The sequence below is a fragment of the Prosthecobacter gellanilyticus genome (assembly GCF_007992435.1).
In the GTDB taxonomy this organism is placed as follows: domain Bacteria; phylum Verrucomicrobiota; class Verrucomicrobiia; order Verrucomicrobiales; family Verrucomicrobiaceae; genus Prosthecobacter; species Prosthecobacter gellanilyticus.
The window spans coordinates 1-57,671 of record NZ_BKAG01000049.1 but is presented as its reverse complement, the minus strand read 5'-3'; the positions used below and the strand labels follow the sequence as shown (position 1 = coordinate 57,671).

The 57,671-nt window shown below is 60.4% G+C and carries 44 protein-coding genes and 1 other RNA gene (1 of these 45 running past the window's edge); 21 read left to right on the top strand and 24 right to left on the bottom strand.

What is annotated here, in order from left to right; translation table 11 throughout:
* Positions 1-626, top strand: the 3' portion of a protein-coding gene (locus tag BGE01nite_RS23585; RefSeq protein ID WP_146854358.1) for an arylamine N-acetyltransferase. 229 nt of this gene lie to the left of the window's left edge; 626 of the gene's 855 nt are visible here — the last part of the coding sequence; its start codon lies off the left edge, out of view; it ends in the stop codon at positions 624-626.
* 28 nt (positions 627-654) lie between these two features.
* Here the strand turns inward: BGE01nite_RS23585 and BGE01nite_RS23580 are convergent, their stop codons facing one another.
* Positions 655-1,488: a helix-turn-helix transcriptional regulator gene (locus tag BGE01nite_RS23580; protein ID WP_170267007.1), complete on the bottom strand. Its 834-nt coding sequence runs from the start codon at positions 1,486-1,488 to the stop codon at positions 655-657.
* 137 nt (positions 1,489-1,625) lie between these two features.
* On the opposite strand from BGE01nite_RS23580, the gene BGE01nite_RS23575 reads away from it, so the two are divergent.
* Positions 1,626-7,256: an HYR domain-containing protein gene (locus BGE01nite_RS23575; RefSeq protein ID WP_146854354.1), complete on the top strand. Its 5,631-nt coding sequence runs from the start codon at positions 1,626-1,628 to the stop codon at positions 7,254-7,256.
* Between the two features lie 174 nt (positions 7,257-7,430).
* Here BGE01nite_RS23575 and cobA read toward each other — a convergent pair whose 3' ends face one another.
* Together cobA and ffs are read right to left on the bottom strand one after the other, a co-directional pair.
* Entirely contained in the window at positions 7,431-8,960 is a 1,530-nt protein-coding gene (gene cobA, locus BGE01nite_RS23570; RefSeq protein ID WP_146854352.1) for a uroporphyrinogen-III C-methyltransferase, read from the bottom strand.
* 97 nt (positions 8,961-9,057) lie between these two features.
* Positions 9,058-9,152, bottom strand: an RNA gene (gene ffs / locus BGE01nite_RS23565) — signal recognition particle sRNA small type.
* A gap of 143 nt (positions 9,153-9,295) precedes the next feature.
* Between ffs and BGE01nite_RS29730 the strand changes: the two genes are divergently transcribed.
* The 3 genes from BGE01nite_RS29730 to BGE01nite_RS23550 all read left to right on the top strand — a co-directional run bounded on the left by BGE01nite_RS29730 (position 9,296) and on the right by BGE01nite_RS23550 (position 11,632).
* On the top strand, positions 9,296-10,282 hold the full coding sequence (locus BGE01nite_RS29730; RefSeq protein WP_146854350.1) for a hypothetical protein: 987 nt from the start codon (positions 9,296-9,298) through the stop codon (positions 10,280-10,282).
* Between the two features lie 79 nt (positions 10,283-10,361).
* A complete protein-coding gene (locus BGE01nite_RS23555; RefSeq protein ID WP_146854348.1) occupies positions 10,362-10,742 on the top strand; it encodes a hypothetical protein in 381 nt (126 codons plus the stop codon).
* Positions 10,739-11,632, top strand: a complete 894-nt coding sequence (locus BGE01nite_RS23550; protein WP_170267006.1) for a DMT family transporter — start codon at positions 10,739-10,741, stop codon at positions 11,630-11,632. The genes BGE01nite_RS23555 and BGE01nite_RS23550 overlap by 4 nt, the downstream gene beginning before the upstream one ends.
* Here BGE01nite_RS23550 and BGE01nite_RS23545 read toward each other — a convergent pair.
* Genes BGE01nite_RS23545 through BGE01nite_RS23535 form a run of 3 tightly spaced genes read right to left on the bottom strand, consistent with a single transcriptional unit; the run spans position 11,619 to position 14,328 of the window.
* A complete protein-coding gene (locus BGE01nite_RS23545) occupies positions 11,619-12,725 on the bottom strand; it encodes a WD40/YVTN/BNR-like repeat-containing protein (RefSeq protein ID WP_146854344.1) in 1,107 nt (368 codons plus the stop codon). The genes BGE01nite_RS23550 and BGE01nite_RS23545 overlap by 14 nt on opposite strands.
* An 18-nt stretch (positions 12,726-12,743) precedes the next feature.
* Positions 12,744-13,013, bottom strand: a complete 270-nt coding sequence (locus tag BGE01nite_RS23540) for a MoaD/ThiS family protein (RefSeq protein ID WP_146854342.1) — start codon at positions 13,011-13,013, stop codon at positions 12,744-12,746.
* Positions 13,014-13,056: 43 nt separating this feature from the next.
* On the bottom strand, positions 13,057-14,328 hold the full coding sequence (locus tag BGE01nite_RS23535; RefSeq protein WP_146854340.1) for an MFS transporter: 1,272 nt from the start codon (positions 14,326-14,328) through the stop codon (positions 13,057-13,059).
* Positions 14,329-14,399: 71 nt separating this feature from the next.
* On the opposite strand from BGE01nite_RS23535, the gene BGE01nite_RS23530 reads away from it, so the two are divergent.
* A complete protein-coding gene (locus BGE01nite_RS23530; protein ID WP_146854338.1) occupies positions 14,400-15,107 on the top strand; it encodes a hypothetical protein in 708 nt (235 codons plus the stop codon).
* A gap of 58 nt (positions 15,108-15,165) precedes the next feature.
* Here BGE01nite_RS23530 and BGE01nite_RS23525 read toward each other — a convergent pair whose 3' ends face one another.
* The 3 genes from BGE01nite_RS23525 to BGE01nite_RS23515 all read right to left on the bottom strand — a co-directional run bounded on the left by BGE01nite_RS23525 (position 15,166) and on the right by BGE01nite_RS23515 (position 18,908).
* Positions 15,166-16,437, bottom strand: coding sequence for a Gfo/Idh/MocA family protein (locus tag BGE01nite_RS23525; RefSeq protein ID WP_146854336.1), 1,272 nt, complete (start codon positions 16,435-16,437; stop codon positions 15,166-15,168).
* 261 nt (positions 16,438-16,698) lie between these two features.
* Positions 16,699-17,745 (bottom strand): Gfo/Idh/MocA family protein, encoded by a 1,047-nt coding sequence (locus BGE01nite_RS23520; RefSeq protein WP_146854334.1) that lies wholly within the window; start codon positions 17,743-17,745, stop codon positions 16,699-16,701.
* 8 nt (positions 17,746-17,753) lie between these two features.
* Positions 17,754-18,908 (bottom strand): LLM class flavin-dependent oxidoreductase, encoded by a 1,155-nt coding sequence (locus BGE01nite_RS23515; RefSeq protein ID WP_146854332.1) that lies wholly within the window; start codon positions 18,906-18,908, stop codon positions 17,754-17,756.
* Positions 18,909-18,987: 79 nt separating this feature from the next.
* Here BGE01nite_RS23515 and BGE01nite_RS23510 point away from each other — a divergent pair, with 79 nt between their 5' ends.
* The 5 genes from BGE01nite_RS23510 to BGE01nite_RS23490 all read left to right on the top strand — a co-directional run bounded on the left by BGE01nite_RS23510 (position 18,988) and on the right by BGE01nite_RS23490 (position 25,350).
* The gene (locus BGE01nite_RS23510) at positions 18,988-20,391 is read left to right on the top strand and encodes an FAD/NAD(P)-binding protein (protein ID WP_146854330.1); all 1,404 of its coding nucleotides are present in this window, start codon (positions 18,988-18,990) and stop codon (positions 20,389-20,391) included.
* Between the two features lie 12 nt (positions 20,392-20,403).
* Positions 20,404-21,534, top strand: a complete 1,131-nt coding sequence (locus tag BGE01nite_RS23505) for an ROK family protein (protein ID WP_146854328.1) — start codon at positions 20,404-20,406, stop codon at positions 21,532-21,534.
* Between the two features lie 661 nt (positions 21,535-22,195).
* A complete protein-coding gene (locus BGE01nite_RS23500; RefSeq protein WP_146854366.1) occupies positions 22,196-23,308 on the top strand; it encodes a CAP domain-containing protein in 1,113 nt (370 codons plus the stop codon).
* 23 nt (positions 23,309-23,331) lie between these two features.
* Positions 23,332-24,387, top strand: a complete 1,056-nt coding sequence (locus BGE01nite_RS23495) for a peroxiredoxin family protein (RefSeq protein WP_146854326.1) — start codon at positions 23,332-23,334, stop codon at positions 24,385-24,387.
* Between the two features lie 162 nt (positions 24,388-24,549).
* Positions 24,550-25,350 (top strand): KAR9 family protein, encoded by an 801-nt coding sequence (locus BGE01nite_RS23490; protein ID WP_146854324.1) that lies wholly within the window; start codon positions 24,550-24,552, stop codon positions 25,348-25,350.
* Between the two features lie 448 nt (positions 25,351-25,798).
* Here the strand turns inward: BGE01nite_RS23490 and BGE01nite_RS23485 are convergent, their stop codons facing one another.
* A complete protein-coding gene (locus BGE01nite_RS23485; protein ID WP_146854322.1) occupies positions 25,799-27,193 on the bottom strand; it encodes an exopolysaccharide biosynthesis polyprenyl glycosylphosphotransferase in 1,395 nt (464 codons plus the stop codon).
* Positions 27,194-27,254: 61 nt separating this feature from the next.
* On the opposite strand from BGE01nite_RS23485, the gene BGE01nite_RS23480 reads away from it, so the two are divergent.
* Together BGE01nite_RS23480 and BGE01nite_RS23475 are read left to right on the top strand one after the other, a co-directional pair.
* Entirely contained in the window at positions 27,255-27,971 is a 717-nt protein-coding gene (locus tag BGE01nite_RS23480) for a type I 3-dehydroquinate dehydratase (RefSeq protein WP_146854320.1), read from the top strand.
* 15 nt (positions 27,972-27,986) lie between these two features.
* Positions 27,987-29,036: a D-alanyl-D-alanine carboxypeptidase family protein gene (locus BGE01nite_RS23475; protein WP_146854318.1), complete on the top strand. Its 1,050-nt coding sequence runs from the start codon at positions 27,987-27,989 to the stop codon at positions 29,034-29,036.
* A gap of 33 nt (positions 29,037-29,069) precedes the next feature.
* Here BGE01nite_RS23475 and BGE01nite_RS23470 read toward each other — a convergent pair whose 3' ends face one another.
* From BGE01nite_RS23470 to rpsO, 5 genes are all read right to left on the bottom strand, one after another.
* On the bottom strand, positions 29,070-29,792 hold the full coding sequence (locus BGE01nite_RS23470) for a zinc metallopeptidase (protein ID WP_146854316.1): 723 nt from the start codon (positions 29,790-29,792) through the stop codon (positions 29,070-29,072).
* Positions 29,793-29,839: 47 nt separating this feature from the next.
* On the bottom strand, positions 29,840-31,288 hold the full coding sequence (locus BGE01nite_RS23465) for a DUF1501 domain-containing protein (RefSeq protein WP_146854314.1): 1,449 nt from the start codon (positions 31,286-31,288) through the stop codon (positions 29,840-29,842).
* A gap of 226 nt (positions 31,289-31,514) precedes the next feature.
* The gene (locus BGE01nite_RS29935; protein ID WP_146854312.1) at positions 31,515-31,946 is read right to left on the bottom strand and encodes a PIN domain-containing protein; all 432 of its coding nucleotides are present in this window, start codon (positions 31,944-31,946) and stop codon (positions 31,515-31,517) included.
* 608 nt (positions 31,947-32,554) lie between these two features.
* Positions 32,555-34,699: a polyribonucleotide nucleotidyltransferase gene (locus tag BGE01nite_RS23455; protein ID WP_146854310.1), complete on the bottom strand. Its 2,145-nt coding sequence runs from the start codon at positions 34,697-34,699 to the stop codon at positions 32,555-32,557.
* Between the two features lie 253 nt (positions 34,700-34,952).
* Positions 34,953-35,210 (bottom strand): 30S ribosomal protein S15, encoded by a 258-nt coding sequence (rpsO, locus tag BGE01nite_RS23450; protein ID WP_146854308.1) that lies wholly within the window; start codon positions 35,208-35,210, stop codon positions 34,953-34,955.
* Positions 35,211-35,494: 284 nt separating this feature from the next.
* Here rpsO and BGE01nite_RS23445 point away from each other — a divergent pair, with 284 nt between their 5' ends.
* Positions 35,495-36,610, top strand: a complete 1,116-nt coding sequence (locus BGE01nite_RS23445) for a histidine decarboxylase (RefSeq protein ID WP_146854306.1) — start codon at positions 35,495-35,497, stop codon at positions 36,608-36,610.
* A gap of 48 nt (positions 36,611-36,658) precedes the next feature.
* On the top strand, positions 36,659-37,054 hold the full coding sequence (locus BGE01nite_RS23440; protein WP_146854304.1) for an ACT domain-containing protein: 396 nt from the start codon (positions 36,659-36,661) through the stop codon (positions 37,052-37,054).
* Positions 37,055-37,105: 51 nt separating this feature from the next.
* On the opposite strand, the gene BGE01nite_RS23435 is transcribed toward BGE01nite_RS23440, so the two are convergent.
* From BGE01nite_RS23435 to BGE01nite_RS23425, 3 genes are all read right to left on the bottom strand, one after another.
* A complete protein-coding gene (locus BGE01nite_RS23435) occupies positions 37,106-37,528 on the bottom strand; it encodes an HNH endonuclease (RefSeq protein WP_146854302.1) in 423 nt (140 codons plus the stop codon).
* Positions 37,521-37,919, bottom strand: a complete 399-nt coding sequence (locus BGE01nite_RS23430; RefSeq protein WP_146854300.1) for a hypothetical protein — start codon at positions 37,917-37,919, stop codon at positions 37,521-37,523. The genes BGE01nite_RS23435 and BGE01nite_RS23430 overlap by 8 nt, the downstream gene beginning before the upstream one ends.
* Before the next feature lie 179 nt (positions 37,920-38,098).
* On the bottom strand, positions 38,099-39,253 hold the full coding sequence (locus BGE01nite_RS23425) for a hypothetical protein (RefSeq protein ID WP_146854298.1): 1,155 nt from the start codon (positions 39,251-39,253) through the stop codon (positions 38,099-38,101).
* 237 nt (positions 39,254-39,490) lie between these two features.
* Here BGE01nite_RS23425 and BGE01nite_RS23420 point away from each other — a divergent pair, with 237 nt between their 5' ends.
* Positions 39,491-40,591, top strand: a complete 1,101-nt coding sequence (locus BGE01nite_RS23420; protein ID WP_146854296.1) for an ARPP-1 family domain-containing protein — start codon at positions 39,491-39,493, stop codon at positions 40,589-40,591.
* A 79-nt stretch (positions 40,592-40,670) separates the two neighbouring features.
* Positions 40,671-41,948 (top strand): lactonase family protein, encoded by a 1,278-nt coding sequence (locus BGE01nite_RS23415; protein ID WP_146854294.1) that lies wholly within the window; start codon positions 40,671-40,673, stop codon positions 41,946-41,948.
* On the opposite strand, the gene BGE01nite_RS23410 is transcribed toward BGE01nite_RS23415, so the two are convergent.
* From BGE01nite_RS23410 to BGE01nite_RS23400, 3 genes are read right to left on the bottom strand one after another with little or no spacing between them, the layout of a single operon-like run.
* On the bottom strand, positions 41,937-43,298 hold the full coding sequence (locus tag BGE01nite_RS23410; protein WP_170267005.1) for an ATP-dependent nuclease: 1,362 nt from the start codon (positions 43,296-43,298) through the stop codon (positions 41,937-41,939). The genes BGE01nite_RS23415 and BGE01nite_RS23410 overlap by 12 nt on opposite strands.
* Entirely contained in the window at positions 43,282-43,869 is a 588-nt protein-coding gene (locus tag BGE01nite_RS23405) for an AAA family ATPase (RefSeq protein ID WP_146854290.1), read from the bottom strand. Before BGE01nite_RS23405 ends, BGE01nite_RS23410 begins: the two co-directional genes overlap by 17 nt.
* 38 nt (positions 43,870-43,907) lie before the next feature.
* Positions 43,908-47,447, bottom strand: a complete 3,540-nt coding sequence (locus BGE01nite_RS23400) for a pyruvate carboxylase (RefSeq protein ID WP_174770059.1) — start codon at positions 47,445-47,447, stop codon at positions 43,908-43,910.
* 282 nt (positions 47,448-47,729) lie between these two features.
* On the opposite strand from BGE01nite_RS23400, the gene BGE01nite_RS29825 reads away from it, so the two are divergent.
* From BGE01nite_RS29825 to BGE01nite_RS23385, 3 genes are all read left to right on the top strand, one after another.
* Positions 47,730-48,041: a DUF4870 domain-containing protein gene (locus BGE01nite_RS29825; RefSeq protein ID WP_218033083.1), complete on the top strand. Its 312-nt coding sequence runs from the start codon at positions 47,730-47,732 to the stop codon at positions 48,039-48,041.
* A gap of 6 nt (positions 48,042-48,047) precedes the next feature.
* Positions 48,048-48,386 (top strand): DUF4282 domain-containing protein, encoded by a 339-nt coding sequence (locus tag BGE01nite_RS23390; protein ID WP_146854287.1) that lies wholly within the window; start codon positions 48,048-48,050, stop codon positions 48,384-48,386.
* 429 nt (positions 48,387-48,815) lie between these two features.
* Positions 48,816-51,296, top strand: coding sequence for a hypothetical protein (locus tag BGE01nite_RS23385; protein WP_146854285.1), 2,481 nt, complete (start codon positions 48,816-48,818; stop codon positions 51,294-51,296).
* A gap of 386 nt (positions 51,297-51,682) precedes the next feature.
* Here the strand turns inward: BGE01nite_RS23385 and lexA are convergent, their stop codons facing one another.
* Positions 51,683-52,306, bottom strand: coding sequence for a transcriptional repressor LexA (lexA, locus tag BGE01nite_RS23380; protein ID WP_146854283.1), 624 nt, complete (start codon positions 52,304-52,306; stop codon positions 51,683-51,685).
* 54 nt (positions 52,307-52,360) lie between these two features.
* Positions 52,361-53,305: a hypothetical protein gene (locus BGE01nite_RS23375; RefSeq protein WP_146854281.1), complete on the bottom strand. Its 945-nt coding sequence runs from the start codon at positions 53,303-53,305 to the stop codon at positions 52,361-52,363.
* Positions 53,306-53,409: 104 nt separating this feature from the next.
* On the opposite strand from BGE01nite_RS23375, the gene BGE01nite_RS23365 reads away from it, so the two are divergent.
* Entirely contained in the window at positions 53,410-55,665 is a 2,256-nt protein-coding gene (locus BGE01nite_RS23365) for a heavy metal translocating P-type ATPase (protein ID WP_146854279.1), read from the top strand.
* Here the strand turns inward: BGE01nite_RS23365 and BGE01nite_RS23360 are convergent.
* A complete protein-coding gene (locus BGE01nite_RS23360) occupies positions 55,634-57,187 on the bottom strand; it encodes a hypothetical protein (protein WP_146854276.1) in 1,554 nt (517 codons plus the stop codon). The two genes, BGE01nite_RS23365 and BGE01nite_RS23360, sit on opposite strands and share 32 nt — an antisense overlap.
* Between the last annotated feature and the right edge of the window lie 484 nt (positions 57,188-57,671).

Below are 57,671 nucleotides of genomic sequence, written 5' to 3'. Positions count from 1 at the left end.
GCACCTGCTGGTCCAGCTCCACCTCGCTCTTTGCCCTGGTGAAGGGTCTTGGCTTTGAGGCCGAGCGCGGCATCGCCACCATGCTCGCAGCTCCGAATCTGCCGCCGAACCATGCCACGGTGCGCGTGAAGATCGACGGCCTGCATTACCTCATCGACTCCGCCATTTTGTTTGGCGAGCCGCTGCTGCTGGATGGTCCTGATGAACTGAAGATCGATCATCCCGCCTGGGGCCTGACCGGCACACGCGCCGAAGATGGCCGCTGGACTCTGCGCTGGCCCGCGCTGCACGTGCCCACCGGCTTTGATTGCCGCTATGAATACTTCGGCGTGGGTCATGATGACTACGTGCAGCGCCACGAATCCACCCGCGACTGGAGCCCTTTCAACTATCAGCTCACCGCGCGGCGCAATCGCGGCAATGAAGTCATCGGCGCCAGCTTTGGCAATGGTGTCACTCTGCGTGCTGATGGCAGCGTGGAAGTAAAGGAGATCGACGATACCGAACGCCGCCGCATGCTCATCGAAGACTTCGGCATGAGCGAGGAGATCGTGTCAAGACTGCCTGTGGATCGCCCGACGCCACCTCCACCGGGATCAGCGACGGCGAGAGCGCAAGCGGCCTGAACCCAACCTAGCATTTGCTTATATTTTGTTAGGCATTTCCGCCGTCATCCGGCCCAGTGTAGGCCGGGACGGTGTGGAAGCCTTGACCTGGACCTTCCAGGCGGCGTGCAAGCTCGATGAGATGCAGGGTGAGGGCGAGACGGTTGCCGCAGCCGGTCTTGTTGAAGAGGCTGGTCACATGACTCTTCACGGTCTGCACGTGGACGTTCATCAGCAGGCCGATCTCCACGTTGGACTTGCCCTCGACGAGCCAGCAGGCCACCTCGCTCTCGCGTGGCGTGTAGCCTGCGCGACAGAAGGTGGAGGGTGAGATGACGACCTCATCCCGCACCTTTTGCCGCGCCGTGGCCAGACGCAGGGCGTTGGCGAGGTGCGGCTGCGCCAGGGTGAGCATGAGGCGGTCGCGCTCACTGAACTCACGCGGTCCCGCCCGTTCGAGACCAAACCAGAGACGCCTCCCGTCATCCGTGGGCACATACAGCGCGCCATGATGGTCCATGCCGAGAAGATGGAAGCATTCACTATAAAGGTCCAGGTCGCGAAACTGGCGCTGACTGACAAAATCAGAGCTGAAGAAGGGTTTTCCGTCATTCACACTGGGATCAAAATTCGACATGGGATACTTCCACATGCAGCGGCCGAAGCCTTCGACACCCGCCACCCAGTCCGGAGTCATGAAGCTCGTGGCCATGTCCATGGTGCCCTTGGCCGGATCCAGGTTCGCGTAGTTGATCTGCTCCACCCCGATCAGGGTGTGGAGAAACTTGAAGGCCGCCTCAGGAAAACCGCTGAGCCTCAGATCCGGCTGGTAGAGAGCCAGCGTGGCGTCACTGAGGGTCTGAAGATCGGCGGAGGTGACCATGGGCGGAAGAATGGCTGGCAGATCATCGACTGGACAGCATTTTTGATCCCCTGCAATCTCCGACCCCCTACCAAAGTATGGGTTAGGCGGCCTAACGGAAAATGGTTTTGGAATTTGGGTGATGTTAGGGCTGTGGGATGCGCACATCCAGCCTCTCCCGTCTCATCATCCTCTGGAGCCTTCTCGCTGCGACTCCCAGCTATGCGGGAGTGGTGCTTTCCGGTGGCATCACCCTGGTCAAGGAAGGTGGCACGGGCCATGGCACGGCTTCAAACATCGCGCTCGGGAAAACGGCGTTTGCAAAGGATGAGATAGGCGCGGCACCGCACGCGATCTCAAAGGTGAATGACGGCCAGTCTGGCAATTCCAACTCCTGGATCGCGGGCACGCAAAACAGCTTTGTGGGGATCAACCTGGGGGCAACGGCGCTGCCTGTGCGCGGTGTGGCCTTCGCACGTGATAACAATGGCACCTACACGGACCGCACCTTTGGACTGTATGAACTGCAGTACACAACCACGCCAAACCCCGGCGCCGCCACGCCGGAAGGAAGCTGGACGACGGTCGGCACGATGGACTACCAGACTGCGGGCGGGGCAAATTTTTCCCTGCCATCACGCCGCCATCTGTTCAACCTGCCGTCCACCGTGATGGCCACAGGCATCCGGCTGAAGGTGAATGCCACCACGGCCTTCGATCTGACCTGCGTGGATGAACTGGAGGTGTATGACCAGCCCTTGCTGGCTGCGCCGGTGCTCATCACCCAGGGGGAAAGATTTCGCTCCAACAATCTCGCCGAGGGAAAGCCAGCCTTTGCACAAAACGAGATCGGCGTGGCTCCGCACACCGTCAGCAAGCTGAACAATGGACTCTACGGCAACACGGAGGCGTGGATTGCCGGAGCGAGCACCACGTTTGCAGGCATCAATCTGGGCAGCACGCCGGTCACCCTCAACAAGGTGGCCTTTAGTCGCGACCACACGGGGGCTGTCTCAGACCGCTGGGCAGGGACCTACACCTTTCAATACACGACCACGCCAAATCCGGGTGCGAGCACGCCGGACGCGGACTGGATCTCGCTGGGCGTGGTGGACTACGCCACACTGCCGACGACGGGTCTTTTCAGCCAGCCTGCGCGTCGGCATGTCTGGAGCTTTGTCGAGGTGCAGGCCACGGGCTTCCGCCTGAAGATCGTCACCACGGGAGGCAGCGCCCAATACGTCGCCCTGGATGAGATCGAGCTCTACGACTCCAACAACCATGAGCTGAACCCGCCCATGATCACCCCTCCAGCGAATGTGACCGTGAGCAGCACAAGTCTGGACGGTGCGATCGTGACGTATCCGCCCGCCACCGTGGTGGATGAGAGTGCCCCGGCACCTTCAGTGACCTACAGCCATCCGAGCGGGAGCGCCTTTCCGATGGGGGCCACGACGGTGACGGTCACCGCCACGGACAGCTTCGGCATTGTGGCAACCTCTACCTTCACCGTGTCAGTCACGGCATCGGCAGGCGGCATCTTCCTGTCCGACAACCTAGCTGCTGGAAAGACGGCTTTCGCCAAGGATGAAATCGGCGTGGCACCGCATGCGATCCCCAATCTGAACGACGGTGGCTACGGCAACGCCTCCTCATGGATCGCAGGCTCGGCGGACAGCTTCGTGGGGATCAATCTGGGCACCACGCCAGTTCAAATCAGCCAGGTGGCCTGGGGCCGAGATAACACAGGCGCGGCGGTTGATCGCTGGCCGGGTGTCTACACCCTTCAATACACGACCGTGCCGAATCCGAAGGCGACCACGCCTGATGCAAGCTGGACGACTCTCAGCGTGGTGGACACAGCAGTGCTGACGGCGGCAGGCACCTACCCGGGACCGCAGCGGCGGCATCGGTGGAGTTTCACGCCAGTGATGGCCACAGGCTTCCGCTTGCTCACCCTCGCACCTGGCGATGCCAGCACCCACATTGCCATTGATGAGCTGGAACTCTATGACAGCACGGCCACCGTGCCGGCCAGCGGCCTGATCTTGATCGCCTCGGGCTTGATCGCGCCGAGCACTCTCACCCAGAGTTTCACCGCGAACATGGGTGCTACCACGATCAGGCAGTTCATGATCTACAATGCCGGCGGCAGCAGCGTGCCGGTGAATGTGTCTCTGTCCGGCGGCAGCGCAGATGCGTTCATCCTCAATGATGTCACCGTCCCTGCCAGCCTGGCCGCAGGTGCCACCGCAGTCTTCACCGTGAGCCACTCACCGTTTGCCATTGGTGATGTGCAGACGGTGATCGTCCATGTGACCGGCGCCGCGCCCGCGCCTTACGCCATCACGCTGCGAGCCTCTGGCATAGACACCCAGCCTCCGGTCATCTCACCGCGTGCAGCCGTGACGCACCACACCACCACCTACACGAGCCAGATCGTGACTTTCGAACCCGCCGAGGTCTCGGACAATTATGATCCCGCGCCCGTGGTCACTTACAGTCACCCCAGCGGCAGCACCTTCCCGTATGGTCTCACGGAAGTCACCGTCACGGCCGTGGATGACAACGGCAATACGAGCACAAGCAAGTTCACGGTCGAGGTCATCAACCAACTCACGCTGCGGGAGCAAGGCTCCGGACCTCACAGTGACAATCTCGCCATCGTAAACACGGCCTTTGCCAGCTACTACTACGGCTCCTACTCGCCATCGCAGGCCAACAATGGAATCTACGGGCTGAACAACTCATGGCGCACGGGAGGCAGCCCGGCATTTTTTGGGATTAGTTTCGGGTCCACCCTCACCACGGTCTCCCAGGCCGCCTGGGGACACGACAACGGCGGAAACAGCTCGCTAGGAAGTTCTTTCCTGGCCGAATACACGCTGCAATACACGACCACACCGAATCCTGACGCCAACGCCACCTGGGTCAACATCGGGCGCGTGGACTACCGCAACATCTCGCACAGCGGCCTGATGTCCGAACCCAGGTTCCGACACCTGTGGAGTTTTCCGCCGGTTCAGGCCACTGGCATTCGGCTGCTGATGAAAAACGACGAGATTTATCCCGCGTTCGCCATCGACGAATTCGAACTCTACGACGAGGCCACCAGCCATGAACTGAACGCCCCTTTCATCGCCAACATGCCCACGGTGCAGGGCACCAGCCTTGATGGCAGCCCGGTGCCCGTGACCTATCCGGTGCCTGCCGTGTTTGACGACACAGACCCGGCTCCCGTCATCACTTTCAATCCCCCTGCAGGCACGCCCTTTGCACGCGGCCAGCATTCGGTCCTCGTCACTGCTACAGACATGCATGGCAATGCGGCGACGAAGAGCCTCGGCGTCGTGGTTTCATCCCAGGGAGCACCCGCGCTGGTCGGCCAGGGTGGCGTGGTGAAAGCTGGCAATCTCTGCTCTGGAAAAACGGCTTTTGCCAAGGATGAGATCGGCGTCGCGCCCCACGCCATCAGCAAAGTGATCGACGGCCTTTACGGCAATGCGAGCTCATGGATCCCTGGGTCCGTAAACAGCTTCATTGGTGTGAATCTCGGTGCATCACCCGTGACGCTGGACCGCGTGGCCTGGGGTCGTGATAACACGGGAGCGAGCACTGACCGCTGGTCCGGCCTCTATTTCCTGGAGTATACCACCACGCCGAATCCCAATGAAACCACGCCTGACTCCGCCTGGACAACGATCTGGATGGTAGACTACACGACCATGGCGGTTTCAGGCAGTTTCAGCCAGCCTTCACGTCGTCATCTGTGGAGTTTTGCGCCTGTTCAGGCTACCGGCTTCCGGCTGCGGATGCTGCCGGCAGCGGCCACCATCGCCATTGACGAGATCGAACTCTACAACAGCGCCACTCTCGCTGACACAAGCGCGCCGGTGATCGCCACGCACGCGAATGTCAGCGCCAGCGCCCCCACTGGAGCCAGCATGACGGTCACCTACAATCCTGCGGCGGTGAGTGATGACCTGGATCCGGCACCTGTGATGACCTACTCGCCCCCGAGTGGCAGCTCGTTTTCGCTGGGGGACACACTGGTCACCATCACCGCCACGGATGCTGCGGGAAACAGCAGCACGAGCACTTTCACCGTCACCGTCACGCGCCCCCTGCAGCTCGTCCGTCAGGCGGGCAGATCCATGACGAACAACCTCGCCAGCGGCAGGACAGCCTTTGCCAAGGATGTGATCGGCGCGGCTCCACACAGCATCTCCAACCTCAACAACGGCACTTATGGCAACCCGAGTTCCTGGCTCGCTGGCAGCGCCTCGAGCTTCATCGGCATCAATCTCGGAGCCGTGCCCGTCACGCTGACCCAGGTCGCCTTTGGCCGCGATAACACAAACATCTCCGCAGACCGCTGGCCCGGTGTCTACACGCTTCAATACACGACCACCCCGAATCCCGATGCCAGCACACCGGATGCGCAGTGGATCAGCTTTGGCGTCCTGGACTACAACACGCTGCCCACGACCGGCCTTTTCAGCCAGGCAAACCGCCGTCACCTGTGGAGCTTTCCCGCGCTGCAGGCCACGGGCTTCCGCATGAAAATCCAGTCTCCCAATGGCGGCAGCGGTCTCGTGGCCATTGATGAACTGGAGCTCTACGATGACACCGCCATCTCACGGGAGCCACCCGTCATCAGCACGCACCCGAATGTCTCCCTCACCGTGAACTCGCTGGCGGGAGGCGTCGTCCACTACTCACCCGCTATCGCAGCGGACGATGATGATCCAGCGCCCGTCATCACCTACTCCCGCGCCAGCGGCAGTCTGTTCCCCCTTGGCGGGACATCCGTCACCATCACGGCCACCGACCTCTATGGAAACAGCAGCACATCCACCTTCGACGTCGTGGTAAGTCTTCCAGCTCCGGTGCTACGTGGCCAGGGCGGCAGCATCGCCTCGGGAAATCTCGCGGCGGGAGCGCCTGTGTTTTCCTCCGACTTCACTCCTGGGCACGAACATGCTTTGCTCAACAACGGCACTTATGGCGACAGCAGCTCATGGACCCCCTACTTCTCGTTCGGCAGTGTCGGTATCAATTTCGGTGCCACGCCCGTGCCCATCAGCCGTGTGGCCTTCGGCCGGGATAACACCGGCGTGGTGACTGACCGCTGGCAGGCCATCTATTACCTCCAGTTTACCACCGTTCCAAACCCCAATCTGATGACGCCCGATGAGGCCTGGACTCTGCTCGGGACGATTGACTACACAACCATCCCCCAGACCGGTCTCTTCAGCCACCCTGCGCGCCGCCACGTGTGGTCATTCTTCCCCGTGCTCGCCACCGGCTTCCGCATCTTTGCCACGTCCTACGGCGGCTCGGTGGGCAATTATGTGGCCATTGATGAACTCGAACTCTACAACTCCCCGCTCGAGGGCTGGCGCACGCAGCACTTTGGCACCGGCTCCTTCAAGGTCGGCCTGGGTGATGACTACGACAACGATGGCCTAACCAATCTTGAAGAATTCGCCTTCGGCTTCAACCCCACCAAGAGCAGGCGCGACGGCCTGAGCTACCAGGGCAACGTCATTGTGCCCGGCCTGCCGGTTGCGAATCCGCTGAGCGCCATGTTCGTTCGGCGCAAGGACTACGCCGCCGCGGGCCTGACTTACACCGTGGAAATGAGTCCCGACCTGAGCTTCTGGAACCCTGCCACCACGCCACCCACAGTCCTGGCGGATGACGGCCTCCACGAGGTGCTCAGCGTCCCCTTCCCTCCAGCGCAGGACCGGTACTTCTTCCGCGTGAAAGTGACCGCCAGCCCGTGATCGAGCGGGTATGCGGTAGCTTGAGCATTGAAGAATCGAGGCCAGATTTTCTAACCACTAATATACACTGATGGGCACTAATGTTCCAAACCCTCTGAGGCTTGGTCATTAGTGTAAATGAGTGTCTATCAGTGGTAAAAAGAGATTTTTTCACCTAACCAACGACGATACCACTCACTTCCAATACTTCTCGATGGCGGCCACAAGCCCAGGGATGGTGTGGGTCTCGGCGGCGATGTCGACTTTGAGGCCGTGTTTCTTGATGGCCTCGCTGGTGACGGGGCCGATGGAAGCGACTTTGCAGCCCTCTGGAAGCGCCACGCCGAGGTCCATGAAGTGGTCCACGGTGCTGGCGCTGGTGAAGGTGATCATGTCCGCGCCTTCGTTCTTCAGGCGGGCCAGGGCTTCGAGGTTATCGTCCTTCTCCGGCACGGTGCGATAGGCGATGGCCTCGTCCACGATGGCGCCCATTTTCATGAGCTCCTTGGTGATGACATCACGCGTTTCCTCGGCCTTCACCCAGAGGACGGAGACATGCTCCATGTTCTGGTATTCTCCAAAGGCCTTCACAAGGCCCTCGGCCACATAATCCTTCTCTGGCATGAGGTCGACGGCGAGATGACGGGCTCTTACCTTCTCCGCGGTGCCGGGTCCGATGCAGGCAATGCGCACGCCGCCGATGCTGCGGGCATCATTGTAGATCTTGTCGAAGATCTTGAAGAAGGCATCGACACCATTCGGGCTGGTGAAGACGATCCACTCATAGCTATGGCAGTCCTGCACGAGCTCACCAAAGCCGAGGAGGTCGATGGGCTCTTCGATACGAATGGTGGGCAGCTCGATCACATCCGCGCCAAGGTCACGCAGCTTGCGGCTGACCACACCGATCTGCTGACGAGTGCGGGTGACGACGATCTTTTTGCCGAAGAGCGGGCGGCTTTCAAACCAGTTGATCTTCTCGCGCTCGGTCACGACATCGCCCAGCACCGCGACGGCGGGTGCTTTGAAGCCGGTCTCTTTCACGCGGGCGGCCATGGTGCCGAGCGTGGCCACGAGGGTCTGCTGCTTGCCATGGGTGCCCCAGCGGACGAGGGCCATGGGGGTGGCGGGATTCACGCCGTGCTTCAGAAACTCGCCGGTGATCTCCTCCATGCGCTCCACGCCCATGAGGAAGACTTTGGTGCCATCAGCGGCGGCGAGTTTGGCGTAGTCCAGGCTCGTCTCGGCCTTCGTGGGGTCTTCGTGACCGGTGAAAATGGTGAGCTGGGAGGCGTGGTCACGATGCGTGACGGGGATGCCTGCATAGGCCGGGGCCGCGATGGCGCTGGTGATGCCGGGGACGATCTCAAAGCGTACGCCAGCCTCGGCGAGCTCGGCGGCTTCCTCAGCACCACGGCCGAAGAGCACGGGATCGCCGCCCTTCAGACGGGTCACCACCTTGCCCTCGCGGGCCAGTTTGACGATCAGGCCATTGATCTGGTCCTGCGGCAGGGCGTGGTCGCCAGCCTTTTTACCCACGTAGATCTTCTCGGTGCCTTCCTTGGCATAGCGGAGGAACTCCGGATTGCAGAGGTAGTCATAGACCAGCACGTCCGCGACCTCGATGCACTCCTTGCCCTTGATCGTGAGCAGGCCGGGATCACCGGGGCCGGCGCCGACGAGGTAACAGATGCCTTTGGAAAGAGAAGCGGAGGGGGAAGCCATGGAAAAAAGCGGGCTGCCATGGTGCCGAGACTGCCACGGGCTGCAAATGGTATACGCCGCGTGCCGAGCATCCCCTGTGGGGAAGAGCCAAGAAAAGAAGTGTCAGGGAACCGCAGCATGGACAGGCATGCTGCCGTTGCTTCCGTCAGGACCTGGCGGGATTCGCGAGCTGGACATCCGCGGCCCCTGACAAACGAGCGATAGTCCGGCTGACGGCAGGGCGCAAGTGCTGAGCGCGATTTCCAAACATTCTCGAATACATCACCGCCACACACGGTCTGAAGATCAGTCAGAAATGACTTGAAGACGTCCGAAAGTTAAGAATCCTTAAGAACATGAAACTGAACCTGATTCCGCTGGGTGTGATGACCGCACTCGGCGTGATGGATTTCACATCACTGGCACAAGCGCAGTACTCCTACCCGCAGGCCCCTGGCTATCCGCAGCAGGTGTCCCCGCCGCCGCAGTATCGCCAGCCAGCGCCGCAGTATCCACCCCAGGGATATGCGCCGCCGCCGCAGCAGTCGCAGTATGTAAGCCCCATTGAGTTTCTGCCGACCTTCGGCCGCAAGTTCGGGCAGATGTTCCGCAAGGTGTTTTATGGAGACGGCCAGGCTCAAGGGTCTAATCAACAAGGTTACCAGCAGCCGCAGTATCAGCAGCCTCAGGGCCGTCTGGACCAGCCGCCGTCTGGCTACTACCAGCAGCCGGGGTCTCCACCGCAGTATCAACAGGCGCCCCAATACCAACAGGCACCTCAGTATCAGCAGGCTCCGCAATACCAGCAGCAAGCGCCGCAGTATCAAACACCGCCGCAGCAGCAGCCGGGTTATCCGCCACGGTATGAGACGCCGCCTGCGCCCCAGCAGTCGGCACCTGCCATGCCGCCGACGAGCCGCATGGGATCCAGCACCTCTCCGAGCCCCACGAAGAAGTCGGGCTCGAGCACGAAGAGCAGCACCTCCAAGCCTTCGCCGAAATACACACCGCCGACGATCACGCGCGAGAATTCCCCCTCTCCGCCACCGCGTGTAGAGGAGGATCCGCCCCCTTCCATTCCACCCACGACCGCTTCCACACCGAGCAAGCTTCCAGGTTCCAAGCCACCAAGCTCCAGCAGCACGGCGAACACCTCAAGTTCGAGCAATGACAAGCCGAACGCCTCTGCGAACAGCGGCAGCTTCCTGCGTGGCAAGAAAACCGGCAAGGAAGGCCGCGTGATCAGCCCCTATCCACCTTATCGTGAGCTGGATGTGAGCGGCCTCTCCAGCGGCTCGCTGGCCCTGGATCCGACGACGCAGAAGGTCTTTGAGGTGCCTTGATTGGCAGCCTCCACGTTCCTTTCCTGGCATTTTTTGAAGGATGCGGCATGATCTGCCGCATCCTTTTCTTTTTGTACTCATGTTTTCCACCGGCCAGAAAGTCGTCTGCATCAATGACCAGTTTGATCCCTGGGTCTATGATCTCTACCGTGCCCTTCCCAAGAAGGACAAAACCTACACTGTGCGCGCCATCGCGCCCGGCCGCTCAAAGCCGCAGTTCACGGTGAATGATGATGCGGAGATCAAGCTCACCGGCGCTGAGTTTGACATCCTGCTGCTGCTCAAGGAACTGCAGAATCCGGATGATCCACACTCCAGCATGAAGCAGGAGCTCGGCTTCCGTGCGGAGCGCTTTGCCCCGCTGGAAGAAGATGAAGAGGAAGAAGAGGCCGAGGCTGAAGAGCTGGTCGGCGTGGGTGCTGCCAAGGAAGACTGGGAACCGCAGACGCAGTCCCGGTGACTCGCGCCCGGGCCAATCTCGTTCTTCTCAGCTGTGCTTTGGTGTGGGGCCTGGCCTTCCTGTTTCAAAAACAGGCCATGGGTCACGTCGGGCCGTTTCTGTTCATCGCCTCACGCTCGCTGCTGGCCAGCCTGGCGCTGTGGCCGCTGGCGTGGCGGGAGAAGCGCAAAGCCGAGGCTTCGGGCAATGCGGCGGGAAGACGCCAGGGCTTGGTGCGTCTCTCCATGATCTCCGGCGTGGTCTTCTTCGCCGCGGCGGCGCTTCAGCAGGCAGGTCTCATCACCACCACGGTCACCAACTCGAGCTTTCTCACGGCTCTCTACGTGGTGATCACGCCTTTCCTGACCTGGTTGATCATGCGGCAGAAGCCGGGGCCGGTGGTGTGGATGGCGGTGGTGCTCTCCTTCGTTGGGACTTGGTTGCTTGGAGGAGGTTCGCTGTCAGCCTTCACCATCGGTGATGTGTACATGACCATCGGCGCGGTGCTTTGGGCGCTGCATGTGGTCTTGGTTGCTCTGGCGGCGCAGCATGAGCGCGCGGCCACCTTCAGCGCCATCCAGTTTGCCACAGTGACCGCGCTTGCCGCCCTCATGGCCGTCTCCATGGAGCCTTTGAACTGGAGCGCTCTGGGTCTGACCGTGCCCGCAATCCTTTACTGCGGGCTGATTTCCAGCGCCGTCACCTTCACCGTGCTGGCCATCGCGCTGCGTCACACGCGACCTTCGGAAGCAGCGGTGATTCTCTCCACGGAGTCGATCTTCGCCGCGGTGGCGGCTTATTTTTGGTTAGGCGAGAGATTGCCTCACATCGGCTGGGTGGGCGCTGGGATCATCTTTGTGGCGACTCTGGTGGTGAATCTGCCGAGCCGCACCAAGCTCAGCCAAACCTGACGCAGTAGACCGGAGGAAGATCGGGACTGAGGCGGTCCCAGGAGTCGCCTCCGTTGTCGCTGGTCCAGACGGAGCCGGTGGTGCTGCCAAAGGCGAGGGTCTTGCCATCTCCAGTGATGTCGAGACAGTGGCGATACACGAGATGATAGGCGTGATGCTGTGGCAGGCCTTCGCGCAGAGCTTCGAAGGTCTTGCCGCCATCGCGTGTGCGCATGACGCAGAGAGCACCATCACAGGCCACGCGGATCTCGTCTTTCACTCCGGGCACAAACCAGGCCGTCTGCGGATCCTGCGGATGCATGACCACGGCGAAACCGAAGGAGGAAGGATTGGCGTTGTCGATCTCACGCCATTTCAGGCCGCCATCGGTGGAGTGGAAGATGCCGTTGTGATGCTGCATCCAGATCGTATCGGGATCCGCGGCGCTCCAGGCGATGCGATGCGGGTCCTGGCTGCCAGGATCATAGGCCAGTTCCGGCGGCAGATACTCGGCACGGACACCGTCGCCAATGATGCGCCAGGTCTCGCCATTGTCGCGAGTCTCCCAGACACCACCGCAGGAAACAGCGATGAGCACACGCCGACGGTCTCGCGGATCCACGAGGATGCTGTGAATGCCGGGCCACTCCGCGCCACCGCCCATCCACTTCGCACGACCGGGATCATTCCACAGGCTTTCGACCAAGCGCCACGAAACACCGTGATCCTTGGAATGAAACAAACCGCCAGGAAGCGTGCCGCACCAGAGCTCGCCCTCAGCGGCACCGGCTTCGAGAGCCCAGATCTTTTTCAGATCCCAAGGCACGGCTTCCTGGCTCGCTGGATTGATGACATCGGCGACCTCTTCGGGCTTCGGAGGATAGGTGGGACAGGCGCGCTCTTCCCAAGTGGCTCCATCATCCCTCGAGGCCTGAAACTTGGTGCCGAAGTGGCCGTGATCCAAAGCAGCGTAGAGCGTGCCATCGCGAGCATCTGGCAGCAGCATGGGCACGGGCACGCCGAGAAAGGACACGCGGCTGATCTCCCAGCCTTTGGGGCCGCGCTCCGCCTGGATCAATCCCTTGCGCGTTCCGAGATAGAGTTTCGTGCTCATGATGAATGAGAAATGAAGTTAACCGCCCGAAAGCGCCTGCATGACAAAGATTTCTGACTTCTCGCTGACAGCGTCCGTGAGCTTTTTGCGATCCGCGATGGCGGTGCCATCGACAAACACGACCACATGCTTGCGAAGCGACGCCTGGTCATCGAGCACATAGCCGCGTAACAAAGGATGCTGAATAAACACTGCATCGAGCGCTTCACGCACGGTCGAGCCTGCAACCTCACAGGTCGGCGCGGCGGCCTGACGGGCGAGGTTGGCGGTGAATTGGACGACGGGCATGGTTCACAAGTTACGATTGCCGCGCGAGTGCCTGCACGAAGATTTACTCAGGCAGTTCCTCACCATGCGTCTCCGGCAAGAAGGCCAGGAAGAGCAGGCCGAGGAGGAAGAAGCCGCCGAGGCAGGTGATGGCGGTGCGGAGGTCGTAGGTGGACTTCATCCAGGCGCTGAGCCAGATGAGTACTGGCGCAGCGAGAATGCGGCCGGTGTTGAAGCAGAAGCCGGAACCGGTGGCGCGGAGATGGGTGGGGAAAAGCGCTGGGAAGTACGCGGCGTAACCGGCATGAATCCCTTGGGCGAAGAAACCGAACAAGGGCAGCAGCACGAGCAGCAGCGTGTAGCTGTTCGCCTCGGATGGCAGCCAGCAGATGATGGGTGTCATGACCAGTGCGGCAAGGTGCATGATGACGAAGGTTTTTTTGCAGCCCCAGCGAGCACTCAGCGGACCGAAGGCGAGCATGCCCGCCCCTGCGCCGGCGGTCTGGATGAAGCCGAAAGCGATCTTGGATTTGCTGGCCCAGTCGGGATCGCCTGCACGCTTCAGGAAATCGGCGGCGATGTCCTGACCTGCGACGACCACGCCCCAGAAAGTGGCGAGACCAACCATGGCGAGCAGAGCTCCAAACACGGCGCGTGATCGCCAGCGTGCGGTGCCGAGAAGCTCGCTGAAGCTGCCCATGCGTTCAGGTTTGCTTTCGCGGGCGGCCTTCCAGGCCTCGGGTTCCTTGATGCTGAGGCGCACCCAGAGCACGAGCAGAGCGGGCGCGACGCCTAACAAATAAGCGGTTCGCCATTCAGTGCCGACCCAGAGGCCTGCGGCAGCGGCGAGCCAGAGGCCGCAGACGCTGGTGGCGTGGAAGATGCCGCCGGCACGCTCGCGAGCTTCTTTGGGGAAAACCTCGGCCACCAAGGCGGCACCGACGGCCCACTCACCGCCGACGCCCATCGCGACGAGGAAGCGTAACACGCCCACCTGCCAGATTTCATCCGCAAAGGCGGTGATGCCGGAGAAGATGGAGTAGAAGAGGATGGTGAGGGCCATCACGGGGTTGCGGCCCCATTTGTCGGCGAGGGAGCTGAAGAGCAATCCGCCAAAAGTTCCCCCAACCAAAAAGATGCCAAGGAAGCGCTCCCCCCAGACTTTGACGAGCGGATCGTCTGCCTTCACCGCGAGCAGGTCCGGCAGCATGTCGGCGCGGGTGAGGTTGTAGATCTGGCCTTCAAAGGCATCAAAAATCCAACCCAGCGAAGCGACGATCAGCACAAGCCACTGATAACGTGTGACGGAGGAATACCAGGGGGCGGGCTTGGACATGGAGAAGATGCAAAACTTGATGATCCTTAACGAGACGAAACTGGCTGGCTTGCTATAAAGGGACGCTTCCCATGCCCAGCCCCGACCTTTTTCAGAACAACCCGCGCGTGCGGCTCGTGACCAGCTTTGAGGAGCTGGTGGACACGCGCTTTTGCGACGGGATAAACGCGCTCTGCTGGCCGCGTGTGCTGGAGGGAGACTTTGCCGAGATCGTGGCGCATCTGGACATGCCGCCGGGCATCACACATCTCAGTGCGGAGGAGCTCCGCGCGCTGCCGCTGAGTGCCGCAGGCAAGACTGCGGTGGAGATCATGATCGCGGATCAAGAGAGGCTGAGCGAGCTGGGGCTGGATCCGGTGCTCGACTGTGTGAATGGGTATGTGCAGCGTGAAGAGACGGGGCCGGTGCGCACGGACGTGTGCTCGTTTCATGTCGATAGCGCCACAGCGGAGGCGGACACCTGGCTCTGCACCTATCATGGGGCTTCGTCGGAAGGTTTGCTGAATGAGGAGGCGATCGGTCGTGCGCTTATTCCGGAGACGCGTGCGGAGCTGCTGCGGATCTATGGAGGGAGTGATGACGAAGGGTTTGCGGAGTGGCTGAACGATCACTTTTACGATCTGCATTATGCGCCTCTGCCGGAAGCGAAGCCTTACACGTTTGGTGTCGGGAATCTGTGGCGCATTGCCACAGAGTATCCGGACTCGCCGGTGCCGCCGTGCATTCATCGCGCGCCGGATCCCATCGCGAGACAGAAGCGGCTTTTGCTGATCAGTTGAGGTCATGGGCGGCAGCAGCGCGGGACTTGGCAAGTCCCGCTCCTTGATTCCTTGGATGTCAGACGGGCATGGTGGTGCCGGGGATGGCCACGGGATACCAGCCATCGACATCAGGCTTCACGGGTGGTTCGGTGTTCCAGGTGATGTTGTCTGGCACGAGCACTTCCTGCGAGTTCATGGCCTGTTCCCAGGTGATGACCTGACCGGTGTAGGTGGCCATGCGGCCCATGACGCCCATCATGGTGCTATGCGCGGCGTAGTCGGCATCATTGCGCATCTTGCCGGTGCGGATGTTTTCAAAGAAAGCATCGTGCTCGAGCTGGTAAGCATCCTCTTTGTTACGCGTGCGCTTGCCGCCGGGTGGCTGGCCGTTGATGAGGAAGCGACCGTTGGCGGCGAGATCAGCGCTGCCTTTCACGCCGTGGAAATGCTCGCTCACGTCCTTCTGGCACTTGCCGCCGATCTGGCAGCACTGGCTCAGCAGGCGGAAACCGTTGTCGTATTCGAACTCGACGGTGTGATGATCAAAGATGGTGCCGTTCTCCTTGGCACGGCGCACCTGGCGACCGCCCTGCCCCACGGCACGCAGCGGCATCTTGCCCTGCATGACCCAGTTCGCGACATCGAGGTTGTGGCAATGCTGCTCGAGGATGTGGTCGCCGCTCATCCAGGTGAAGAAATACCAGTTCCGGATTTGGTAATGCAGTTCGCTCTCGCCCGGCTCACGCGGGAAGCCTGGGCGCGAGGTGCCGTTCCAATACACACGGCCATAGACGAGGTCGCCGATCTCTCCTCCCTGGATGCGGTTGATGACATCGATGTAGCTCGGTGCGTAACGACGCTGGAAACCGACGCAGACATTGAGGTTCTTTTTCTTCGCTTCCGCGGAAGCGGCGAGCACACGACGCACACCCGCAGCATCCACGGCGACGGGCTTCTCCATGAAGACATGTTTGCCGGCTTTGATGGCTTGTTCAAAGAGGAAGGGACGCGGACCCGGAGGTGTGGTGATGAGGACCACGTCCGCGAGATCGAAGGCTTTCTTGTAGTCCTCGAAGTTCGTGAAGACATGTTCGGGCGGGACGTTGATCTGGCCTTCGTGTTTTTCTTTGAGGATGTTCAGGGCGTCCTGCGCCTTCTTCTCGAGTGGATCGACGACGGCAACCAGTTTGATGGTGGAACCGGCGGAGAGGGCTTGGTTGCAGGCTCCGGTGCCACGCCCACCGCAACCGATGAGCGCGATTTTGATGTCACTATCACCTCCAGCAGCGAAGGCATGCGTCGCTGCCGTCATGGCGGTCGCGGAAAGAAAGGTTCGGCGTGTGGTCATGGTTGTTGTTAGGTTGTCCTATGAAGGTTCAGCAAGTTGTCGATGACTTCTCGCCTCCCTCCAGGAGGCGATGAGGTGAGATGCGATGTTGTTTGTTATTCCGGGGGTTCACGCTACACCGCTTCGCGGTTCCGCTCCACCCCCGGCTACCTTCTCTCGAGCCTCCGGCTCGCCAGCAGACGATCTGCGAGGCTATGGAGCACATGAGGTATTCGATGAGCATGGGTTCAGGAAAATTTTTCTACCCTCAATCTTTCTACCTTAAAACTTCAGCATGTCCGCCACCGGCAGCGGCTTGCCTTGGCGGATGGATTCTTCGGCGACGAGGCAGAGGCCAGCACTCCAGAGGCCGTCGAGGCCGGTGGCGATGGGTGGTTTGCCGTGGCGGACCATGGCGATGCTCTGGGCGATCTCCTCGCGGAGCTCGAAGACTTCGCCGCTTTGTTTGGTGAGGGTTACTTCTTCGAGCTTTTCGCCATCGAAGACGCGGAGGAAGGCTGTCGGTTCGAGGGTGCGGTCGAGGGCGCCGCTCCAGCCGGCCCAGAGGGCTCCCTTGGTGCCGCTGACTTTGACGGTTTGATGATGCTCAAAGGCGGCGAGGGTTTGCGAGACGACGGCATAACTGCCGTTCGGGTATTTGAACATGGCGCTAAAGTTATCATACAGCGTGGGGCGCTGTGGATCGCGCGAGTTGCCGTAGGCGTAGAGCTCCACGGGGTCGCCGCTGCTTTCGAGATACCAGCGGGCGAGGTCGAAGAAATGGATGGGCTCCTCAAGCACCCAACTGCCGACGCGATTCTGATCATAGCGCCAGCCGCTGGCGCCAAGGCGGTAAGGTTTCCGTAAGAGCTCAACGAGCACATACTGCGGATCGCCAATGGTGCCGGCATCGATGATCTCCTTGATGCGTCCCCACTGGCTGGAGAGACGAAGCTCATGACCGACAGCGAGATGCACACCATGCTCGCGAGCGCCGGCCGTGATGGCTTTGCAATCATCCAGCGTGATGGCCATGGGCTTCTCGAGAAGCACGTGCTTGCCCTTTTGCATAGCGGCGAGGGCGATCTCGCGATGCGTGTGACTGGGCGTGACGATATCAAGGATATCAAAGTCAACCTGCGCGATCATCTCGAGGCTGTCGGCGAAGATCTGCGCGTCGGGATAAAGCTGGCGGGCTTCAGCGCGCGAGGCTTCGGAGGGTGCGCTGATGGCCACGAGATGTGCCTCGGGATTTTGCGCGATGGATTGAGCGTGAAATTTGCCCCAGGCACCGAATCCGGCGAGGGCGAAGCGAACGGGGGCGGACATAAAAGAAATCAGTAACGAGGTGCGGTTGTGAGCGGCGTGACGGGATGAGGAACGAGGCGGCCCTGCACTTCATTCAGACGACAGGTGGGCAGGCGTGGCAGGACGTGCTTCGCAAAAAGGTCACACTCCTCCAGATGCGGATAACCGCTGAGGATGAAGGCGCGCATGCCCATGTCCATGTAGCGATGAAGCTTGGCGAGCACTTGCTCGGGATCGCCGACGATGGCGCTGGCGCAGCCGCTGCGAGCGAGGCCGATGCCGCTCCAGAGATGTGGCTCGATGTAGAGATCCTTGCTTTGCTCACGCAGTTCATCCTGGCGCTTCACGCCGGCGCTTTGGGAATCCATGCTGCGCGCCTTGATCTCGGCACCCTTTTCGGCATCGAGCTTGGAGATGAGCTTGTCAGCAGCAGCACGGGCCTCAGCCTCGGTCTCGCGGACGATGACATGCGCGCGAAAACCGAAGTCGATGGTGCGGCCATACGCGGCGGCTTTTTCAGACATGCTGCGCATAGTCTCGGCGATGCGGTCTTCTGTCTCCGGCCACATCAGGAAGACATCGCAATGCTTCGCACAGAGATCCTGCGCGAGCGGAGAGATGCCGCCGAAGTACATGAGCGGGCCGCCGTTCTGCTGGTAAGGCTTTGCGGCTTCCGTGTTCGGCAGGCTGAACTGATAATATTTCCCTTTCCACTCGAAGGGGCCGTCCGTGCGCCAGAGACCTTGGAGGATCTGGATGATCTCGCTGCTGCGCTCATAGCGCACTTCATTGCTCTCCTTCAGGCCGGGCATGTCGGAGGAGATGATGTTAATGCAGAGGCGCCCTTTGGCGATGTGGTCCACGGTGGCCAGAGCACGTGCGAGCATGGGCGGCCAGACCTCGCCCATGCGCAGGGCCACGAGCTGGTTGATCTGCTGCGTCTTCGGCGCCATGGCGGAGGCAAAGGCCAGCGCATCCTGGCCGACAATCCAGCCGGAAGGCAGGAGGATGTTTTGATAGCCGTGCGCATCCGCGCGGCGGACGATCTCACCACAGTGCTCGTAGTTGGAACGCAGCGTGCCGTCCGGCACACCGAGGTATTCATAGTCATCTCCGCAAAGGGCTGAGAACCAGGCGACTTCGCATTGTCGGTCAATCGTGCGAACAGGGATGGGGGGAGGCATGCCAAGTATTATTATTTATTCCAATATTAGATTATTGTCTTGAGGGCGGCTTGGATTCAAGGCAAAACGTTCTGTCTTTATGAGCACGCCTCCCGCCACTCCCCAGAGCATTGTCATCGTCGGAGGAGGATTCAGCGGTCTCATGACAGCCGTGAATGTGATGCGGCTGGCACGGCGGACGGTGCGGCTGACGATCATCAACGGGCAGCGGCCCACCGGTCGCGGAGTGGCCTACAGCACGCGACGCGCGGAGCATCTGCTGAATGTGGCCGCGCGAAACATGTCCGCCTTCCCGGACATCCCGGACCATTTTGTGAACTGGCTGCGCACGCGCACGGAGTATGACACACTGCCCGAGCACGAGCTGCGCGAACGGTTCATCCCGCGTCTGGTCTATGGCGACTATCTGAGGTCCCTCATGCACCACTATTTGAGTGCGGCGGAGTTTGTGGATGGTGAGGCGGTGGATGTGGATGAGCGCGGCGTGATTTTGTCCAATGGACGTGTCATCGAGGCGGACCGCGTTGTGCTGGCTTCAGGCAATGAAGCGCCTGCGCCACTGCCGGGTGCGGAGGCTTTAACCGATCATCCGGGATGGTTGGGCAATCCTTGGTTAGACTGGCTGGGACGGCTGCCGGCCTCGGACGGGAGCATTGTGCTGCTGGGCACGGGTCTGACGACGGTGGATTCGTTGATCACACTGCGATCGCTAGGGTGGTATGGGCGTGTGCATGCCATCTCCCGTCATGGCTGGCTGCCGCAGTCACACTTTCGCGGGATCGAGTATCCGGACTTTCCTCCTGAGGGTGTGGATCTGGCGGAGCTGGGCCTGGAGAGGCTGGTGAAGCTGGTCGAGGGCCACTGCAACCGGCTGCGCGACATGGGCGCGAACCCGGGTATCATTGTGGACAAAATGCGTGCGCATACGCAGCGCATCTGGCAAAAACTGACGCTGGAGGAGCGGCTCAGCTTTGCCAAGCATCATGCGGCGAAGTGGAACATCATCCGGCATCGAATCGCGCCCGAGATCCATGCGCAGATCACGACGATGCAGCTCACGGGCCAACTGCAGGTGCATGCGGCGAACATTGAAAAAGTGAGTGCCGCCGATCAGCGAGTGGAGGTGCAGCTCTGCGGTGGCAAGACGATCACGGGTGATCTGGTGATCAATGCCACGGGTCCGCAGACACGCTTCACGGCGACGAGTTCCGGGCTGCTGCAGAATCTGCTGCGTCGTGGCTCGGTGTCACCCGATGACATGGACATGGGCGTGAGGATCACGCCGGGACATACGATCGTGGATGGGGAGGGCAAGCCGTCCCCGAGTCTTTTGGCCATCGGGCCACTGCTGCGCGGCACGTATTGGGAGACCATCGCGGTGCCGGAGCTGCGCGGGCAGGCGCGACGCGTGGCCGAGACGCTGCTGGGCGAGACGACCGAACCAACGATCGAACAAAAAGTGATGATGGAGTACATGATCTAATTTTCCCTGGTCATGAGAAACGCCGAAGAACTGCGCCACAACCTCGCCCAGACGCTGCTGCATGTGCGCAGCGGGCGGGCGACCTCGCGCCGCATCCTGGCGGAGATCATGCGCATCTCGCCGACGACGGCGGGAGACTATGTGGACCAGCTCATTGGGTCCGGACACCTCCTGGAGTCAGGTTTGGAGCAGGGCCGGATCGGCCGGCCGAAGCGCAACCTGAGCACGGTGGCGGAGGCGGGATGGTTTGCGGGGATCGAGTTCAACGCGGAGCGTGTGCAGGCGGTGCGGCTGGATTTCTCCGGAGTGCCGACACGCTCGCTGAGCCGGCCTTTGCCGGAAGATGCGGATGCAGCTTCCGTGATGAAGGAGATCAGTGAGGTGATCAAAAGCTTGCGCCAGGGTGCCTCGGGGCCGCTGCTGCAGATCGGCGCGGGCGCGCCGGGCATTGTGAACCCGGAAGCAGGCGTGGGGGTGCACTACACCTTCATTCCGGGCTGGGACAACATTCCGCTCAAAGCGGATCTTGAGAAGTTATTCAAGGTGCCGGTGATTGTGGAGAACAATTTGCGGGTGATCGCCTTGGCAGAACGTTGGTTCGGCGGCGGTCGTGAGCTGGATGACTATGTCATCCTCGGTCCACGCAGTGGGTTCGGCATCGCCGTGGTGAAGAACGGACGGCTCATGAGTGGTGCGCATCACGCGAGCGGGGAGATCGGCCGCTGGGTCTGGCCGCTCATGGGCGAGGGCAAGGAGATGCATGATGCGCTGTCTTCACCGGCGGTCTGGCGGAGGCTGGCGGGAGTTTCGAATCGGGCGCGGCTTCCAGTGGATCTGCATGCGGCGCTAGAGGGACTGGCGGAGAGTGAGGGTGAGGCGTGGGAGGCGCTGATCGATGATTATGCGCGGGTCATGGGACTGCTGCATCTGCTGCTGGATACTCCGGCTTACTTTCTACATGGGCCGCTGACGGCGCTGGGAGAGCGGTTTGGAAGGGAGATTTCACAGCGGGCGGTGAAGTTGATGCCAGCGCTGGGGAGCATGCCGCCGAGTGTGGTGATTTCGACGCTGGGAGATGATGCGGGGGCGCTGGGGGCGGCGAGCCATGCGATGGAGGGATGGGGGCCGGCTAACTATTTATGATTTATGATTTTTGACTTATGATTTGGGGGGACGGAGATGGTGGTGGCGCGGTGTCCAAAGGGGCCGCTTGGGACACTTTTCGGGATGAGGTGGTTGGGGTTGAGTGCGGGGCTATGAATGATTTTTTCACAGGAGATTTGGCGACACAGAGGTGGGCCTACGGAATGCACGGAATATGCGGAAAGGGACGGGAGACGGGCCAAGAGAGCCGTTTACAGTTGTTTACGGTGGTTGACGGTTGTTGACGATGGTTTGCAGAGGGGAGCCACGGAGTGCTCGGGACGCAGGGCAAAGGAGGCCGATCCGAGCCAATCCGAGTGGATCCGACCTCGTTGGATGGAGGGCGATGGGATGGAGGTTCAGGGTCATTTGTGCATGGGACGCGCTTTCAGCGCTTGGCGCTTTGCGGTCTCAGGGACCTAGGGCTAGACGCCCTAGGCTGGTATTGGACGCGCCTTTGGCGCTGAAGAGTTTAGATGGTGAAACGTGTGTCGCGGGGGAGCGACTTGGGCTCCTCAGAGGGCGATCCAACCAAATCCAGGTCAATCCAGGCTGCTTTTTCAAAAGTGGGCGGATCCGGCCTGATCCAACCCAATCCGACCGGTGAGGAGTGTAAATTCTCGTTTACGGGGGCTTATAATTACCATAAATTAATCAACTCATGCCCTTCGCTCTCAGCTCATTCCGCCGCCCCCTCCTTTGGATGGGTGTGCTGGCGCTTGGTCTGCCGCTGGTGCTGAAGGCGGACCCGACGGCGGAGCAGCAGTATATGCTGGAGCTGGTGAACCGGATGCGGATGAACCCGGGAGGAGAGCTTGAGAATCTGGTGAACATGTCCTCCCCAGGGGTGTGGGACACGCTGAAGTCGGATCACCCGACGGTGGCGGCGGCGCTGGATTTTTATGGGGTGAGCGCCAGTGCGCTGGCCTCGCAATGGGGCACGCTGACGGCAGCACCGCCGCTGGCGTGGAATGATTCCCTGGCAGCGGCCTCAAATACCTATTCGAACCTGATGGTCACTCAGGACCAGCAGGCGCACGGGCTGGATGGCATGTCTGTGGGGCAGCGGATCGTGAATGCGGGGTATAGCTCCAACTGGGGAGATGCGGCGCAGACACTCTTTGCCACAGCAGCGGATGGCATGCATGCGCACTCGGCGCTGGCGATCGACTGGGGTCCGGACGGAGGCAGCGGCACGGGGATTCAGCCAGGGGCCACACATCGTGCAGCCTTGATGGATCCTCTTTATAAAGAGATCGGCATCGGCTTTCAGACCATCTCCATCCCGATCACGAATGGCGAAGTGACAGGGCCGGTGGTGATCACAGAGCATCTGGGCAATGCGCGACGGCTGGAAGGTGTGAACCTGGTCTCCGATGCGATCCTCACGGGGAGCATTTTTGATGACTCGGTGCTCAGCGACAACTTTTATACCCCCGGCGAGGGGGTGAGCGGTGTGCTGGTCTTTGTGTATGACAACACGAACGGCAACCTGGTGGCCTCCGGCCAAACCAATAGTGTGGGAGGGTTTAACATCGCTCTCACCGGATTGACGGACGGCACGGAGTACCGGGTGGAGGCTCCCGGCACGGGACAAGGACCGCAGACTTTCTCTTTAAACACCCGCATGGAGAACTATGGGACGCAGGCGAATCCCGACTGGGCGACCTTTTATGACAATGTGTATACCTCCTTTGTGGCCGTGCCTGAGCCTGGAAGCGCTGGCTTGCTTTTGCTGTCGTTGATGTTGTTTTCGCGCCGTCGCCGCCCTTGATTCCCTGATTCGCTCCCGACCTTATGAAACCCCTGCTCGTCCTGCTTACCAGCCTCTGCCTCAGCCTGACCCTTCATGCTCAGGAACCCGATGCCACGGCCAAGGCCATCCGCGCGCTGATCGATGAGTATGAAAACACAGTGCGGGCGAACACGATGAAGATCATCGAGGCGAAGACCGAGGAGGAGAAGGACAAGTATCGCGCCACAGTGCCGAGCGCGGAGCCGTATGCGAAGAAGGTGCTGGCGATGGTGCAGGAGCACCTGGGTGATGCAGGATCTGCGGTGGGTGTTTCCTGGCTGGTCACGCAGGCCAGCGGCTTCCCTGAAGGGCAGACGGCGCTGCAGATGCTGGGCACCTCGCATGTGAAGCATTCAGGCATTGCCGCAGCGGTGAAGTCACTCGAATTCTACCCTTATGAGATTGGTGGACCGATCCTGAAGGCGGTGCGCGAGCAGAACCCGAACAAGACGGAGCAGGCCGCCGCCACCTATGCGCTGGGCATGCAGCATTTCCGCCGCTATGAGGCCGCCACGGATGAGAAGACCGCGGCCGAGGCGAAGGAGCAGGCCATGAACTACTTCCAGGAGATCAGCGCGAAGTTCGGCGACTCCGCCATCAATGGCTTCCCGCTCGCGGATCAGACGAGCCGGACCATGTTTGAGCTGCAGAACCTCTCCGTGGGCAGCCCCTGCCCTGACATTGAGGGCAAGGATGTGGACGGCGGCGCCTTCAAGCTGGCGGATTTCAAAGGGAAGAAGGTGGTGCTCATCTTCTGGGGCGGCTGGTGCCATGCCTGCCACGGCACGATCCCGCTGATGAACAAGCTGGCCACCGACACGAAGGAAAAAGGTGTGGTGGTGCTGGGCGTGAACACGGACATCCCAGAAGAGGCCAAGAAGGCTTACCAGACCTATGAGGTAAACTTCCGGAACTGGTCTGACGGCACCACCAGCGGGCCGATCACCAGCATGTTCAACCTGCGCAACTTCCCCACGATCTACCTGCTGGATGAGAAGGGCGTGATCCTTTTGAAGAACACCAGCCTGGAGGCGATCCGCATCAAGCTGGGCGCTTGAAGTCGTGACCGCATCTTATGTTAGGCCTAGCGGCGAAAAGCTTTAGTTTGGTTAAGGACTCTCAACCCTGACAAAGACGACCAAAAGCTCCCGAGAATGCTCTTGCCGCTGAGTCTCACAGTTCTTAAAGTTCAGCAACTCCACCTCAACGCACCCGATCCTATGAAAACGGAAACGACCGCCCGCCTTGCGATGCGCCTGATTGCCATGACCGTGATCGCCGGTGCGCTGGCCAGCTGCAAACTGCCCCCACGCTACGCGATGCGTGAGATCCAGAGCAAAGGCCTCTTCACCTATCTGGGCACGGACTACAGCCGTGGTTACTACCCGGGCTACTACGGCGGCAGTGCGTATGCCTCCACGAATGCTCCGTTTCAGACGCAGCAGCCCTACACGGAGCCGCGGGCGATCCGCCAGGTGCCGTATCGCAGCACCTATCAGACGAACCGCAATCTGAGAGCGGACTATGATCGCGTGCCGTATCGTCCGCGCACCGTGGAGCGCTACACCGCACCGAGCAGGCCGCGGAGAAGCTCCCCGGTGATCGTGGATGATGAAGGGCCGACACCTTCACCCACTCCCGCGAGGAACCGCTCTTCAGGCAACAAGGTGCCTGACAAGGTGGTGACTGACACACCTGCGCCGAAGTCCAGCACTGTCACACCAGCCCCCGTGCTCCCTGCAGTGCCGGCGGTGGAAGAGAACCTGCCATTTGGCACTCCGGTGGCGGGCCGCCCAGGGATGGTGGTGAGTCCTTATACCGACCCTTCGAAAAAGCAGCTGGTGGATGTGACCGGCCTGCCTGCCGGTGAGAAGGTGAAGGATCCGTATTCCGGCAAGCTCTTCCGCGTGCCGCCGACCTCCCAGGCGGATAACAAGAAGAATGGCAATGGTTCAACGGAGACTCCGGCGAAGCCTGAAGGCGGCGCTGACAAGGACAAGGCGCAGCCGAAGGAGAATTGAGACGGGTGAGGCGAACCACCACAATGTTAGACTTTTAGTTAGGCTGGTTGAATCGTGGCATGGCGGGCTTCGCGGCAGCGTCCTGGAGTGCGCCTGCCCTCTGGCGCTCTCGAAGGCCTGATGATGGAGTTCACGCAGAGTGAATGCGAAGGTCAGTTGGGGTTGAGCCTCTCTTGAAGCTTGTGGATCACTCTCTTCGGCGAAAGCGCCGGAGGGCCGGCGCAGTCCAGGACGCTTCGCGACTTCAGTGTATGGTGTGCACTCACACATGGTTGAATATGGGATGAGTTGATTGCCGTGCGCACAGAACGACCTTGGAGCAGGAGAATGTCGTGTGCGCTCGAGAGCGGTGTCGACGACGCACGGTGGCCCGTGCATCTCTGCCACCGCACTCCGGGACGCTTCGCGACTTCGGCGTCGCAAGCCTAACCAACGACAGCTCAATTTCTCAAGAAGCGCCGAGGCCGCGAAGGACGGCAGGAAGGGTCTTCACGAGGATCTTGAGGTCCAGCCAGAGGGACCAGTTGTCGATGTACTTGAGATCGAGGGCGACCCAGTCTTCGAAGTTCTTGATGCCGTTGCGGCCGGTGACCTGCCAGAGACAGGTGAGGCCGGGCTTCACGCTGAGACGGCGGCGCTGCGCATGCTTCTCGATGCGGTTGATCTCATACACGGGCAGCGGTCGCGGGCCGACGAGGCTCATCTCGCCGCGCAGCACATTGAGCAGTTGCGGCAGTTCGTCGATGCTGGTTTTTCGCAGCCAGCGGCCCAAACCAAAAATGCGGGGATCGTCTTTGATTTTGAAGACGGGGCCGTCCATCTCGTTGAGACATTCCAGCTCGGCGCGCTTGGTCTCCGCATCGGTGTGCATGGTGCGGAACTTCCACATGTTGAAAGGCTTCCCATACAGTCCGGAGCGCTCCTGGCGGAAGAAGACGGGCCCCTTGGAAGCGAGACGAATGCCGATGGCGGCCATGATCCAAAACGGCGAGGTGAGCAGGAGCAGCACGAAGGCGCCGATGCGGTCCATGATGTCCTTGAACACCAGGGACCATGAGATCTGCGGTGTGCTGTGGAAGACGAGCATGAGCTTGCCACCGAACACGTCAAAGGTGGGACGCGCGATGGCGGTCTGGAAGAAGTCCGCGGAGATCCAGGCCTCCACGCCTTCCGTTTCACAGGCCTGCACGGCTTCCTCGATCTTACCGAAATGCACATGCTGCGCGGCGAAGAGCACGCGTGAGGCGGAGACTTCATGCATGGCCTTCACGAGATCACTCACAGGTTGCTGCGTGATATCGATCCGTGCGACGACCTCGATACCGGCGCGCTGCTCCGGCGGCATTTGATCTTCAAAGTGCATCACGTCCTGCGCGGCACCGGCGACGATCACACGTTCACGCCCTTTGCCAGTGGCGAGACTGCGGCGGATCTGCTCGCGCTGAAAGGCTTCACGGAGCAGCAGGGCGACCGCCGACAAGGAAATGGCCAGGATGACCACCGCACGGCTGGGCACGCTCCATTTCAGAAAGACCACCATCGTGCCGATGACCATGCCCATGATGACCAGAGTCTCCGCGAGCTGGCGCAGGCTTTTGCCAGGAGTCTTGTGGAAGATGTTTGAGTAGAAGCCGCGCATCTCCAAGGCGACCGGCGTGAAAGGCACCACCACGGCCATGATCCAGTAGAGCTCTTCGAGCGGCGGGATCTCCACCAAGTCAGGCCAGAAGCTCGGTGCCAGTGAGGCTCTCAGAAAATGGGCCAACCAAAGACAGAACCCGAGAAGGGCGCTGTCTAACAACTCTGTGAGCTGCAAATTGATTTCCTGTCTTCGACCCAGCATATTGATGAGTAACCAATTCTGAATTAGTTTATTCCTATTAAAATTATAACATTCCTAGCGAATGGCACAACTTGTTTCTACCCAAAGCCCTCTGCAAGCGACCCGTCCGCTGACCGTGGGGGTCATCCCGGATGCCGCTACCCTGTCCACCTGGGCCCGGATGCCGCGCGACCAGCGCGAGGCCACCTGTGACCTGATCGAGCTTCGGCTCGACACCCTCAAAATGCCCGCGGACGAGGTGCGGGATGCCTTGGTTCACGGCGAGAATGCCACCCCCATCCTGCTCACCGCACGTCACCCGGCCGAGGGCGGCCAGGGCAGCGTTGTCGCGGCGGAGCGCATGGCGATGATCGAGCCGCTGCTGGATCTGGCGATCCTGGTCGACATCGAACTTCGCAGTGCGATGGAGATGAAGCCGATCGTGGAGAAGGCGCATGCCAAAGGCGTGAAGGTCATGGGATCCTTCCATGACTTCCAGGCAACCCCTGGAGATGATGTACTGCGAGGCGCCATCGGCTTTGCCCAGCCTGCCGGGCTGGATGCGGTGAAGATCGCCACGTTTCTGAACTCCCAGGCAGATTTGGTGCGTCTGATGCAGATCACCGGGGACCAGCATCGTCTCCGCCTTTCCAGCATGGGCATGGGGCCGTGGGGCCGCATCTCCCGGTTGGTGCTTGCAAAGGCTGGCAGCCTGCTGAACTACGGCTTCATTGGTGAGTCCAATGCCCCCGGTCAGTGGCCTGCCGCACGCCTGAAGGAATTGCTCGCCGAACTCTAACTTTCCATCTGTGATATGAAGCCTGCCGCACATGTCTTCAAAACCACCCTGCTCGCCACGGCGCTCGCCCTGGTCGGCACTGGCTGTGGCGACCCTGAAAAAGAAGCCCGCCTGAAGTGGCGGGAGGAGGAGGTGAATGCCAAGGAGGCGGACGTGATTCGCCGCGAGTCCGAGATCACCAAGCAGAAGCAGATCATCGAAGGCCAGCGCCTGGACCTGGTCTCGCGTGAGCAGACCGTGGAGATGCTGAAGAAGCAACTCAGTGAAGAGGTGGAGAAGACGAAGCGCGTGCGCCGTGAGGTGGAGATCAAGCAACTGCGCGGCCCCATCCCTCTCGTCACGGCGGATCGTGTGATCGTCATTGATCCCACCTCGGATGAGATCCTTTGGGAGAAGAACTCCGACAAGCAGGGCGCGATCGCCAGCACCACGAAGCTGATGACCGCGCTGATTGTGGTCGAGACCGGTGATCTGGACAAGATCATCACCGTGGAGCAGAGCGACACACAGTGCGCGCCCGTGCGTCTCGGCATCAAGGCGGGTGAGCAGTACACACGCCGCCAGTTGCTGAGCGCGGTGCTGGTGAAGAGCTCCAACGACATCGCGCAAGCACTGGCCCGCGACAATGCGGGCAGTGTGGAAGCCTTTGTGGCCAAGATGAATGCGAAGTGCAAAGAACTCGGCCTGGCCAACAGCCACTACCGCAATCCGCATGGTCTGCCGACCAAGGATGGTGACGAGCCTTTCTCCACGGCGCGTGAGCTGAGCGTGATCGCCAAGGCTTGTGACAAGCTGCCGGACGTCCGCAAGATCGTGAAGATGACCAGCTACACCTTCAAGTGGCCGAACGGCAAGACCACGGAGCTGTCCAACACGAACCGTGTGCTGCGCAGCGCTGGCTACTGTGATGGTATGAAAACTGGTTATACCGATGCCGCAGGCTACTGCCTTGTAGCCAGTGGTGAGCGCAATGGCAGGCGCCGCATCGTGGTGGTGCTAAATGACACCGAGGGCGGAGTCTGGCGTGATGCGCAGGCGCTGCTGGACTGGGCTCTGAAGGCGTAACCGGAAGTGTGGGGAAGTCGCCCCGCGACTCCCTCACGCCTTGGGATCGGTCATCTCATCCTTCTTCACCGGTCGTGAGGCCCCGGTTCCAGGCATGGCGCTGAAGAAAAAGTAACGCGGGGAACGCAGCATGTCTCCGACCTCGCGCGTGGCGGCGCGATGCAGATACCCATCCATCTTGTCCCGGGCCAAGGACCATTTGGCGAGGTGCTTTTCCAGGAAGCGACGGACGCTGGCGTTGGCTTTGAACTCGGTGCTCATCGTCCCGAGGTTCAACAGCAAGATGACGAGGCACATGGCCAAAAGGGCCATCATGGCAAAGCGTGGCGGAAACTTGAGCAGGATCATGGCGCCGACGGCAATCACCGCGGCCAATGTGGGTGCATAGCGCGTGAGCTTGATCACGGACTGGCGCCACTTCAGCTCGCCCAAGGCCTCGCCTTCCTGCGCGGCGTGACCGGCCTCATGCAGGGCCACGGTCCAGGCGGCCATGGTGGTGCCCTTAGCGACTTCACGATTCAGAAACAGGCGACGGCGCGAGGGATCGAAGTAGTTCGTGACCACGCCGTTGTGCTCAATGATCTCGACATCGCTGATGCCTTCGAAATTGAAGAACAGCTGCGCCATCTCAGCACCCGTGTGCGCGGTGGGCACGCGCTCTTTCGAGCCCTGCTGCCACATGTCCTCGTAGCGCCCTGAAGCCCAGCGGCAGATGCCGATGCAGACGACGAGAAGCAGAATAGGAATGACAAGCATGCGAGATGATACGGGAGGAACGCGCTCGATCTAGATCGAGGTGAAGATCAAGACCACATTCCCGGCTTCAAGAAACCGATGGGCAGACTGCTGGAGTTCACGTTGTAGAAGTGGCTGATGTTTGGCAGCACGGTGCTCATGCTGGCCGCAGGCACGCCGAACCAGCGCAGCAGTTCCGCGAAGAACTGGTCCACGCTGGTGGTCGGGATGAGGCGGCCGCCATAGCCGGTGTCATCATTGCTCTCGAGCGCCAGATTCGGGAAGGTGCCGTAGATACGGCCACCCTGCACAGGGCCGCCCATGACCATGGCATTGCCACCCCAGGCATGATCAGTGCCGCGGCCATTGCTGCGCAGCGTGCGGCCGAAGTCAGACGCGGTGAAGGTGACCACGCTGTCCTGCAGGCCGAGCTGCTCGATGGCGCGCTGGAAGGCGAAGACGGCATCATCCAGCGTGTCCAGCATCTCCTCCTGGGAGTCGAGAAGCTCCAGGTGATGATCCCAACCTGGATGACTGATGAAGATGGTCTGACGATGCAAGCCCAGTGCCTGACGCAGCGCGATCATCTTCGCCGCCGCGAGGAAGTTATCGCCTATCCAATTATTGGCAGGAAAGAGGCCCGTGATGGCACTGGCGTTGTAGTTGTTAAACTGCTGGAGGAAGAACTCCTGGAGCTCGATGCTGCTTTTGGTTAGCTGCGCATAGGACTGCTGCATCATGTTCCCATAAGTCTGCTCGATGATGCTCTTGTGCGCGGCATTCTTCAGGCGCAGCGGGTGCGTGGCACTCAGCTGATCCTCACCGGAGAGACGCAGCGCACCGCTGTTCGTGACGACGAACTGCGTGGTGTTGTTCCCCACCTGGAAGAGATTGTTTCCCGCCAGCGAGATGTTCATGGCGATGCTGGTGGAACCATTCGCCGTGGTGTGCATGAGGTCCGCCAGACGACCGCCCCAGCCGCTGAGTTGTGAAAGGCCCTGCGGCACGGAGGTTTGCCACTGGTCCACCTGATCGCTATGCGAGTAGAGAGACTTCGGCAGCGGCACGCTTTCCGCCAGATACTGCGCTTTGGTCACTGGCTCGATGAGAGTGCCTACATTGGTCAGGAAGGCAGCGCGGCGTTTGTTCGTGTCACCACCGAGGCCATTGAAGAGCTGCTGGATGCCCGTGCAGCTCGGGTGGATGCCGTAGAGCTGGCCATCGCCACCGCTTTGGTTCAGCGGCAGGACCTGGCCGCTGCCCAGCGCCAGATTTCCACGCGTGGCGGAGTAGATGCCATGGCGGGTCGCATCACGTGGCACCAGCCAGTTGTAGCTGTCCATGCCGCCGTGGAGGAAGAAGCAGACGAGCGTCTTGTAGTCAGACACCGGCGCCTGCGCGGCGGCCTTCCCTGCCATCTGCAGATTCAGCAGCGTGTTCATCATGGGGATGCTGCTCACGGCGGAGCAGGCACTCTGGCCGAGGAACCGCCGGCGGGTGGACTGGGGGGACTTCATAGCGAAATGAATATGCCCTCATCCTGCCGCATCAGCCAGCACGAGTCGAGCCCCCGCCCAAAAATTGAGGCGCGAACCGTTGCCGGTCCGCGCCTCTCTTGGGGAGTGACGTGATGCTGTCACCCCTAGATACGCACCAAAGTAGTATATGGTCGTCACCGGTGTTCACCCCAGTTTTGGGGAGGAGGCATCTCGAGGGAGAGCGGAGGCATATGGGCGAAAACTGTTATGAAGCAGCGAGACCCGCAGCACCAGCCAAAGAATTTTGCTTTCGATCAAAGGTGCGAAAACAACCGGCTCTCAGAACGAGCGCCGAAGCTACATGAAGCACATCCATGCTGCTGTGAACCACATGAGGTGAAGTAACGGTGATGAGCCTGCGGCACTCCGCTGACAAGGAGCGTGTGTTTCGAAGATGGCGTTCGGCAATCAGTCTGGAGGAAACTAGCAGTCGCAACGCCGTGAGACACTGGGAGTAATCATCTCTGCTCAGGACAAGATCCATCTGGAGGGCATGAAGCCGATTTTCTGCCTCGAAGACGACCAAGGAAGACGTGATATGCGGTTCGCGTGCACTCATGAGCCACTGGCAGGCTTTTCGATAGTGCCCATCTTTGAGCACCAGAGAAAGCAGACCGCTGGTATCCCAAAATTGCATCGACTATTCTCGGTCACGTGCAACACGCACGATCTTGGCTGCGTCGAGATCCCGATGCGCGGCGAGTCTGTCACCTACGGTAGCAATCCACTGCTCCGCAGTGAGCTTGGAACGTTGACGTTTAGGCCCAGGCGTCGGGATCTCTTGAGGCTCCAGGATAGCGACAGTTTGACCGGACGTCGTTATGCGAAGCCGCTTCCCGGCTCGAATGGCCCGGACTACAGGCAAAGGTAGTTTTTCAAGACCGACAGTGCTCATGGGAACATGATGTCTGATTATCCAGCTTTGGCAATTGGCAATATGCGTGTGATGTAGCGGCGGCATACGATCCACCGTGTGATCTCATCAAACACGCGCACCGGCAGGTGCGCGAGAAATCGGCGATCTCACCCATGACCTGCTCTTCGGTGATTTCTCGCGCTCTTCCAGAGCGCAGGCCTGGCAAGGTGCGGTGCTTTGGTTATTCCGGGGGTTCTCACTCGCTACGCTCACTTCACCCCCGGCTACCAGCTTGCGAGCCTCCGGCTCGCGATTCATGCCCACAAAAAAGCCGCTGGGGTCACCAGCGGCCTCGTTGTTGATTTTATTCTTCGTTAGACGAATGCAGATCAGGCGGCAGGAGCCTCGGCACCGGCCTTGGCGGCTTCGTCCTTCTCCTTCATGGCGGCCTTGCGGCTCATCTTCACCTTGCCCTTGTCATCGATGCCGATGCACTTGGCGGTGACCATGTCGCCCACTTTCACGACGTCCTCGGTCTTGTTGACGCGGAAGTCGGCGAGTTCGCTGATGTGGATCAGGCCGTCCTTGTTGCCGAAGAGGCGCATGAAGGCACCGAAGTTCGTCGTGCTGACGACCTTGCCGGTGTAAAGCTTGCCCACTTCGACCTCGGCGGACACGCCGCTGATCATCTCCAGAGCGCGCTCCAGGCCTTCCTTGCGGGAGGCGTAGACATACACGGTGCCGTCATCTTCGATGCTGATCTCAGCGCCGGACTCGGCCTGGATGCCCTTGATGTTCTTGCCGCCAGGACCGATGAGCTCACCGATCTTGTCTGGGTTGATCTTCACGATCTCGATGCGAGGAGCGTGCGGGCTCAGAGGCTTCACTTCAGCGATGGCCTGGGCCATGGCGCCGAGCACTTCCGTGCGGCCGTTCTTGGCCTTGCCGATGGCTTCCTCGAGGATGCTCAGAGGGATGCCAGGAAGCTTGAGGTCCAGCTGGTAGCCGGTCACACCTTCAGAGGTGCCGCAAAGCTTGAAGTCCATGTCACCGAAATGGTCCTCGGAACCGAGGATGTCCATCATGGTGAGGTAGCGCTTCATGCTGTCATTCGCGTCGAACTCAGTGACGAGACCGACGGAGATGCCAGCCACAGGGCGCTTCAGAGGCACGCCTGCGTCCATGAGGGCCATGACGCCGGAGCACACGGAGGCCATGGAGGTGGAGCCGTTGGAGGCCATGACTTCGCTGGAAACGCGGATGGCGTAAGGGAACACGGACTTCTCAGGGATCACCGGCTCGATGGAGCGCTCGGCAAGAGCGCCGTGACCGATCTCACGACGGTTCTGACCACCGAAGCGGCCGCACTCACCGACGGAGAAGGGAGGGAAGTTGTAGTGAAGGATGAAGCGCTTCGAATCTGGGCCACCTGCGTAGGTGTCCATTTCCTGGGCTTCGTCCGCTGGAGCCAGCGTGGCGATGGAGAGAGCCTGGGTCTCACCACGGGCAAACAGGGCGGAGCCATGAGTGCGTGGGAGCACGGAGACTTCACCGGAAAGATTGCGGATCTTGTCGATGCCACGACCGTCACAGCGGGCAAGCTTGTCCAGGATGGAGATGCGGAAGGCTTTCTTCTGCAGGTAGTCAAAGGCCTGGCCGATGGCGTAACCGGTGGCTTCAGGGAACTTGGCCTTGATGGCGGCTTCCACTTCGTCCTTGAGAGCGCCGATGGCCTTGCCACGGGCGACCTTGCTTGGCTGATAGATGGCGCCTTCGATGCGGTCACCAGCGACCTGGTAGGCCACTTCGAGGAGGTCGTCCTGAACGAGCATGAGGGGCATCACGCGCTTCACCTTGCCAGCGAGGGTGGCGAGCTCTTCCTGGGCCTTCACCAGGCCCTGGATGCTTTCCTGGGCGAAGCGGAGGGCGGCGATGAAGTCAGCCTCAGGCATTTCCTTGGCGGCGCCTTCGATCATGATGACGTCGGTCTTGTTACCCACGTAGACGAGGTCGAGGTCGCTGTAGTCACGCTGGCTGTGCGTCGGGTTCACCACGAACTGGCCATTCACGCGGCCCACGCGCACGGCGCCGATCGGGCCTGCGAAGGGGATGTCAGACACGCAAAGAGCGGCGGAGGCGCCGTTGATGCTGAGAATATCAGAGTCGTTTTCACCGTCCGCGCTGAGGAGGAGGGAGACGATCTGGGTTTCGTAAAGGTAGCCTTTCGGGAAGAGCGGACGCAGAGGGCGGTCCGTCATACGGCAGGTGAGGATTTCCTTCTCAGTCGGGCGGCCTTCGCGCTTGAAGTAGCCGCCGGGGAACTTGCCGGCTGCAGAGGCTTTTTCCTTGTACTCCACAGAGAGGGGGAAGAAGTCGAGACCTTCCTTGATCTTGGTGGCGGAGACGGCGGTGACGATGACGATGGTGTCACCGAGGCGGACGGTCACGGCGCCATCGGCGAGGTGAGCGAGCTTGCCTGTTTCGATTTCGATGTTCCCTGAACCGCAGGGAGCTGTTACTTTATGGATTGCCATAGGTTATGTTTCTTCTTTGTCTTTTTGTTTGGGGGAAAGGCTTCAGCAGAGAGCAGCGGGGCTTGCGGAGCGAGGAGGAGAAGCAGACTTGGGCAGGAAGTGCCGAAAAATGTCTACATGCGATTATGCAGCCAGCAGAACTGGCTGAAATCGGGCTCCAGGCTTTTTGCTCTATGCTATGGCGGCAAGTATGCCGCCAAGCGAAAAGGGGCGATGCGTCGTGGCATCACCCCTTTTGGCGGGAAAGTTTGGATTAGCGGCGCAGACCGAGGGTCTTGATCGACTTCGTGTAGCGATCATTGGCCGTCAGCTTGAGGTAATCAAGCAGCTTCCGGCGGCGGGCAACCATGCGGAGAAGGCCGCGACGGGTGCTGTGGTCCTTGGAATTCGTTGCCAAATGGCCGGTCAGATGATTGATGCGCTCCGTCAGAATAGCGATCTGGACATCGGCGCTGCCGGTGTCTTTGTCGTGAAGTTTGAAGCTGGCGGGGGCGGTGGCGACTTCGCTCATGGTATCTCTTGGGGTAAGGCCGGACAACTTGTCAGGCGGGTTGTTTCAATTTGGAATTGAAGGGCCGCGACGATCCCACTGAAGCGGGATTTGGCAAGGGGTTTTTCACAATGAAAAGGCAGGTTTTAGCGGGTTTTGCACCCCAGTTTCCCCTGGGATAGCAGCCTCACGGCCAATGCTTCACAGGTCCTAACAAACCACAGAGGACCCACGGGCCCTATTTTCAGGCCTGCCGCCTGATTTTCCACACTGGCGCACACGTTACTGTCTAAACCCACCCAACCATGACTCCAGAAGACCAACGCCGGCTCGACGAGTTGTATGCGCGCTTCAGCGAACTCCGCCCGCGATCCATCGGCTACCCGTGCAACCAGACTTTTGATTACGCCCCCCTCTTCCGCTTCCTGGAATTTTCCTCGAACAATCTCGGGGATCCTTTCGCAGGCAGCAACTATCGTTTGAACACCCATCAGTTCGAGCGGGAGGCCGTGGAGCAGTTTGCCCGCTATGCGCAGGCCCCGGAGGGGGACTGGTGGGGGTATGTGACGAATGGCGGTACGGAGGGAAACATGTATGGCCTCTACGTGGCCCGCGAGCTGCACCCGAACGGCATGGTCTACTTCAGCGAGGACACCCACTACTCCGTGGCCAAGATCCTGCGCCTCCAGCACACGCGAAACATCATGATCAAGAGCCAGCCGAACGGCCAGCTGGACTACGATGACCTCCGCGAGACCCTGCGCATCCACCGGGACGTGCCGCCCATCATCTTTGCCAACATCGGCAGCACCATGACCGGCGCGGTGGATGACCTGGCAAAAATCCGCGAGATCCTGGAGGACCTGGCCATCGGAGAGCACTACATCCACGCAGACTGCGCGCTCAGCGGCATGATCTTGCCCTTTGTGGAAAAGCCTCAGCCCTGGAACTTCGCCCATGGCGCGGACAGCATCTCCATCAGCGGGCACAAATTCCTCGGCTGTCCCCTGCCCTGCGGCATCGCTTTGGCGAAAAAGCACAACGTGGACCGCATCGCCCGCAGTGTGGAGTATGTGGGCGCGCTGGACACCACCATCTCCGGCTCGCGCTCCGCCATCACTCCGCTGATGATGTGGTATCGCCTCCGGGAGCTGGGGGACCATGGCATTCGCCAGCTTGTGCAGCGCTGCCTCGGCCTCGCCGTCTATGCGGTGGAAAAGCTGCGTTCCGCGGGCATCGAGGCCTGGAGGCACGATGAAAACTCCGTGACCGTGGTCTTTCCGCGCCCACCGGAAAGCCTGCGGGAGAAGTGGGTCATCGCGCCGAAGAAGAAGATCGGCCACCTCATCACCCTGCCGCCCATGAACGAGGCGGTGATCGATGAGTTCGTGAGTGATTTCACCGCTGCCCTGAAGGCCTAGACCTAACTTATTTTAATTTAAACAGCTTCAAGCATTCCCCTCCCTCTCATGAAACAGATCACCGTCCTCACCCGCCAGGATCCGGATGAGATCACCCGGGTGGCCAGCATCCTCGGAGATGCCGGCATTAACATCGAAGACATCGACGCCGACCGCATCGAGGAGACCGGCACCATCGTCCTCATGGTGGACCAGCTCGATGCCGCCCTGCGTGCCCTCAGTGACGCCAACCTGCGCGCCGTGACTCAAGATGCGCTCGTCATCCGCCTGGAGGACAAACCCGGCGCCCTGGCGACCATCGCCAAGCGTCTGCGTGATGCCGGCATCGACGTCCGCTCCATGCACATCCTGCGGCGGGATGGAAGCCAGTCTCTCGTCAGCCTCGTAGTGTCTGATCAAACAGCCGCCAAGGGCGTGCTGGAGGATGTGATGATGAAAAGTTAGTTCGGCGACTCAGCGGCGCGCGGGCTTTCCAGCCCGCAGAGAGTCGCTGCATCAATCAGGTGGATGAATGCCAATAGCGACCAGGGCTTCACGAAGGTTGACGAGGCCAGGCCGGTTCAAGCGCAAAGCTTCCACCGTCGCCCGTCCGGTCGCTGTGAGGCCAACAAGGCGGCGCGCATCAGGAAGCCATGCGAAATGCTCATGCCACAGATGCTCGCGTGGATGATACAGGGCTGTCATGATGTCAGTCACGGGGTCAGGAGCCCGGGTGCGGACGAACTTGTGATTGTTGCAGCCCTGGCAGGAAAGAGCCAGATTTTCTAACGTGGTAAGGCCGCGTTTGCTGCGCGGACAGATGTGCTCGATGGAGAATCGCTCAGGTGCATAGGCTTCAGGCGTTCGGCAATACTCACAGCGGCCATGCGCCCTGGCACGCACCAGCCTGCGAAGAGCTGCGCCAACTTGTTCAGACATGAACTGGGGGAAGTCTCGGCAGGCCTAAACGCTTCATCATCTCCGGCACGGTCACCTTGCGCAGTGCAGCCAGTTTCACCACGCTCTGCATTCGACGTGCGTGCAGCGTTTCCACTTCATCGGACAGACGCAGCAACTCACGATGTTCAACGGGTGTCAGCGTCCCATTTTTGCGTTTAGTGGTGAGCTTTCGATAGTTCAAACGTTCAGTCGCAGGCAGCGTCGCGTTGATCACCTTGAGGAGCCTGGCCTCGGTAGGTTTCAACGCCCCCTTTTTCACCGCCGTGATGACCTGGAGCTTTCCCATCACCCCTTCGACTTCAGAAACACTCATCTTGGCCAGTTCGCGAAGAATCAGCGCCGGAGTGAGACTAGTTGCGGTCATGGACATGAAAGAAAAATGCAGCCGTAAGCTCAAAACTCAAGCTCCAGCTTTCATTTGAGGCGGAGAGCTGCGTGCGCCGAGACAGGCTTCGCCCTGCCCCGATTTGAATCGCGATGCACGACTGACAAAAAGCGGCCATGCTTGTGAAGCATGGCCGCTGCGGGTTCGGGAGCTTGGTGGATGTCTCAGTTCAGGATCACGCGGCGGACAAGGAGCGGAGGGGAGACATTGGGGTTCTGGCCGCGGATCTGGGTTCCGAAGTCGTTGTCGCGCTGGTCGTCTTCAGTGCGGTTGAAGAAGCCGAGGGTATCTGTGCTGAAGACATCAAAGGGAATCGGGATGCGGACAGTCTGGCCGACCTGGGCATTGGTGGAAGGGTCACGCACGACCATGGAGATTTCATCGGGGTTCGTGGCGGCCATGAAGAACGTGACATTGAACTGGCGGGAGAGGGAGTTGCCACTGAGGAAGGTGTCTTTGAGAGTCATGGTGCCGCTGTTGCCAAGGCCCTGCAGGATCATGCTGCGCTTGCGATCGCCCTGGATGATGCGCCAGTGGCCCTGGGCTCCGCTGACAGCACCCATGAGGTCGAAGCCAGAGAGATCTTCGAGTTCCAGTTCACGACGCGTCGGGGTATTCAGCGCGGTGACAGGACCGCTGGTGGTGGGGCGAGGCAGCGAGGCAAGGATGCGCTCATTCAGCACCGGCACGGGAGCTTCACCGAGGGTGAGAACGCCAGGAGGCGGGCTGGGGGGAAGATAAACGTAGCGCACGTCGAGGGCGATGTTTGGCTCCGTGCTGAAGTTATGAGTGACGAAGCGGGCTTCACGGGCTGGAATGAACTGGCCGGCAGGCAGCAGCTCGGTGGCGCCTTTCTTCACGCTGTCCACGCGGAACTGGGTGAGGTTGATCACGCTGATGCCGCGAGCTCTCAGGGTTGGCGCCACGATGGTGATGGCAGGCTGATCCCGGCGGTCGCCACTGGGGCTCACCAGCGTGGTCACACCGGTGATGGCACCGACGGGCACGTTCACGCGGTAGAGCGTGCTGGTCAGGCGGGTGATCGGGGCGGAAAGCGTGCGGCCGTTGGTGGCCTTGAACTCGAGGCTGCTCATGCTGCCCAGATTCACATCGCCTGTGTGGTTCATCAGCAAAGTCTCGCCACCGGCCACACGGTCCGGCACATACGAGTTGATGCGCGGCACGGTGGGCATGGTGACATTGATGTTGTCTGCCGAGGCCTGGCCTGGGAAGAAGACGCTGGCGGCGAGCAGCGCGGTGGAGAAAAGGGCACTGCGGCGGGTGGTGGTGGAGCCGAGGGAGGTGAGGAGTGTTTTCATGGAAGGAGTGGAGATGAAGTTTTGATATTTTCGGGCACCGGAGCGCCCCCTGTTCACAGCGCTGATGCAGGTCACTTCCGGAACTTGCGGAGATTCGTGAAAAAAGTTTCGGGGGCGTTCCAGACACGCTGAAGCGTGAACAACGTACAGCCGCGAACCGGCCTGGTTTTACCTTCGCTTTACAGACCTGCACTGAGCCGGCCCGCATGCTGAGCGTGGAATCCTTCCATCCTCGCCATGAAACCTATCTACCTCATCGTTGTCCTGGCCGCAGCCACTGCGCTGCTGGCCCAGCAGTCTGTTTCTCCATCAGGCCAGTCCCGGACCCGGCAAACATCGCGTAACACGATCGAACAAGCTCCTGCTGAAAAAGCAGAACCTGCGACGCTGAAACGTCTGGCAGGCAAGGTGCAGGCCAGCACGCCACTGACGCATGCCAACCTCGACGTCTACCTCATCGAAGGTGATGATCTGGCGGACACCACGCAGGTGCTGACGCTGGACGAGGCGATGAGCCTGAAGAAGAAGGGGGTGATGGTGAAGGAGACGGGGCAGGTCAATGAGCTCACCGTGCAGAATCGTGGAGACGACAAGGAGGTCTTCATCATGGCAGGAGACATTGTGAAAGGCGGGCAGCAGGACCGCACACTGGCCAGTGATCTGCCTCTGAAACCGAAGTCTGGCGAGGTGCCGGTGGGTTCCTTCTGCGTGGAGCAGGGACGCTGGAGAAAGCGCGGCGGCGAGAGCGTGAGTGACTTTGGTTCGTCCAAAAATGTGATCGCGAGCAAGGAAGGCAAGATCGCGGTGCGCAAGGCGGCCAATCAGGGCGAGGTGTGGAAATCCGTGGCGGAAACGCAGGAGAAGATCAGCCGCAACATCGGCAAGGATGTGAAGCCTGCCGCCTCTGCGAGCTCCCTGCAGCTCACCCTGGAGGACAAGGACCTCAAAACAAAGATCGGCGCCTTTAAAGACTCCTTGTTAGGCGCTGTGGAGAAATCGCCACGCAGCCTGGGGGTGGTATTTGTCATCAATGGCGAGGTCAACAGCGCGGAGATCTTCGCCGGGCATGATCTCTTCCGCCGTGTGTGGCCAAAGCTGCTGGAGGGCATCGCCGCTGAGGCGATCTCGCTCGCGGATGCGAAGAAGGCCGAGAAGCCTGCGGCGAGTGAAGAGGTGATGAAGTTCATCTCTAAGGCCGAAGAAAGCCCTGCCACGAAAAAGCCGCTTCAGGGCAGCCTCAAACATGTGAGCGCGGAGTCTGATGAAACCTGCCTCTTTGAGACCGCTGACGACAAGAATGATGGGAAGTGGCTGAGGCGGAGCATCATCAAGAAATGAAGCAGGCGGCATAATGATATGCATTCATGCTCATGGCGGTGCACAAGCATCGCCGTGAGCTGCGTTTGCTGAAGACACCATGTCTGATCCCCTGCCCTCACGTCGCTCGTTTCTCCGCACCGCCGCTGCCGCGATACTCGCACCTTCCCTGTCTTCCGTGGCCGCGGAAGGATCGGGAAAGCTCATCGCCTATGTGGGCACCTACACCTCGCCTCTGAAGAACATGCGGTCGACGCAGGTGGATCTGCCGCCAGGGAATGGACGTGGCATTCATCTCTTTGAGATGGATCGCAGCACGGGAAAGTTTTCACCCATCGGTGTGCATGAGATGGGCACGAGCCCGAGTTGTCTGGCGCTGAATCCAGCTCGCACGCATCTTTACTCTGGCAATGAAACGGAGCGCCAGGGTGATGATGAGTCCGGCAGCGTCAGCGCCTTCAAGATCGATCCTGCGACAGGTGAGCTGAAGCCGCTCAACAGCGTGCGCTCCGGTGGCAAAGGCCCGGCGCATCTCACCGTGCATCCGAACGGCAAGTTTGTGCTTGTGGCGAACTACTTTGGCGGCAGCATCGCCGTGCTTCCCATCCAGGCGGACGGCAGCTTGGGCGAGGCCACGGACGTGAAGAAGGACAGCGGCACCGTAGGCCCGACCAAGGCCACGAACGCTGCCCCCGGCAGTTTCGCCTTCAGCGGGCATGACCAGACACACGCGCACATGATCGAGGCCGATCCCTCCGGCAAATGGGTGCTGCACGTGGATCTGGGGCTGGACCAGATCTTTGTTTGGAAGTTTGATGCCGAGAAAGGCAAGCTCACACCCGCTGACACACCTTTCGTTAGTCTTCCGCCGGGTGATGGCCCGCGTCACTTCGCCTTTCATCCGAACGGTAAGTGGCTCTACAGCATCCAGGAGGAAGGCTCGACGGTCGTGCTTTTTGACTTCGATCCGCAGAACGGCCGCCTCACCGCACGCCAGACCATCTCCAGCCTGCCGCCGGGCTATGCGGGCAGCAATTTCTGCTCCGAGATCCTCGTCTCCGCCGACGGCAAGTTCGTCTACGCCGGCAACCGCCTGCACGACAGCATCGGCATCTTCACCGTCGGCGCGGATGGCACGCTAACCTATGTCACTGAAGAATGGACCCACGGCGACTACCCACGCAGTTTCACCTTTGATCCCTCAGGCACCTTCCTGCACTGCTGCAACCAGCGCGCCGACCACATCGCCACCTTCAAGGTGGACAAGGCCAGCGGGAAACTGACGTTCACCGGTCAGTACACACCCGTGGGGAATCCCTCGCAGATTGTGTTTCATGCGCTGGGGGGAAAGAGCTCAGATAAACTGTTAGGCCAATAAAGCCGTGCCTGAAACTGTCTTCTGCTTATCAAGCTTCGCAGTAAGTGCCTTCAACATATCATAATATGATGGCTCAATTTCCGCGGGTTTGATGTCGTTAAACACCAACGACTTAAATTCATGCATCAAGGTATCCAATCCAGCTTTGTCAGTTTGAATGTGTTGCCGAAACCAATTCCTAACGAATCCGAGACGGTCCGATCTGACTGATGCAAAGCTAGGGTAGCTGTCTACTTGAACGTCGTTCCTGTCAGCTATCTTTTTCATCGCCTCCACTAGGGCAATAGGTTTGACATAATCCTCTGCGGTTAATGGCGAGGTTGAATCCAAATCATCGTAGCAAAACCAAGATCCCCAACCATGATACTCTCGTTGCCCTTGCTTTGCCACAGCGTCGCTATCTGAAATAATCAAACACCTGCGGTTAGCCAACTCAAGCAACGGCGTAACATTGCGAATGTCCTTTACACCCTTCGCAAAGCATGAACCGCAAGTCCGAAGGAGCGCCAACTTGCTCTTATGTGAACTGGGCAGCTTTGTAATGGCCACTTTAAAGAGGCGGTGATCTCGCCAGCCTTCAAAAAGCAAATTTATTTCCTTCAACGATTCAAACACTGACCAGCCAAGGGCATTATAAATTACCTCCTCGTCAACTATGTTTGTATGGTTAACCGGTGTAGCAGAAGTGACTTCATCGTCTTTTTTAACAATCAGATGCCGTCCAATATTCTCACGATCAATCATAAAGATCGAATGAGTGCTATATACGACCATGTTCGATTTCGATATCTTGATTAGCTCATCTCTCAAGTATTGCGCGCCAGAAGGATGCAGCCCAATTTCCGGTTCATCATGCAAGTACATGGCACCCTCTAGCGAGTTGGTTTGCACTTTCGCTGAGATCATCAGCAGAAAGGTGAAAAACCGTTTAAAACCATCACTACGACGAGCGAACTCATACACGTTCTCACAGTCCCGGACAAAGGCATCGATTTGATCACCATTCTCCGCAAGTTCTACCTTAATATTCTTCAGATCACGCCACACTTGGCGCATGTGCTTTGTTGTCGATTCGGACACCCTCTCAAGCAGGTTTCGCACTCGACCTCGCTCAATGGCGGTCGTTATTGCTTCTGATGCGTTCTCGAACCCCGCTAAAGCAAACATATGCTTCAGTGGACAACATGAATTCGGATCGGCAACGAAAGTGTCTGTGTCGATTGATGCTGGCAGAAGGTTTCGCTCTGTGTATGACCAAAAAATGACTGGAGGAAGCTTTGCTGGCAACAGGCGTTTGGAACACCGTGCAAACAGGTCGTTGAGCGAGGCAGCTCTAGCTTCGATTAACATATCGTCCGCAGGGATTCCTGTGTCTTCGGCACATCGAAAAATGCCCATACCTCACAAATACCGCAGTCCCGTCCGGAAGAGTTACCGCAGTCTTAGAAAGAGCTTTTGGAACTCCAAATTTTCCAATCAATGTCCACTGATGATCTAATGAGAAGACGGCTGCACCTTTCTCTTCTTCGTTCAGCTTAACTCTCCAAAGCACATCGCGTCGGGCATACGCAAATTGCCTCAATGTGTATTCAACACCTTTGAAGCTGGCAATTTTCGGCCCATCTGGGTCAAAACCCTGAAGATGATTAGCCATTTCACGGCAGATCTCATCACATTCCGAATCATCAAGACGAAACTTAAACAAGATTTTACCCTCTGGCATAGCATCCTCATCTCTCCCTGGTTCGCGAACATCTTTTTTGCTAGCAGGGATATCAGGGTCAAGGTGAGCCAATGCATTCAGGATGTTTGACTTTCCCGACTCATTAATGCCAACAAGAACTCTACACCGAGGTTCGAAGACAAAATCGAGACTTTTTATAGACCTATAGTTACGAATCTCGACTTTTTGAAGCTTCATATATATACAAGGCTACCTAACTAGGACCACTAGCGCAATCACTTCCCAAGCCTAACCAAAAGGTCCTTGCTCTCCACACTCTCGCCGATCTTGGTGCAGATTTCGGTGACGGTGCCGGCGGTGGGGGAGGCGACGGCGGCGAACATCTTCATGGCTTCGAGGGTGAGGAGGGTTTCGCCTTCCTTGACCTTCTGACCGACGGCGACGGCGATGCTGGCGACCATGCCGGGCATGGGGGCGCCGACCTGGAATTTGTCAGCAGGATCAGCCTTGGCCTTGGTGACGGCGTCTTTCGCGAGAGCCTTGTTGGTGACGGTGGTGTGGCGTGGGTAGCCGTTCAGCTCGAAGATGGCGGTCTGCTGGCCGTTCACATCCGGCTCGGTCATGTTCAGCAGGCGGACGAAGAGGGTCTTGCCCTCCTCAAGGTTGACGTTGATCTCCTCCTTGTCACGCAGGCCATAGTAATAGGCCGGGGTGGGGAGCACGGAGACGTCGCCATGAGCCTTGCGGAAGTCCGCGAACTTCAGGAACACGTCTGGATACATGAGGTAGCTCCAGACATCGTCCTCGGTGGGGTCCTTCTTGAGCTTGCCTTTGAGCTCGGCGCGCACGTCGTCGAGCTTGATCTTGGCGGCGTGGGTGCCGGGGCGGCCTTTGATGCGCTTGCCGTCCTTGCCGACGATGGCATCGGCCAGTTTGTTCCACTTCTTGCGGCTGTCGGCAGCCTTGGCAGGCTCCATGCCGTAGAAGGGTTCACCTAACCAACCTTCAAACATGCTGGTGACGTCCTTGCTCCACTTCGTGCCCTGGAGGCTGAAGATGTCGTTGGGCTTCACGCCGCGGGCGACGCACTCGATGGCGAGGTCGCCGACGACTTTGGAGGAAGGCGTGACCTTGACGATGTCACCACAGAGTTGGTTCACCTCCGCATAAGCGTGGGCGATCTCCGGCCAGCGGGCAGCCATGCCCATGCCGGTGGCCTGCTCCTTGAGGTTCGTGTACTGGCCGCCAGGCATCTCGTGAAGATAGACCTCGGCGGTGCCGTAAGGCTCGGCGGTGTCGAAAGGCTTGTAGAAGGTGCGGACAGCAGCCCAGTAATCGCTGAATTCCTGCAGCGCCTCGGTGTCGAGACCGGTGTCACGCGGCGTGTGCTGCATGGCAGCGACGATGGAGTTCAGGTTCGGCTGCGCGGTGCCGCCGGAAAGGCTGGAGATGGCGGCATCCACCACGTCCACGCCAGCGATGGAAGCCTCGAGGTAGCTGGAGGCGTTCAGGCCGCTGGTGTCATGCGTGTGGAAGTGGATGGGGATGCCCACCTCGTCCTTCAGAGCCTTCACCAGCTTCTTCGCGGCGAAGGGACGGACCAGGCCGGCCATGTCCTTGATGCAGAGCATGTGCGCGCCCATCTTTTCCAGCTCCTTGGCCAGGCGGACGTAGTACTTGAGGTCATACTTGTCACGCTTCGGATCCAGGATGTCACCGGTATAACAAAGAGTGCCTTCGCAGATGCTGTCCGTCTCCTCGCGCACGGCATCCATGGCGGCGGTGAGGTTGGGCAGGTAGTTCAGCGAGTCAAAGATGCGGAAGATGTCCATGCCGTTCGAGGCGGCATGCTTGATGAAGCCCTTCACCACGTTGTCCGGGTAGTTGGTATAACCAACAGCGTTGGAACCACGGAAGAGCATCTGCAGGAGGATGTTTGGCACCTTGGCACGGATGGAGCGCAGGCGGTCCCACGGATCCTCGCGGAGGAAGCGCATGGACACGTCAAAGGTGGCGCCGCCCCACATCTCCAGGGAGAAGAGGTTCGGCGTGCGGCGCGCCACGGCATCTGCCACGGCGAGCATGTCAAAGGTGCGCATGCGGGTGGCCAGCAGGGACTGGTGCGCGTCACGCATGGTGGTGTCCGTGATCAGGAGACGCTTCTCCTTGGCGACCCAGCCTTTGCAGAACTTCTCAGGCCCCATCTCGGTGAGGAGTTGCTTGGTGCCTTTCGCTGGCGCCACGCGGTGATCATACTTCGGCACCGGTGGTGCGGAGAAGGTGACGCCGGGCTTGTGACCTTTCGCGAAGGGATTGCCGTTCACGTTCACATCCGCGAGATAGCTGAGCAGCTTCGTGGCGCGGTCTTTGCGCGCGGTGAACTGCAGGAGCTGCGGATTGTTGTCGATGAAACGCGTGGTGGCCTGGCCGGCGCGGAACTCATCGTGATGCACCACGTTCATGAGGAACGGGATGTTGGTTTTCACGCCGCGGATGCGGAACTCGCGGAGGCCACGGTCCATGCGGTCCAAAGCCTGCTCATAGGTGCGGGCGAAGACGGTCATCTTCACCAGCATGGAATCATAGTAAGGCGTGATGACGGCGTTCGTGGCGCCGAGGGCGCCGTCCAGACGGATGCCGAAACCACCGGCGCTGCGGTAGGTGAGGATCTTGCCAAAGTCCGGCGTGAAGCCGTTCTCCGGATCTTCCGTGGTGATGCGGCACTGCACAGCATAGCCGCTTTTTTCAATATTTGGTTGGGCAGGAAGGGCGAGAGGCTCCTCATGCATCTTGTGGCCCTGGGCGATGAGGATCTGGCTGCGGACAATGTCGATGCCGGTGATCTCCTCGGTGACAGTATGCTCCACCTGAATGCGCGGATTCATCTCGATGAAGAACCACTCGCCACTTTCGTGATCGACGAGGAACTCGACGGTGCCTGCGTGCGTGTAGTTCACCTCCTTGGCAAGCTTCACCGCCGCATCACAGAGACCATCAATGATCTCCTGCTTCACGCCATAGCTGGGTGCCTGCTCGATGACCTTTTGGTGACGGCGCTGCACGGAGCAGTCACGCTCATGCAGATGCAGCACAGTGCCGTGCTTGTCCGCGAGGATCTGTACCTCGATGTGCTTGGCTTTCCCCACAAACTTTTCGAGGAAGACGGCGCCATTGCCGAAAGCGCGCTCGGCTTCCGTCTGCGCTTCATCCAGCAGCTTTTCCAGATCCTTGGCCTCACGCACGACGCGCATGCCGCGGCCACCACCACCGAAGGCGGCTTTGATGATGAGCGGGAAGCCGATCTTCTTCGCCACAGCGAGAGCTTCTTTGCGATCGCTGACAGGCTCATCCGTGCCTTCAAGGATCGGCACATTGAGCTTGCGGGCCACGTTACGGGCGGCGGTTTTGTCGCCCATCATGTTCAGGATCTTCGCATCAGGGCCGATGAAGATGATGCCAGCGTCTTTACAGGCCTTGGAGAAGTCCGGGTTCTCACTGAGGAAGCCGTAACCGGGGTGGATGGCATCCACGCCTTTCTCTTTGGCCAGGGTGACGATGCCCTGCACGTCGAGATAAGCGCCGAGAGGTCCCTTGTCCTTGTTCAGCTCATAGGCCTCGTCCGCCTTGAAACGATGCGGGCAGAAGCGGTCCTCGGCCGCATAGATGCCCACCGTGCGGATGCCGAGCTCTGTGGCCGCGCGCATGACGCGGATGGCGATTTCAGAGCGGTTCGCGACCATGAGCTTTTTGATCGGGCGGATGCTCGATTCGGCGGGCTTGCTGGCAGCGGCTTTGGCGGCGGACTTCTTGGGCATGGTGGGTTGGGTTGGGAAAGGGAAGCAGGTGCCGAGGTTGAATGCGGCGGGCGATTTTCCACGGCAGGCGTAGGTTTGCAAGACATGGACGGCACAGATTTTAGCGGAGATGCGTCCAGATGTGATCCTGGGCCGGTCACTCATCTCGCGGAATCCGTCTTGCGAAGACAAAGCCGTGTGCGACAGCTTTCCTCCGTCATGGAAAGCACACCTCCTCCTCAAGACGGCGGCGCACCTCAAATCGGTGCTACCGGGCCTACCAAAGATGAACGCACGATGGCCATGATCTGCCATCTTCTGTTCTTTGCGGGTTTCATCATCCCCTTTGGGAATGTCCTTGGACCGCTGGTCCTCTGGCTGATCAAGAAGGATACTATGCCGTTTGTGGATGATCAGGGCAAGGAGGTGCTGAACTTCCAGATCACGCTGGTCATTGTGGGGGCCATCTGCTTCATCACCTCATTCCTGATTCTTCCATTGCTGGTGGGGCTTGCGGTCTTCATCGCCGCAGTGGTCTTTGCCATCATCGGCACCATCAAGTCGAATGAAGGAGTGGCCTATCGCTACCCGTATATTCTGCGCCTGATCAAGTAAGTCCTCATGAGCCAGCCCGGATCCAACCAGCCCTCAACATCCACCACCTGGACGAACATCCGGGCCATGCTGCGGGCGCTGATGGACCTGCTGCTGGACTTCTCCTTCAAGCGCTTCGTCACGCCGCACCTGATCCGCCTGCTCTATGCGCTGAGCCTGGGTGCGGCGCTGCTGGCGGCGCTGACGTGGATGTTCAGCGGTGGCGGGGACCAGGGATGGCTCTACGGGATGTTCAAGTTCATCACCGGCCCGCTGGCCTTCCTGCTGTACATGATCAGCGCCCGGGTGATCATGGAGGTGGTCCTGGCCATCATTGAGATCGCGGAGAAGGTGCGGAAGATGTGAGGCTGGAATGTGAACAGACCGCCCTGCCAATGGTCACAAAGCTCTTACAACACACTCACCTGCAGCTGACGCATTCCCGACCAGACATGGCAGAATGCTAGCAGATAAAGGTGAGTTGAGTTCAGCTCGCCCCAAATCGCCCCTTTCTCGTTGGTATCCTTCTTGGCTGTTGGTCACCACGAAAGTTCTGAGGCGGGTCGCAAGACCCGCCTCAATCTGTTTTGAACTCATTCATTTTCGAGAATCTGGACACTCCGAAACTGAAAATTTTCGCAAACAGTTGAAATCGAAGCTTTAATTTTCAGTGGTGCGGAATAATTTCAATAGTTAAAGCTGCCTGACAGAAAACCCATTTCCTCCCCCGTGGCCCGAGACGATTCGACTTCCAGCTCCCCTCAGACTCCGGGAGATACGCGGATGAGGCCCGAGGTGGAAAACCCCTTCCTGAGTGATGTCTGCCGCTCCCCGTGGCATGCGGCTGAGTCCGTCCAAGGTCTGAACGTGGATGTGCTGGACCAGCTGGTGGATGTGGTCGGCGGCCGCAGCGCCGGGCCCATGATGCTGCTGACCGCACCCCGTGCTGGTTATGGCAAAACTCACCTGCTGGGCCGTGTGGCCGCAGCGGCGGCGAACCAGGCAGTGATCGTGCCGGTGGCCTTCAAGTCCGGTGACTCCCTCACGCTGGCCTCACTCTCCCGTCGCGGGATTGAATCTCTGGCCGACACGGCAGCCACTGCCGAGTTCCCAGGCTGGTCGCGCCTGCGTGAAGGTGCGGCCCAGGTGGTGATGGGCCTGCTGCGCCGGTTGATCGAGAACCGCCAGCTTCCCTGTGCCAATGCCGAGCAGGCGGTGCAGGTGCTGGCCGGGCCTGCGCATGATATCTTTGATCCCGCCGGCAAGGCCCGCCGCATCGGCGAATGGATCATCCAAAACAGCGAAGGTCTGCGCGGTCCTCTGGCCATGCTGGCTGCCCGCGATCTGCCGCTGCGTGCCGAGCTGCTGGACGGCTGGATGGGCGCGTTTCTGGAGCAGTCCATCTCCGGCGGTCTCAGCGGCGTGGCCGAGATGCAGGAACTGGCCAACACGGACAATGACACCGGCGTGCCCGCCTGGCTGCGCATCCTCGGACTCTGGCGGCCCGTGGTGCTGCTGGTGGATCATCTGGACGGTTTTTATCGCCACCCGGATGCAGGCGTGAAGATCGCCTCCATGCTCATGGAGCTGGTGGAGAGTCATCGCCTGCATGTGCTGCTGAGCCTGAACCAGGACGTGTGGCAGGCCACCTTTGGCCACCACCTGCCGAGCGCGCTGGAGGACCGTCTCACCGCCAGCCAGGTGCTCCTGCGCGGCCTGACCGAATCTGATGCCAACGACCTCCTCCGCCTGCGCCTGGACCAGTGCAAGCTGGCGGATGAGGAGAAGCGCGAGTTTGAGGAGTTTGTGAGCGTGAAGCGCCACTTCCTCGGCCGCCCGATCGGCAGTGTGTCCGCACGTGCGTTCCTGCGCCACTGCGCCCGCCAGTGGGAGATCTTCCAAAGTGCGCCGCCATCCCCTGTGGCAGCGGCACCGCTGGAGATGCCCATGGAGACATCAGTGGTGCTGCCAGAGATCCCCAGCACAGCCATCACGCCCAGCGCTCCGACACCGATTGTACTCGCCCCCAGCGAGCCGGTTCCAGCCAGCATCATCACGGAGGTGGACAATGCTTCCTCCATCCCGCTGATGACTGAGACGCTGCTGGATGAGGCTGGCAAAGCATCTCTGCCATCACTCTTCGATGAGACGACGGCCAGTGATGTGCAGACGATGGCTGAAAGCCTGGCCGAGCCGCGTCATGCGCTGCCGCAGGACGAACCCGTGGCATCTCGAAACACGACGCCGGAATCCGGCGACGGTGAAGCCAGCGAGGAAGACGAGCCCTCCGCGGCTCCGCAGAACATGCTCCCCGCGCCACTCGTCCGCGACGATGATGACGAAGACGACACTCCCAACCGCAGGGATTGGAAGAGTGTCCCGGGCAAGACGAGCGCGACATCGAACGGCTCTGCCACCCCCACAGCGGATGCCTTTGTGAAGCTGCGGGAGATGCTGGCGCAGCTCCGCCAGCCAGGTCAGACGGCGCTCGCGGCCACCACAGTCGCCAGCCCCGCGCCGGTGCAGGAATCCGAGTCTCCTTTCCGCACGCCAGCGTCTCCGCTGCATGCCATCGCGCATCCGCCATCACCCGCAGGTTCGCCCTTCCAGCCACCTCATTCTCCGCCCGTGCCAAAGGTGGGGACCGCACTGCCGCCTCCACGGCCCAAAACCAGCTCCCTGCCATCCCCCGCAGATGCGCTGCTCGGCCGTTTCCAGGCGCTGCGCCTGCAGCATCAGGCGGAGGCGCTCTCCCAGCCGCTGGACCATCCGCGCCTCGCAGATCTCATTCGCCTGGCCGGACGTCGCTTCCCGCTGGTGCGCTACAGCGAGCATGAACTGCCCGGCCTGCCTGGGCGCCATGTGCACTACTGGGCGCTGCAGGGTGTCGAGATCCTCTTCGGGCTCGCCCCTTTCACAGATGCCATGTATTGGCGCACGCTCTGTGGTTTCGCAGCAGGTCGTCTCACCGATCTTTTCACTCAAGCGGAGCGCGAGCGCCGTGTCCCGGCCAGGCTGAAGGTGGTGGGCTTCAAAACAGAGCGCGAGCAGCTCGCCTGGCAAAATCTGGTCCACCACCAGTTCCTGCCTGAGCCCATCCGCCAGATCACGGACATCGTGCATCTCGACACCGAAGGCCTGGCCTCTCTCTACGCCATGCAGCGCATCATCAAGGAGTCCGAAGCTGGAACGCTTCAGGCCGAGCCCGCGCAGGTGATCAGTGTGCTGGCCCGTGAGCTGGACTTCTTCTGGAAGCGCATCACGCGGGTGGTGTGAGCGGGCGTGCCCCATGCGTGTGACAAACCCCACACATAGCGGTCAACAACCTGGGAAAAACCAGCTTCGACCGCCCACACTCACGTAAAGACCTCCCTCTCTTGGTTCAAAGAACAAACCAGGCACCTGAACAGAGGAATGCGCGATAAACGCAGGACCGGGGAAACCATCGAGACAGCCAAGGCTCATGGCATGCCCCAAGAAGGCAAGACATGAGTGCTGGCCGCACGCCGGGCAGCCGAAATCAGCCCGCCCATGCTGCGGCCATGAAACGGAACAGTGGTCAAGGACTGCATCGACCTCCGAGCCACCATGGCAGAAAGGACATGTCAGCATGCTTTCCATCTCCGTCCGCTCAAAGGCCTAACATTCAGTTTAGAAAAAAATCAATCCATCCGGCGGATCAGCGTCTTCAGCACACCCTGAACCTGGAGTTCCTCATCCGGCATCAGATCCGGGAAGGCAGGATTTTCGGCACGCAGGAAGGCACGGCCATTTTCGACCAGATAGCGCTTCAGGGTGGTCTCGCCATCAATCAAAGCTGCGACGATATCGCGCGGACGAGGCTCCTTCACTTCGAGGATGGCGATGTCACCATCACAGATGTTCACGCCGATCATGGACTCACCGCGCACACGCAGGGCAAAGGCCTTGCTGCCACGATTCACGCCGATGGTCGCCGCATCCAAGGAAAGAGTGCCATCTGGCTCCTGCTGCTGCATCTCCGCATAACCGGCCGCGATGTGGCCATACAGGGGGATGTCCACGATCTCCTCACGCTGAAGATCCTCCGGGAACACCACGGCACGCGCTTTATGCGGATGACGCTGGATGACACCCTTCTTCTCCAACGCGCGCAGGTGGCTCATGGCCGCTGTCTGGCTGGAAAAGCCAAAGTGGCGCTGAATGTCACGCGTGCTGGGCATCACACCCTGCTCGCGCTGATGCTGGCGCAGATAGGCCAGAAGCTCTTGCTGACGGTCCGTGAGTTTAACGGGTGGAGCAAACATATATTAACTGTTCGCTCGTCCAGCGTTCTTTTGCAAACTGTTTTTTCGATCACCTCATTCCACTGGCACCGCCTGCGGTGCAGAGGTGCGCGGAGTCAGGACCTGGGTCGGGAAGGTGGGCTCCACCACATTGGAGGCGCGCATCGGCGCACCGACGGGTTCAAGGACGATCAACTGGCCCCTTTCGCGGCGCAGCTCCAAGCCGGCGGTCTTCAGCGCCGCGATGGCGTTTGGAATGGCCACTTTGCGCTCAGGTGCCACGACGGGGATGAGGTATAGAGGGGCGGCGGTGAAGCACTCACGGCTGGCGCGGATCTCGTCGCGGCTGGAGGATGGCGTCAGACCCAGCACCAGCGTCTCATGCGAAAACTGCTTCACGATCTCGTCAGACACGGGCTCCAGCTTGGAGAAAAACTTCTTCAGCCTAGGCACCAGATCGAAGTCCAGGTTGCGCTCCTCCGCCTTGATCAGCTCGCCAAAGAGAGCGCCCAGCGCATTGCTCGGTAGATCATCCGGACGGCAGTCCGTGGTGCCTGGAGCGGTGCGGCGGGCCATGTAGGCCGGGCCGCCTTCGCGTTCCCATTCGCGCACCAGCACCTGATAGCGGTTCGAGCCACGGGACACCAGCTTCGCCATGTTAAAGAAGCGCACCATGTCCACCGGACCGGCCAGCGTGGTGATGACATAGCGGTCAGACACCGGTGAGGCATCTGCGGAGTTCGTCAGCGCCTTGTCACGCATCACGCTCATCCGGTCGGACTGCGAGCGGCACAGTGGCCACATCGATGACTGCTGCGAGGCTTCCACCAAGCGATCCAGCGCGGTCACGGCACCTGTCTCGGGCTCAGCCACAGCCTTGGCGGGCTCCGCAGGCTTCTCCGGTGCAGCAGCAGGAGCAGGTTCAGTGGCGGGAGCAGCGGGTTGCGCAGGGACGGGAAGCTGGGCTTGAGCAGTCGCGACTGCGAAAACACACATCAGGGAGAGCTGGGAGAGGCGCATGCGGCGGATATTGAAGGCAGAGTGCGGAGCGAGCAACCGCCAATCTGTTCCACTTTGCGAAAGACAGATGCATCGGGATGATTAATGCTTCCTCGGGAAACTGAATGGCAAACGAAGCGGACATCTCCTGGACCCAGGCGCTGGCAGACTTTATCGCCAGCCAGACAGCCGTGGAAGCCGTGCGGCTGGACACCGAAGGACGGCGCGTAGAGGTGGCCACACTGGGCCCCGTGGACGAGACCCTGCTGCAGCAACGGCTCAACGAGGTGCTGCGCCTTCTCGACGAGAACCTGCCGGCCTCCGGATCACTTCACAGCCTGCAGATCACTCGCGGCGGACACTCGGTGCTGATGCAGAAGCCCACCTGCATCACCGCGCCGCGGTTCTGGCAATGGCGCGAGTTCGAGTGGCCCGAGGCGGAGGAGATCGAACGTCAGAGTGATGAGGAATGGCGGAAGCTGGCCGTGCAGGCCGCCGTCTGCGGGCTGGCCCTCGCCGCAGGGTGGGCGGCAGACCGCAGGCTGCATGCCCCGCCATGGTTGACATACAGTTTGTTCGGCATTTCAATGATCAGCGGCGGGCTGGACGCGGCCGGAGATGCCTGGGAAAAGCTGCGCCAAAAACAGCTCGACGTGCACTTTTTGATGCTCGCTGTGGCTGCTGGGGCCACAGCCGTCGGCGCATGGCAGGAGGGTGCCCTGCTGCTGCTGCTTTTCTCCACATCCGGCGCGCTGGAGCATTATGTGCTTCACCGCACCCACCGGGAAATTTCAGCACTCACCAAGGCCGCGCCGAAACATGCCCACCTCATGCAGCCTGACGGGTCGGTCGAAGATCGTCCCGTGTCCCAGCTCCGCGCGGGAGATGTCATCCAGGTGCGGCCTGCCGAGCTTTTTCCGGTGGATGGCACAGTCATTCTGGGGGACACCGCGGCGGATGAGTCCACCCTCACCGGCGAGTCCGTGCCGGTGGACAAAGGCAAGGACGCGCAGGTCTTCGGCGGCACGCTGAACCTCTGGGGCCTGGTGCAGGTCCGGACGGACAGGCCTGCCACCCAGAGCGCCCTGGCCCGGATCATCTCGCTCATCCAGACCGCCCAGCGCATGCGCGCGCCAAGCCAGCGCTTTACCGACCGCTTCGGCACCCGCTACACACTCCTGACACTCGGCACTGTTTTGGTCATGTTTTTGGTTTGGTGGCTCGCCCTCGGCGCGCGTCCTTTTACAGATGGTGAAAGCGGCCGGTCCGCCTTTTATCGCGCCATGACTTTGCTGGTGGTCATGAGCCCCTGCGCGCTGGTGCTCTCCATCCCCTCCGCCATCCTCGCGGCCATCGCCTGGGGGGCCAGACGCGGCATTTTATTTCGCGGTGGCGCCGCGATCGAAAAACTCGCCGAGGTGGACACCGTGGCCATGGACAAGACGGGCACACTCACGGAAGGCAATCTGCGCGTGGCCAGGGTGGAGAGCTTTCCGGCAGGCAAAGAGACCACCGTGTTGCAGCTCGCCGTCACGCTGGATGCCCACTCGAACCACCCCATCGCGCGGGCCATCACCCAGCATGCGAAGAGTCTTGGCATCCAGCCCGGCGAGCTGCTGGAGTTCCAGTCCATCCCCGGCCAGGGCCTGCGCGGGCGCACCAGCGATGGCGTGACCTATGCGGGTCGCCGGGAGCTCATGAGCCAGGGTGACTTCTCCCGCTGGCTCAGCCATGTGCCAGATGCACCGCCCGGATTTTCCGAAGTCTGGGTCCTCAGTCCCTCCACCATGGGCCGGGTGCTCCTGACGGATGAAATTCGCGAAGGCAGCCACGCCGTGCTGAAAGCTCTGTCCGCGGAGAAACTGCGCACCGTGATGCTCACCGGGGACAGGCGCGCGGCTGCCATCCAGGTGGCGCAAAAGCTGGGTGTCGCGGATGTGCGCGCAGGCCTGCATCCTGAGGACAAGGTGGCGGCCATCCAGGAACTGACCCGGGAGGGACATCGGGTGGCGATGGTGGGGGACGGTGTGAATGATGCACCTTGTCTGGCCGCTGCTCATGTCAGCATCGCCATGGGCGCGCGCGGCAGTGATGCCGCCATGGAGCAGGCGGACATCGTGCTGATGCAGGACCGGATTGAAAAGCTGCTCTCTGCCCGCCACATCAGCGCTTGTGCCAAGGCCGTCATCCAGCAAAACCTCGCCATCTCGCTAGGTTCCGTCATCATCATGGCCGTGGCCGCCGTTCTGGGCGTGGTGCCGCTCACCCTCGGTGTGCTGACTCATGAGGGCAGCACAGTGATCGTCTGCCTGAACAGCCTGCGCCTGCTGTTTGTGAAAGAACCCGCCCTCACGGCGCCGGCGGCCAGCCCAGACGATTGAGCTGGTTCTCCTGGCTCGCGGACCAGGCGTCCTTGTTCTCATAAAGCTGGCGCCGCGCTCCATTGCGCACGGACTCCTCCATGGGAGATCCTTTGTAGGCCAGCTTCTCCCAGAGATCCAGCGTCGCGCTGTCAGGCTGCACCGCCGCCAGCAGGGCCGGCAGATGGTTGCGGATCTCCGCATCCTGCGGTGGATCCACATGCAGCCAGGTCAGCAGCTTCAAATAACGCGCATCTTCCTTCGGCAGATCGGGTGTGGTGCCGGAAAGCAGGTTCTCCACATCCGCCCAGGTGCTCGTGCGGATGCGCCCTTGCATGTCCTGCACATCGGCATTGGCCGTGGCCAGACGGGCTGCTTCTTCCTTGCGCCAGGTCTCCTGCGGGGGTGCAGGTGCGTCGGGAGCAGACTCCACAGCCTTGAACTCCGTCACCATGTCATCCTCCGGCACGCTCTTCTTCAATTCATAGGGACTGATCCAGATCACCAGCGCCAGCGCAGCGGCGCCCACCAGCCCGCCCGCAAAGAAAGGCCAGGCATTCCAGACGATCACAGGTGCCGGCTCCGCCGTAAACATGGAGGCATGGGCATGAGCATGCCCGTGCATGTCAGACACGGGAGCAGCAGGCACCGGGGCCGCATGCGTATGGAGATGACTCTGCACCTGGGCATGAGTATGAACCTGCGGGTGAAAGTGCGCGTGTGCCGCAGCTTGAGCCAAAGCTTCTTCTTCCTGCTGGCGGCGCTCGGTTTCAACTTCCTGTTGCTCCCGTTCAGCCGCCCGTTGCGTGGCCACATCCCACCAGGCGGCGGGCACGATGTCCCGGAAAAGCTGGGTACCATCCTGTCCTGGGTGCAGATGATCTCCCAGCTCCTGCAGGGCGGCAAGCTCTGCCGGGCTTTCCCACGTCCAGGCCGTGCGCCGACGGCGCAGACGATGCTCATACAGATCCCGCGTCTCCTGGCTGGAACCGCACAGGATGCGGCCTGCGGCCAGCCAGAGCCGGGCTTCCACCAGACTCTCCTGGTGCTCCTCCTGAGCCTGCGGCTCGGCCAGCGTCAGCATCTGCTCCGCCTTCGTGTATTTCGTGATCGCCAGGGACGTGGCCAGTGCCAGCATCAGGTCCACCACCTCCGCGCTCTGGATCTTCGACTGCGTCGCCGCTAGCGCCTCTGCCAGTTTCGTCAACCTCGCCGAGTCTGAGTTCGCCGCCCATTGGAAAGCCACCGTCGTGGTCAGCGCCTGCTGACCGCTGGCCAGCTCGATGATCAGGTCCGGAATGCGCGCCATGGCGGCCAGCTCCACCTCCCGGTTTTCAAAGCTGTTCACGATGAACTCGCTGGCCGGCCCAGCCCACTCTGGCCGCACGTAGGCTTTGGCGCAAAAGTCCGCAAACGCTCCCGGCACGTTCTGATTTTCTGCCAAAGCCTTTCCCAGCGTTCGTGCCGCAGGATGAAGCTCCGGCGGCAGATCGCCGGGTTGGGGGAAAAGGTCACGCTGCTCTGCTTCCATGAATGACTCCATGTCTAGGCGGTGATGAGGAGGCTGGCAAGGTTGCTGTGATCACCCGAGAGGAGAACGTGCTCGGCGAGACCTGTCGCGCGCGCTCGCGACCACCACCAGCATCCCCACACTGACCAAGTCGGATCAGGTCGGATTGACTCGGATCACCCCGCGTCAACCTGCCCTGTCCTGAACCTCGTCAGCACTCCCACCCTGCCCCATCCATCCGCCCAACCAGGTCGGATCCAGTCGGATTCACTTGGATCGCCTCTCACCTAAACAACCGTCAACCGCCCCCCATTCGTCCCATAAGCCCCTATTCGACCTATCTTTGGATGAAGCCCCGAAACCGATTCACCTCAGAAACCATCGACCCGCCTTGATCCACCACGATCCACTCTCACCCCAGAGCTAATGCCGCTACGCAATAGGGGATGGCTGTTATCTTGTGCCTTGAGGGCCAAGGGCCCGACACTCCTCAGCCCAGGCCAACGGCCTGGGATTC

What these genes read in the sequence shown, in the direction of transcription:
- BGE01nite_RS29730 (WP_146854350.1), top strand. Translation starts at nt 9,296, where the DNA reads ATGAAACTGAACCTGATTCCGCTGGGTGTGATGACCGCACTCGGCGTG.
- cobA (WP_146854352.1), bottom strand. Translation starts at nt 8,960, where the DNA reads ATGGCTTCCCCCTCCGCTTCTCTTTCCAAAGGCATCTGTTACCTCGTC.
- BGE01nite_RS23485 (WP_146854322.1), bottom strand. Translation starts at nt 27,193, where the DNA reads ATGCTGGGTCGAAGACAGGAAATCAATTTGCAGCTCACAGAGTTGTTA.
- BGE01nite_RS23440 (WP_146854304.1), top strand. Translation starts at nt 36,659, where the DNA reads ATGAAACAGATCACCGTCCTCACCCGCCAGGATCCGGATGAGATCACC.
- BGE01nite_RS23505 (WP_146854328.1), top strand. Translation starts at nt 20,404, where the DNA reads ATGAGAAACGCCGAAGAACTGCGCCACAACCTCGCCCAGACGCTGCTG.
- BGE01nite_RS23555 (WP_146854348.1), top strand. Translation starts at nt 10,362, where the DNA reads ATGTTTTCCACCGGCCAGAAAGTCGTCTGCATCAATGACCAGTTTGAT.
- BGE01nite_RS23420 (WP_146854296.1), top strand. Translation starts at nt 39,491, where the DNA reads ATGAAACCTATCTACCTCATCGTTGTCCTGGCCGCAGCCACTGCGCTG.
- BGE01nite_RS23410 (WP_170267005.1), bottom strand. Translation starts at nt 43,298, where the DNA reads ATGTTAATCGAAGCTAGAGCTGCCTCGCTCAACGACCTGTTTGCACGG.
- BGE01nite_RS23520 (WP_146854334.1), bottom strand. Translation starts at nt 17,745, where the DNA reads ATGTCCGCCCCCGTTCGCTTCGCCCTCGCCGGATTCGGTGCCTGGGGC.
- BGE01nite_RS23435 (WP_146854302.1), bottom strand. Translation starts at nt 37,528, where the DNA reads ATGTCTGAACAAGTTGGCGCAGCTCTTCGCAGGCTGGTGCGTGCCAGG.
- BGE01nite_RS23405 (WP_146854290.1), bottom strand. Translation starts at nt 43,869, where the DNA reads ATGAAGCTTCAAAAAGTCGAGATTCGTAACTATAGGTCTATAAAAAGT.
- BGE01nite_RS23535 (WP_146854340.1), bottom strand. Translation starts at nt 14,328, where the DNA reads ATGTCCAAGCCCGCCCCCTGGTATTCCTCCGTCACACGTTATCAGTGG.
- BGE01nite_RS23445 (WP_146854306.1), top strand. Translation starts at nt 35,495, where the DNA reads ATGACTCCAGAAGACCAACGCCGGCTCGACGAGTTGTATGCGCGCTTC.
- BGE01nite_RS29825 (WP_218033083.1), top strand. Translation starts at nt 47,730, where the DNA reads ATGATCTGCCATCTTCTGTTCTTTGCGGGTTTCATCATCCCCTTTGGG.
- BGE01nite_RS23500 (WP_146854366.1), top strand. Translation starts at nt 22,196, where the DNA reads ATGCCCTTCGCTCTCAGCTCATTCCGCCGCCCCCTCCTTTGGATGGGT.
- BGE01nite_RS23580 (WP_170267007.1), bottom strand. Translation starts at nt 1,488, where the DNA reads ATGGTCACCTCCGCCGATCTTCAGACCCTCAGTGACGCCACGCTGGCT.
- BGE01nite_RS23365 (WP_146854279.1), top strand. Translation starts at nt 53,410, where the DNA reads ATGGCAAACGAAGCGGACATCTCCTGGACCCAGGCGCTGGCAGACTTT.
- BGE01nite_RS23400 (WP_174770059.1), bottom strand. Translation starts at nt 47,447, where the DNA reads ATGCCCAAGAAGTCCGCCGCCAAAGCCGCTGCCAGCAAGCCCGCCGAA.
- BGE01nite_RS23475 (WP_146854318.1), top strand. Translation starts at nt 27,987, where the DNA reads ATGAAGCCTGCCGCACATGTCTTCAAAACCACCCTGCTCGCCACGGCG.
- BGE01nite_RS23465 (WP_146854314.1), bottom strand. Translation starts at nt 31,288, where the DNA reads ATGAAGTCCCCCCAGTCCACCCGCCGGCGGTTCCTCGGCCAGAGTGCC.
- BGE01nite_RS23495 (WP_146854326.1), top strand. Translation starts at nt 23,332, where the DNA reads ATGAAACCCCTGCTCGTCCTGCTTACCAGCCTCTGCCTCAGCCTGACC.
- BGE01nite_RS23515 (WP_146854332.1), bottom strand. Translation starts at nt 18,908, where the DNA reads ATGCCTCCCCCCATCCCTGTTCGCACGATTGACCGACAATGCGAAGTC.
- BGE01nite_RS23430 (WP_146854300.1), bottom strand. Translation starts at nt 37,919, where the DNA reads ATGTCCATGACCGCAACTAGTCTCACTCCGGCGCTGATTCTTCGCGAA.
- BGE01nite_RS29935 (WP_146854312.1), bottom strand. Translation starts at nt 31,946, where the DNA reads ATGCAATTTTGGGATACCAGCGGTCTGCTTTCTCTGGTGCTCAAAGAT.
- BGE01nite_RS23415 (WP_146854294.1), top strand. Translation starts at nt 40,671, where the DNA reads ATGTCTGATCCCCTGCCCTCACGTCGCTCGTTTCTCCGCACCGCCGCT.
- BGE01nite_RS23510 (WP_146854330.1), top strand. Translation starts at nt 18,988, where the DNA reads ATGAGCACGCCTCCCGCCACTCCCCAGAGCATTGTCATCGTCGGAGGA.
- lexA (WP_146854283.1), bottom strand. Translation starts at nt 52,306, where the DNA reads ATGTTTGCTCCACCCGTTAAACTCACGGACCGTCAGCAAGAGCTTCTG.
- BGE01nite_RS23575 (WP_146854354.1), top strand. Translation starts at nt 1,626, where the DNA reads ATGCGCACATCCAGCCTCTCCCGTCTCATCATCCTCTGGAGCCTTCTC.
- BGE01nite_RS23360 (WP_146854276.1), bottom strand. Translation starts at nt 57,187, where the DNA reads ATGGAGTCATTCATGGAAGCAGAGCAGCGTGACCTTTTCCCCCAACCC.
- rpsO (WP_146854308.1), bottom strand. Translation starts at nt 35,210, where the DNA reads ATGAGCGAAGTCGCCACCGCCCCCGCCAGCTTCAAACTTCACGACAAA.
- BGE01nite_RS23530 (WP_146854338.1), top strand. Translation starts at nt 14,400, where the DNA reads ATGCCCAGCCCCGACCTTTTTCAGAACAACCCGCGCGTGCGGCTCGTG.
- BGE01nite_RS23545 (WP_146854344.1), bottom strand. Translation starts at nt 12,725, where the DNA reads ATGAGCACGAAACTCTATCTCGGAACGCGCAAGGGATTGATCCAGGCG.
- BGE01nite_RS23480 (WP_146854320.1), top strand. Translation starts at nt 27,255, where the DNA reads ATGGCACAACTTGTTTCTACCCAAAGCCCTCTGCAAGCGACCCGTCCG.
- BGE01nite_RS23525 (WP_146854336.1), bottom strand. Translation starts at nt 16,437, where the DNA reads ATGACCACACGCCGAACCTTTCTTTCCGCGACCGCCATGACGGCAGCG.
- BGE01nite_RS23425 (WP_146854298.1), bottom strand. Translation starts at nt 39,253, where the DNA reads ATGAAAACACTCCTCACCTCCCTCGGCTCCACCACCACCCGCCGCAGT.
- BGE01nite_RS23455 (WP_146854310.1), bottom strand. Translation starts at nt 34,699, where the DNA reads ATGGCAATCCATAAAGTAACAGCTCCCTGCGGTTCAGGGAACATCGAA.
- BGE01nite_RS23375 (WP_146854281.1), bottom strand. Translation starts at nt 53,305, where the DNA reads ATGCGCCTCTCCCAGCTCTCCCTGATGTGTGTTTTCGCAGTCGCGACT.
- BGE01nite_RS23390 (WP_146854287.1), top strand. Translation starts at nt 48,048, where the DNA reads ATGAGCCAGCCCGGATCCAACCAGCCCTCAACATCCACCACCTGGACG.
- BGE01nite_RS23470 (WP_146854316.1), bottom strand. Translation starts at nt 29,792, where the DNA reads ATGCTTGTCATTCCTATTCTGCTTCTCGTCGTCTGCATCGGCATCTGC.
- BGE01nite_RS23490 (WP_146854324.1), top strand. Translation starts at nt 24,550, where the DNA reads ATGAAAACGGAAACGACCGCCCGCCTTGCGATGCGCCTGATTGCCATG.
- BGE01nite_RS23540 (WP_146854342.1), bottom strand. Translation starts at nt 13,013, where the DNA reads ATGCCCGTCGTCCAATTCACCGCCAACCTCGCCCGTCAGGCCGCCGCG.